Genomic DNA, 57,671 nt, shown 5'->3' on the forward strand with positions numbered 1-57,671 from the left:
ATCGCACATGGCGGTTTTCACCGCGCGTCCAGTGCCTTTCTCGAACAGCGACAGCCGCGCGCTGCTCAATGCCAGCCCTACCTGTTCGCCCGTATTCAGATGGAGTCCGGCCGGCACCCGGGCCTTGATGATGCCGTCAGCCGTCTCCACCGCGACGATCTGCGTGGTGCCGAGATATTCGGTGCCGTAGATCGCGCCGCGCAGCTTCGAGGCATCGTCGAAACGGATGTGCTCGGGGCGGATGCCAAGCGCCATGTCGGCCGGCGCAATATCCTCGCGCACTTCCGGCACCCTCACCCTGGCGCCCTGCACGACGATCTCCTTCGCACCCTTCGCGAGCCCGCCGCCGAAGCGCAAGAAGTTCATCGGCGGCGAGCCGATGAAATCGGCGACGAACATCGTGGCCGGGCGGTCGTAGATTTCGCGCGGGCTGCCGAACTGTTCGATGACGCCGTGGTTCATCACCGCTATCTTGTCGGCCATGGACATCGCTTCCATCTGGTCGTGCGTGACATAGACGGTGGTGGCGTGGATGCGGTTGTGCAGCTCGCGCAGCTCATGCACCATCAAATCGCGGAACTCGGTGTCGAGGGTTCCAAGCGGCTCATCCATCAGGAAACATTTCGGTCGCCTGACGATGGCGCGGCCGAGCGCGACGCGTTGGCGGTCGCCGCCGGCAAGACCGGAGACCGACTTGTCGAGCAGGTGGTCGATGCGCAGCAGCTTCGCGGTCTCCTCGACGCGCGTGCGGATCTCGGCCGACGCCATGCCTTGCGCCAAGAGCGGGAAGCCGATGTTCTTGCGCACATTCATATGCGGATAGAGCGCGAAGAGCTGGAAGACGAAGGCGATGTCACGCTCGCGCGCCCGGCGCATGGTGACGTCCTCGCCGCCGAGCAGGATCTTGCCGCCGGTGGGCAGTTCGAGACCGGCGATCATGCGGAGCGTCGTCGTCTTGCCGCAGCCCGACGGCCCGAGCATGACGAAGAACTCGCCATCCTCGACGACGAAATTGGAATCCTGCACGGCGACGAACTCGCCGAAGGCCTTCCTCAGGTTCTGAACACGGATCTCGGCCATTTTTATTCCGGGAATTTCGAGACGACGATGAACATGGCGGTGCCGGCGAGCATGGTGACGAAGGAATAGCTGTAGAGCGACAGCGCGAAAGGCTGGAACAGCATCGAAAAGCCGATGGCGATGATCGCGGTGGCGATGTTTTCCATCAGGCCGCGTCTTGCCCAGACGGGCCAACGCGATTTGCGTTTTGCAGGCTGGATCGTGCTCATTTGCGCACCGCGCCGAAGGTAATGCCGCGCAGCAATTGCTTGCGGAGCAGGATGGTGAAGACCAGGATCGGCACCAGGAATATCGTCGTGCCGGCGGCGACTGCCGGCCAGTCCTGGCCGCCTTCGCCGATGATGGTCGGGATGAAGGGCGGCGCGGTCTGCGCCGTGCCGGAGGTCAGAAGCGCGGCGAAGGCATATTCGTTCCAGGCAAAGATCAGGCAGAAGATGGCGGTCGCGGCAATGCCGGTAGTCGCCTGCGGCAGCACCGTGCGCCAGAAGGCCTGCAGCCGCGTATAGCCGTCGATCATCGCCGCTTCTTCGTATTCGCGCGGGATCTCGTCGATGAAGCCCTTGAGCAGCCAGACCGCCAGCGAGACATTGACCGCGGTGTAGAGCAGGATCATGCCGAGCGCGGTGTCGGAGAGGCCGAGCTCGCGGTACATCAGGTAGATCGGGATCGCGACGGCGATCGGCGGCATCATGCGCGTCGACAGGATGAAGAACAGGAGGTCGTCTGCCAAAGGCACCTTGAAGCGCGAGAAGCCGTAGGCCGAGAGCGTGCCGAGGAACACCGCGCAGAAGGTCGAGCCGAAGGCGATGATCAGCGAGTTGACGAAGCGCGGCAGGAAGTTCGACGGGCCGGCGATCACCATGTTGCGCTTGCGCACCGTCTCGTCGCAGAAGCCGGTCGCCGGTCCGAGCGCGTTGATGTATTCCGGCGTCTGCCTGGTGCGCGTCGTGAACAGGTTGCAGTAGCCTTCGATGCTCGGCTGGAAGACGATCTTCGGCGGATAGGCGATCGAATCCGGCGGCGTCTTGAAGCTGGTGGCGAAGATCCACAAGAGCGGCACGATCGAGATCAGCGCGTAGCCGACGACGAGCACGCCGGCGATCCGCTTCGAGTTCGTCGAAGGTGCGACGACGGAATGGGCGGCGGTCAGGCTCATCTCTGCTTCACCTTGTTGAGTGCCTTGACGTAGATGTTGGCAAGGCCGAACACCGCGACGAACAGGACGATGGCGAAAGCCGAGGAATAGCCGGTGCGCCAGCTTTCGAAGGCCTGCCGCTTCAGTGTTATCGAGGCGACCTCGGTGGTCGAGCCCGGTCCGCCGCCGGTGAGCAGGTTGACCATGTCGAACATCTTGAAGTTCTCGATGCCGCGGAACAGCACCGCCAGCATGATGAAGGGCAGCGCCATCGGCAGGGTGATCGACCAGAACTGCCGCCAGTTGGAGGCGCGGTCGACCTCGGCCGCTTCATAAATGTATTCTGGGATGGAACGCAGACCGGCGAGGCAAATCAGCATCACGTAAGGCGTCCACATCCAGGTGTCGACGATGATGATCGCCCATGGCGCCAGCTCGACATTGGACAGCATCTGGACATTCGTCGGCGGGATGCCGGTGAGGAATGAGACGGCGTAGGCGAACAGCCCGATCTGCGGTTCGTAGAGGAAGCGCCAGAAATTGCCGACCACCGCCGGGGATAGCATCATCGGCACCAGGATGATCGTGGTCCAGAAGGCGTGGCCGCGGAATTTCCGGTCGATCAGCCAGGCGAGCGTGAAGCCGAGCACCGTCTGCAGCAGGATGGTCCAGAAGACGAAATGCGCCGTCGTCTGCATGGCGATCCAGATATCCTGGTCGCCGAGGATGCGCCTGTAGTTGGAAAGCCCGAGATTCTTGACCACTTCGTTCGGGCGATTGGCGCGGTAATTGGTGAAGGAGAGGTAGATCGCCCAGAACAGCGGGAAGATGTTGATGGCTAAAAGCAGAAGGATCGTCGGCGAAATGAACAGCCAGGCGAGGCCCTTGTCGCTGATGCCCCGGATCTTCCTGGCCAACGGCTCGGGTGTGGCCCGCGCAGCGTTGTCCGCAGTCCGATTGAGCATGGTTAGTCCTGCATCGGTCACTGGTCAGCCTCGGCGCTGGAATTTATCTGAACTGCGTCCCGTGCCTAGGCGGCACGGGACGCACCTGCTCGGGAGGAGCCTTACATCTTGCCGTCGTCCTGGAAGATCTGCGTCCAGTCCTTGACGAGGCCGTCGAGCGCATCCTTGGCCGAGCCCTGGCCGGCGACGACATAGTCGTGGAAGCGCTTCTGCGAGGCCTGCAGCAGCGGCGCGTAGCTCGGCTCTGCCCAGAAGTCCTTCACGATCGCCATGGAGTCGAGGAAGGCCTGCGCATAGGGCTGGCTGGACGGGAACTTCGGATCCTTGACGACGGAGTTCAGGCAGGAATAGCCGCCGAGCGACCACCACTTGGCCTGCACGTCCTTGTTGGCGAACCACTTGATGTATTTCAGCGCCGATTCCTGCTTGTCGGAGTAGGAAACCACCGAGATGCCCTGGCCGCCGAGCTGCGCGAACTGGTCGCCGTCGGGACCTTTCGGATTGGCGAAGTAACCGATCTTGTCGCCGCCGACATTCTCGTCCTTCTGGAGGCCGGGCCAAGTGAAGGCGAAGTTCATGTGCATTGCCACCTGGCCGGATTTGAAGGCATCGACGCCTTCGCCCATGTAGCTGTTGGAGGCGCCGGGCGGCGTGCAGCAATCATAGAGCGCCTTGTAGAATTCTAGCCCCTTCACCGACTTCTCGGAATTGACGAAGCCGTCCATCTCATAGGGCTTCTTCGGGTTCTCATACTGGAAGCCGTAGCTGTAAAGCACGTCCATGGCGCCCATGGTGATGCCTTCCGAGCCGCGCTCGGTGTAGATCGAGGCGCCATAGACGGTCTTGCCGTCGATCTGCCGCTTCTGGAAGAACTCGGCGATCTGCTTCAGCTGGTCGAAGGTCGTCGGCGGGGCGAGGTCCCAGCCATACTTCTCCTTGAACTCCTTCTGCAGTTCCGGCCGCGAGAACCAGTCCTTGCGATATGTCCAGCCGACCACGTCGCCCATGGCCGGCAGCGCCCAGTAGTTCGGCGTGTTCTTCGGCCATTCGGAATAGCCGACGACGGTCGCCGGCACGAAGTCGTCCATGCTGATCTTCTCCTTGTCGAAGAAGTCGTTCAGCTTGACGTAATGACCGTTCTCGGCCGCGCCGCCGATCCACTGGCTGTCACCGATGATCAGGTCGCAGAGCTTGCCGTGTGAGTTGAGCTCGTTAAGGAAGCGGTCGGCATAGTTGGTCCACGGCACGAATTCGAACTTCATGCCGATGCCGGTTTCCTTGGTGAAGTCCTTGGACAGTTCCACGAGCGCGTTGGCCGGATCCCAGGCCGCCCAGCAAAGCGTCAGGTCTTCCGCATGCGCCGCGTTCGAGACGGCGGTCGACGCGAGTGCCGCCGAGGCCAGTCCCAACGCCAGTTTCAAGGTCGATTTCATGCCTTACCTCCCATTTGCGAAACGCGTCCGGATGACGGTTTCAAAGCCTCAACCTCGCTCCTCCGAGGGCCTGAACATGGCGCGCGTCGCGCCGCCGATGTTTAGTAATTTGTTTAGTGATGCTCTTTTTACTAAACAACGCAAGCGAATTCGTTGCTGCGCCGCAGCATGACGAAGGCGGTGCTTGAAATCGTTGGGAAATAACTGTCGGTGCCTTGGCGGCTCGTAGCTTCAGCCGGCTACTTGACGCTCTTCGGGCCCACCGTGACCGGCCGGATCCGCGGCGCCGGAGGCAGCAGCTCGCGGATGTCGGCAAAGGGGAAGACGGGCTCGAACCGAAACGCCTCGGCCAGCGCGCCGGGCGCGCCGTTGCATTGGCCGGCGCGGAACGCGTTCTGCATGCGTGCACCGTTGAGATAATGCTCGGGCCCCTGTGAGCGATGCGCGAGAATCGCCTGCCCCTTGAGGTCCCAGTGGCTCGAAATGTCGACGTAATGCGTCGGCGAGAAACCTGTGCCGCCCAGCGTGTCGGCATGCAGCACCGGTACCTCGAAGGACGCCGCGATGCGCACGCCGTCCGACAGCGCGCGGTGGTCGCCGTGATAGTCGTTCGGCGCATGCGTGATCGCGAGGTCCGGTTGCACCTCGCCGATCAGCGCCTTGAGTGTGTCGATCAATGCGGCATCCGCAACCAGCGCCCCGTCGGGGAAACCGAGGAAACGCGGTGTGACGCCGAGCAGGGTGGCCGCCTCGGTCGCTTCCTCGCGCCGCGCTTTGACAAGCGCGGCCGGATCGCCGTTGCCGCCCTTGGCGCCGTCCGTGGCTATCGCAAAAGTCAGCTCTGCGCCTAGCGCGGCATAGGCGGCCAGCGTACCGAACATGAATATCTCGATATCGTCGGGATGAGCCCCCAGCGCCAGTATCTTCACTTCTTTTCTCCCGGATATGGAACGTGCCGAACGGAATCCTGCTCGCCCTCGTCGCCTATGCAAGCTATTCGTGGAGCGATGCCGTCATCAAGAGCCTGGGCGGGCAGTTCACCGTCTTCGAGATCGGCTTCTTCGTAACCTTGTTTGCCGGCTGTTTCCTGTTCTTCACAAGGCCTGCCGATGAGCGCTGGCGCGACTTCTGGCGCACCAGCCGGCCCTGGGCCGTGCAGGCCCGCGCCTGGGCGGGCATCGCATCTGGCGTGCTCAGCGTCTATGCCTTCACCACCATTCCGCTGGCGGAAGTCTATGCGTTGATTTTCCTGGCGCCGTTGTTCGTCACCATCCTCTCCACTCTCATCCTGAAGGAGAAGGTTGGGCCGTGGCGATGGCTCGCCGTGGTCGCCGGCTTTGCCGGCGTCATGCTGGTCGTCAGGCCGGGTTTCCGCGAACTTCATCTCGGCCACCTCGCGGCCTTTGCCATCGCCTTTCTTGCCGCCACCAGCGTCATCCTGATGCGGTCGCTGGCGCAGCAGGAGAAGCGCACGACGATGCTCGGCGTGCTTGTCGGCTATGGCCTGCTCTTCAATGGCCTCGGTGTGGCGGCAACGTCGTTCACCTTGCCGGATGGCAATCAGCTGATCTGGCTGGTCATGGCCGGCGCCTTCACCGCCGGCGGTCAGCTGTTGCAGCTTCTCGCGGCCAAATACGCGCCCGCCAACCGGATCGCGCCGACGCATTATTCACAGATCGTCTGGGCGGTGGTGCTGGGCTCGTTGTTCTTCCGGGAAGATCCCGACCTGCTGACGATGGCCGGCCTTGCGGTGCTCGGCGCCTCGGGCCTGCTGACCATGGTTCGCGAGGAGGTACGGCTGGGCACCGTGCGCTGGAACCCGTTCACGCGCACCAGGCTTTAGGCAATTCCGGGACAGGTTGCGCGCTCACCGTGGCCGCTGATATGCGGACGCCATGAACAGAGGAATTTTGCCGGAACTCCCGGTATCCGCCGTGCTGCCGGTGCTCGGCGAGGCGCTCGCCGGGCGCAACAGCGCCGTGCTGGTGGCGCCGCCCGGTGCCGGCAAGACGACGCTGGTGCCGCTGGCGCTGCTCGACGCGCCCTGGCTCGGCGAAGGCAGGATCGTGCTGCTGGAGCCGCGTAGGCTGGCAGCCCGCGCCGCCGCCCGTCGCATGGCCGAGCTTGTCGGCGAGGAGCCGGGTGGTACAGTCGGCTACGCGATGCGCATGGAGAACCGCACTTCAGCGCGGACAAAGATCCTCGTCGTCACCGAAGGCGTGCTGTCGCGCATGATCCTCGACGATCCCGAACTGCCCGGCGTTGCGGCGGTGATCTTCGATGAATTCCACGAGCGTTCGCTCGACGGCGATTTCGGCCTCGCGCTGGCGCTCGATGTGCAGGGCGCGCTGCGGCCGGATCTGCGCCTGCTGGTGATGTCGGCGACGCTCGACGGCGCGCGCGTCGCAAAACTACTGGACGGGGCGCCGGTGGTCGAAAGCGAGGGCCGCGCCTTCCCGGTCGACATCCGCTATGACGAGCGGCCGGCCGGCATGGCGGTCGAGGACGCGATGGCCCAGGCAGTTCGCTCGGCTTTAGCCGCCGAGCAGGGCAGCGTGCTCGCTTTCCTGCCCGGACAGCGCGAGATCGAGCGCACCGCAGAGCGGCTAGAAGATCGCCTCGGTGCCGATACCGACATCGTTCCGCTCTATGGCCAGTTGGACAACAGGGCGCAGGATGCCGCGATCAAGCCGGCGTCGCCTGGCCGCCGTAAAGTGGTGCTGGCGACCTCGATCGCCGAGACCTCGATCACCATCGACGGCGTGCGCGTCGTCATCGATTGCGGCCTGTCGCGCCTGCCGCGCTACGAGCCGGCAAGCGGCCTGACCCGGCTGGAAACGGTGCGCGTCAGCAAGGCTTCCGCCGATCAGCGGGCCGGCCGCGCCGGACGAACGCAGCCGGGCGTCGCCATCCGATTGTGGCGTGCCGAGCAGACGGCGGCGCTGCCCGCCTTCACACCGCCGGAAATCCTCGAGGCTGACCTTTCCGGCATGTTGCTCGACTGCGCCGCTTTCGGCGTCGCCGATCCGTCGAGCCTGTCCTTCCTCGACCCGCCGCCGGCGCCGGCGCTCAACGAAGCGAGGGTGTTGCTCAAAGCGCTGCATGCAATCGATGACGCGGGCCGCTTGACGGAGGCGGGCGCGGCGATGCGCAAGCTCGCTCTGCCCGTGCGGCTCGCGCATATGGTGGCCGAAGCGGCTGAGATCGGGCAGGCGCAGGAAGCGGCGATGCTTGCCGTGCTTTTGACGGAGCGCGGGCTTGGCGGCGACAGCGCAGATTTGGAACGACGGCTGATCCGCTTCCGCGCCGAAAAATCGCCGCGCGCCGGTGCCGCCCGGCAACTTGCCGCACGCCTGGCCAAGCAGGCAGGCGGGGCAAGGGCAGACTCGCCAGCCGCGCCCGGCGCCTTGCTGATCCATGCCTGGCCGGATCGTGTCGCCAGAGCCCGCGGCGAGCGCGGCCGCTTCGTGCTCGCCAACGGTTCCGGCGCGATGGTCGATGCTGCCGATCCGCTTGCCGGTGAGAGCTGGCTGGTCGTCGCCGATCTGCAGGGCAAGGCGCAGAATGCCCGTATCACCGCCGCCGCGCCCGTCGACGAGGCGGTTATCCGCACCGCGCTTGCCGACCGCATCGAGACGAAGCGCGAGACGAGTTTCGACCGCGAGCGCCGCGCCGTGCGCGTGCGCGAGACGGCGCGGCTCGGCGCCATCACCCTTTCCGAGCGCATGCTGCCCGCACCTTCCGGTGCCGAGGCCGATCGGGCCATGCTGGACGCCCTGCGCGAGCACGGCCTGTCGCTGCTCGACTGGGGTAACGAGGCGGAAACGCTGCGCCAGCGGCTCGGGTGGCTCTATCGCGGCCTCGGTTCTCCCTGGCCCGACGTCTCGGACCAGGCGCTTCTCGACCGTCTCGACGACTGGCTGCTGCCTTTCCTTGCCGGCGAGGCCTCCTTCGCGGCGATCAGGCCACCGGCGCTTGCGGCGGGGCTGATGTCGCTGGTCCCGCACGACCTGCAGCGCGAGGTCGACGCGCTGGCGCCGACCCATTTCGACGCGCCCTCGGGCAGCCATGTGCCGATCCGCTATGACGGCGAATGGCCGGTGCTGGCGATCCGCGTGCAGGAGCTGTTCGGCCTCGATCGCCATCCTTCGATCGCGGGCGGTACGGTGCCGCTGACTCTGGAGCTGTTGTCGCCGGCGCACCGCCCGATCCAGACGACGCGCGATCTGCCCGGCTTCTGGCGCGGCTCGTGGGCGGATGTGCGCACCGATATGCGCGGTCGCTATCCCAAGCATGTCTGGCCGGAAAACCCGCTGCTGGCGGCCGCCACCAGCCGCGCCAAGCCGCGCGGGACATAGGTTCGTGCCGCTTTCGGCGGGCCATTCGCGTTAGTGGGCAACGCGCGTTGGCGATTGGCGCAAACGCCCATCACTTCGTCATCTTCGGGCCTGCGCTCCGCTTCGCGTCGCTCCGCCCGTGGATGACGAAATCGCGAGGGGCCTCGGCCAATCATCAAGCGCTCATGATGGTGAACCGAAACAACGGCCGCTGACCGGTCAAGTCACCGTCACAGCGCTACTAGCGCTCACCCTCCTGCGGCTATAATCGTAAGTCGATGATCAATATTCTGCGCGCGCCCGATTCCCAGCAGAGCCAGCGGCTGCGGCTCAACACGCTGATCCGCCTGCGCTGGCTGGCCATCGTCGGCCAGAGCATCGCGGTGCTCGTCGTCGGCTACGGGCTGAAATTCCCGCTTCCGGTCTCGCTGTGCTTCGCGCTGATCGCCTGCTCGGCCTGGATGAACCTCTGGCTCACCTTCCGCTATCCCGCGGCGCATCGGCTGACCCCGCTCTCGGCCTTCGTCATCCTCACCATCGACAGCCTGCAGCTTGCCGGCCTGCTCTATATGACCGGCGGCCTGACCAATCCGTTTTCGGTCCTGCTCTCGGTGCCCGTCGTCATTTCCGCCGCATCACTGCCGCTGCGCCTCACCGCGGTGCTCGGCGCGCTGGTTATCGCGGCGGCCACGCTGCTTGTGTTCTTCCATCTGCCGCTGCCCTGGTACGAGGGCGCGCCGCTGTCGATGCCCTTCATCTATGTCGCCGGCATGTGGATGGCGGTGTTCGCCTCGATCGCCTTCACCGCGATTTACGCCTTCCGCGTCGCGGCCGAGGCACGCCTGCTCGCCAACGCGCTCGCCGCCACCGAACTGGTGCTGCAGCGCGAGCAGCATCTTTCGGCGCTCGACGGCCTCGCGGCGGCCGCCGCGCATGAGCTCGGCACACCTTTGGCCACCATCACCGTCGTCGCCAAGGAAATGGAAAAGGCGCTGGGCGAGGATCCAAAATTCAGCGAGGACGTGAAGCTGCTGCGCTCGCAGAGCGAGCGTTGCCGCGAGATCCTGAAGCGGCTGACCAGCCTGTCCTCGGAAGGCGAGGCGCATCTTTCGCGCCTGCCGCTGACCTCGCTGGTCGAGGAAGTGACGGCGCCGCACCGCGACTTCGGCATCTCGATCCGGCTGCGCCCCGGCGAGCGCATCGGCCCGGAGCCGGTTGGGCAGCGCAGCCCGGGCGTCATCTACGGGCTCGGCAATCTGGTCGAGAACGCCGTCGACTTCGCCAAGAACACGGTCACCGTCAGCTGGAACTGGGACAGTGAGGAGGTCTCGTTCTCGATCATCGACGACGGGCCGGGTTTCCCGCCGGAAATCATCGACCGCATCGGCGAGCCCTATATGTCGACACGCCAGGGAACAGAGGCCGGCGGCGGCCTCGGGCTCGGGCTGTTCATCGCCAAGACGTTGCTGGAGCGCTCGGGCGCGACGATCGATTTTCGCAATTCGAGCGGGCTCGGCGAGGGGGCGGTGGTGCAGATCACCTGGCCTCGCGGCGTCTTCCTCAATCCCGAGCATGCCCCGGGCACCGCATTCGACAATGCGTGAGCCTATGCATTTGGCGCATGGCAGCTTTGTTGCCGGCTGTAAAAATTGGACATTGCTGTTGCAGAATTGTATCTGCGTAAAAGTAAGGCAGTAGGATGCTGACGCAAATGAGCGCAGAAGAACCCACCGGCGCAATGGTAGAAGGCGAGGACACCTCGCTGCTGATCGTCGACGACGACAAGCCATTTCTCACTCGGCTTGCCCGCGCCATGGAAACCAGGGGCTTCGCGGTCGAGACGGCGGAAAGCGTGGAAGAGGCGGTCGCCAAGGCGCGCGCCCGCCCGCCGGCCTATGCGGTGGTCGACATGCGGCTCGGCGACGGCAACGGCCTCGACGTGGTCGCCGCCATCCGCGAGAAGCGCGACGATTCCCGCACCATCATCCTGACCGGCTACGGCAACATCGCCACCGCGGTGACGGCGGTGAAGCTCGGCGCCGTCGACTACCTGTCGAAGCCCGCCGATGCCGACGACGTCTTCGCGGCACTGACCCGCACCGCGGGCGAGCGGGCCGCACCCCCGGAAAACCCGATGTCGGCTGACCGCGTGCGCTGGGAACATATCCAGCGCGTCTACGAAATGTGCGACCGCAACGTCTCCGAGACCGCGCGCCGGCTCAACATGCACCGGCGCACCCTGCAGCGGATTCTGGCAAAGCGGGCGCCGCGGTAACCTGCTTAAACGCGCGCACGGTGCTGCCGACGCGGGTGTCGAAGGCAGCGCTGGCTCCCGCCTAGCAAGGCTGGCGATTGGCGAAATCATCGACGAGAGCGCCCCTCTCCCCGCCATACGGGGAGAGGATGCCGGCAGGCAGGTGAGGGGCGGCGCCGGCGCTTGCAAGGAGGGCGACGGTGACCGACCGGTCCAATGCTTGCCCGGTCGTGCAAGTTTGAGCATCATCGCGAAGGACACCGGCCGGCGGGCCATGTGACGGAGGGGTCATGCGCGACGAGCGGCCGAAATCGATGCTTCGCGAATTCCTCGACGGCGAGGCGGCCGGCGGCATCATCCTGATGGCGGCCGCCGCCCTTGCGCTCATCGTCGCAAACTCGCCGTTTGCCGAAATCTATTTCGCCGCCCTCCACGCCTATCTCGGGCCGCTCAGCGTCTCGCACTGGGTCAATGACGGGCTTATGGCGGTGTTCTTCCTCCTGGTCGGGCTGGAGATCAAGCGCGAGATGTTGGACGGTCAGCTCTCAACCTGGCCGCGCCGCGTGCTGCCGGGCATCGCCGCGGCCGGCGGCATGGTGTTTCCGGCGCTGGTCTATGTGTTGGTCAACCGCGACAACCAGGCGGCCCTTCCCGGCTGGGCGATCCCCACCGCCACCGACATCGCCTTCGCGCTGGGCGTGCTGTCGCTGCTCGGCAGCCGCGTGCCGGCCTCGCTGAAAGTGTTTCTTACCGCTTTGGCCATCATCGACGATCTCGGCGCCGTCATCATCATCGCGCTGTTCTACACCAGCGGCCTGTCGCTCGCCTATCTCGGCGCCGCCTTTGCGGTCATCGCCGTATTGATCGCGCTCAACCGCATGCGGGTGATGAACCTCTTGCCCTATCTCGTGCTGGGCGCGCTGCTTTGGGTGCTGGTGCTGAAATCGGGCGTGCATGCGACGCTTGCCGGCGTGGCGCTGGCGCTGACCATCCCGCTTGAGCGTTCGCCCGGCATCGGTCACGACGTCGAACACTCGCCACTGCACCGGCTGGAGCACGGCCTGCACAAGCTCGTGCCTTTCATCGTCATCCCGATCTTCGGCTTCGCCAATGCCGGCGTCTCGCTAGGCGGCTTGAGCGTTGCGGCGCTGGCCGAGCCTCTGACGCTGGGCGTCGCCGCCGGCCTCGTCGTCGGCAAGCTGGTCGGCGTCTTCGGCTCCTCGGCTCTCGCCATCCGGCTCGGCCTCGCCGACCTGCCGGCCAATGCCGGCTGGCTGCACATGGTGGGCATTTCGTTTCTGTGCGGTATAGGCTTCACCATGAGCCTGTTCATCGGCCTGCTCGCCTTCGCCAATGACGCGGCCCTTCAGGACGCGGTGAAGGTCGGCATCCTCGCCGGCTCGCTGATCGCCGCGCTGGCCGGCGCGGCGGTGCTGCTGATGGCGCCGGCGCGGGGTGGCGCCGAAGAAGAAGTGGAGTAGGGCAGCGGCGGGAACCCGTCTTGTCGATCAATGGAAGCGTTGTAAGGCGAACCACTACTTTCCGATGACTTGAATTTGATGAGTTGAAGCTATCGCTGGAATGCTAGCGTGCTTCAGCGTGCCGTCAAACAGCGGCGGGGTAATTCACTCGGTTAAGGGGTCAGCAATAATGGTATGTCGCACAACAAGTGTCATAGCAACGGTCGCGGTTTTGGGGTTTGGGCTCTCTCCGGCGGCTGCGTTCACACATCTGTCGAGCTACGAAAAAACAGCACTGACGGGCCAGGAGATTCTCGTCTTTAAGGGAGCGAGCCTGAATGTGGACTGCTCTTCTGCCGGCAAGGACGATGTAAAAATCATCTCCGGGCCGAGCCATGGGGAAGTTAGGTTGGTTGAAGGGAAGGTTTACACATCTTTTGCGAAAACCAACCAGAGGTTTAAATGCAATTCTCGAAAGGTCGACGGAATAAAAGGCGTCTACAAATCGGCTGCCGGGTTCAAGGGGCAGGATCAGATGACCTTCTCGGTTCATACTTTTGATGGGAACGCGTACAAAATTGTCGTGGACGTCAATGTCGAGTAGGGGCTGCGCTTTGGGTCCCGGCGCAGTGCAGCCCGGTGCTGCGCGGCCCGCGGCCAGCGACGACGAGATAGCGTCCTACTCGCTTTCGCCGTCCAGCACCGGCACCGAAACACCGGCAAGCTCCGCCGCCAGCAGCCGCGCCGCGCCCGCACGCGCGATCCTGAGCATCAGCGCCTTGCGCGTCGCGGCGGCCATGCGGTGCTCCGGCGCCTCGCGCAAGATCTCCGCGCCATAGCCGTCGGAGAGGATGAAGCCGCACTCCTGCGGAAAGATTTCCGCGGGCACGCCGGGATGGGTGGCGAAGAAGAAGCGGTCGGCATGCAGCCGGTAGTCCGGCCATTTGCGGTCGACACGGAAATCCTCGATGGAGGATTTGATCTCGATGATCCAGATGTCGCCCTGCCGGGTCAGCGCGACAAGATCGGCCCGCCGGCCGGTGGCCAGGGATAGCTCCGGCAGCACATGCGCGCCCATTTGGGTCAGCAGACGCTGCACGCCGCGCCGCACAAGCATGGCGCGTTCCGACTGGCGGCCGTCGATCAGCGGGTTGAGGGGAATCGGGGAAACGATAGGCATGGCAAGCACCATGCCAGATTTTGTTCACGGTTTGAACCCGTGATTCATCGGCGATGATCTGGTTGACAAACCAAGAGGGGCGAATGCCTTAGTCGTCGGCGAGTTCCAACCGAACTCGCTGCCATTCTACCCAGCAATTCTCTGGATCAATATCGAGGTAGCCTCTCGATTCATCCATGCGCCTGGCGTCCTCCCGAGTGAGCGCAATCGCCGGACAACTATCGCGGATTTGGATGACCTCTTCCTCTGTCAAAGGGCTTCCCTTTGCTCTCTCCCGATTGAGCAAGGTCGCGACAAGGCTGGGCATGGGATAAATAATAAGCTCGCCGTTTTCGCTCATCGTTGGCCCTTGGCTATCACTGCCTTTTGCGGGCGCTTGCGCCGCGCCAGTTCCTTTAATCGCCGGTTCATCCGGGGCGACGAGAGTCGGCAAATTAAGGGTATTTGCTTCCCGCAAGTTGTCTGGCGCGTCCTTCGGCAGTGGTTGCCTTACGAGTCAGCGGGGTACACCTGACCGCCAGCCCTTCGGCGCGAGTGACATATTCCAGACAGGATTTGTTTGGTGTGTCTGGGATACAAACATTAACGTTCACCGGCACAAGCGCCCCGCCGGGGATTGCACCGTATTCGGTATGGTTTGTGCATGTTACCTTACTCGAATAAGGAACATTCGCCTGGCTAGTGCATGCCGTTGCGCTGGCAGCAATGCCTACAAGGATTGCTATGCGGATCAAGTGTGGTGCCCCCAAGACAACCGCTTTTGGATCACGATTTGTGCCCGGTGCCAAGTCGGGTCTTAAATACAGGGGCGATTATATATTTCGCAGACCACCGCAACACTTGAGAGTGTTGCTACGCCTGCTGCATCCGCAGTACGAACCCCAAAATCCCAAGCCGGATGCAATCAACGTTACAGGCCAATAGATGATCGCCCAAGTGATGCCGATGATCGACGCTTCATTGTAGAGCGTCTCATCCAGCCTCCCCCAGATCCCCTTCGAAGATCAGCAGGACGCGGTTCGACGCCTGCAGCGCAAACCGCTTCGCTTCCTCGTAAGCCGGGTCGTCATAGCAGCCCTTGGCAGCTTCCAATGACGGGAATTCGACGACCACCACCCGACCGGCATCGCGCGCCTCCACCAGCAGGGGCGGCACTTTCGAAGGATTGCTGCGTGCCTGATACTTCTCGCCGATGGGCTTCCAAAGCCTGGCGTATTCGGCTTGCGCTTCCTGATCCGAAATCTCGGTGCCGACGATGAGCCAGTATCCCTTCACGGGTGGAGCACTCCTGCCGAGGATTTGTTTCTGGCTCAAGAGCTAAGATAGAGATCGGATACTTGTCTAGCTCCGGTCGGCGACTTCACGCCGCCCCCGCCATGTCATCCAAAATCGGGCAGTCCGGCCGGTCGTCGCCGTGGCAGGCGTGGATCAGCTTCTGCAGCGTCGCGCGCATCGACTGCAGTTCGCGCACCTTTTCCTCGATCGCCCTGACATGGGCGCTGGCGATTTCGCGCACGTCGTGGCTGGCGCGGTCGCGGTCCTGATAAAGCGCCATCAGCTGCCTGCAATCGTCGATTGAAAAGCCGAGGTTGCGGGCGCGGCGCAAGAAGGCCAGCCGGTGCACGTCGTCGCGCGAGTAGTCGCGGTAGCCGTTTTCGGCGCGCGCCGGCAGGATCAGGCCGATCTCCTCATAGTAGCGGATGGTCTTGGCCGGCAGGCCGGAACGCTCGGCGGCATCACCGACATTCATGGCGCTCTCCTGTCTCCGGCAGCCCTTCCGGCTGCCCCGTTGATTTTACTTCACAATCCTGGGATCCCTGTTGCCGAAATGCCGCAGTTCGGCACTTACCGGCAGGGAAGGTCATGCATATAGGCAGTGCACGCTTGGCAAGCAAAAGAAATGCCAGCATGAATGATGGTGAGAAAGCGGCCGACTCGTGCCGCTGATAAAAGGCGGGGCGTCGGACCTATTCATGCGCTTGAAGTCGTTTGCAATCGTCGCCGCCCTTGCGCTGTCGACCGCGATCAGCGGGTGCAGCACCATTGGCGGGCAGATCTTCACCAACAACTATGGCGCGATGACCGATGCCGGCTATCAGCTGCCGCGCATCCCGATCGAGAAGGTTCCGGCCCGCTTCCGCCGGCAGGAAGTGCGCTACGACACTCCCGAGAAGCCCGGCACCATCATCGTCGACACCCAGAACAAGTTCCTCTACTTCGTCGAGGGTGACGGCATGGCCATGCGCTACGGCATCGGTGTCGGCCGCGAGGGCTTCGAGTGGCACGGCACCGCCCATATCGCGCTGAAGCGCGAATGGCCGACCTGGACGCCGCCGGCGCCGATGATCAAGCGCCAGCCCGAACTCGCCAAATTCGCCGGCGGCATGGAGCCGGGCCTGAAGAACCCGCTCGGCGCGCGCGCCATGTATCTGTTCAACAAGGGCGGCGACATGGGCTACCGCCTGCATGGCAGCCCGGAGTGGTTCTCCATAGGCAAGGCGATGTCGTCGGGCTGCATCCGCCTGATGAACCAGGACATTATCGATCTCTACGACCGCACTTCGGTCGGCGCCAAGGTCATCGTGATGTGATCACGATGGCGGCGGACAAAAGCTTGCGTGCGCGGACCGTCTAGGCAACAACAAGACGTCCAAAGACAGAAAACCGGGCTGTTGGGGCCCGGTTTTTTGTTTTTGCGGTTGGAGAAAATCCACTCCGCCGAGAAGCTCAGAAACCGCAACAGGCGGCCGGCGGAGCAGAATTATCAGGCGACCTGCTCGACCTGCTGCACTTCCGGAACAAAATGCCGAAGCAGGTTCTGGATGCCGTGCTTCAGCGTCGCCGTCGATGACGGGCAACCGGCACAGGCACCCTTCATGTGCAGGAACACGGTGCCGTTCTCGAAGCCGCGGAAGGTGATGTCGCCACCGTCCTGCGCGACCGCCGGGCGCACCCGGGTGTCGAGCAGCTCCTTGATGGTGAGCACCAGCTCCTCGTCGGCCTTGTCGTAGAACTCGCCGGCCTGGCCGGCGTCGTTGGCCGGAGCCGCCGAAGCCATGACCGGCGCGCCGGACATGAAATGCTCCATGATGGCGCCGAGGATTGCCGGCTTCAGGTGCTGCCAGTCCGGACCGTCCTTGGTCACGGTGATGAAGTCGTAGCCGAAGAAGACGCCAGTGACGCCGGGGATCTCGAACAGCCGGCCGGCCAGCGGCGAAGCCTGTGCGGCGCCTTCGGCGTCACGGAAATCGGCGGTGCCGTCGCGCAGCACTTCCTTGCCGGGCAGGAATTTCAGCGTCGCCGGGTTCGGCGTCGATTCGGTCTGGATGAACATGGATATCTCCAGGCCCTTCCGGGCCGATAGTTTGGAATAGTTCTAAATAGGCTCTATCGGCTGGACATTCAAGCGAAACGCGTCGCCCGAACGGCTGGCTGGCGGAATGTTTTTGCCCCGGCGGAGCGCCCGCCACGGCAAGCCTATCCTCCGACTTCCACGCTGAGTTGTCCACTCGTCTTCTGGATGTTCACCTCGGCGCCGTCCGCCCTGCGCATGAATTCGAGGTCGGCGCTTGCCTCGCCGACCCGCAGCCCGCGAAGCTCGATGCGGCTGACGAAATCGGGCAGTCGCGGCCGCACGATCCGCAGCTTGTTTGCGAAGGCGTCGGGCTCCAGGCCGAGGCAGGTGGTCACCAGGAACGGCACCGCGCCCGCTGCCCATGCCTGCGGGTGGCAGGCCACGGGATAGTGCACCGGCACCTGGAAATCGTTGCGCTGAAAGCCCGCCATCGCCTCCGGCAGCCGGTGATGGCGGAAGTGCATCGCCGCTTCGACAATGGCGGTGAAGATCCGCAGCGCCGCGCCGTCCTCGCCATACCGCCGGCAGCCGGCCGCCAGCAGCGCATTGTCATGCGGCCAGACGGTGCCGAGATGATATCCGACGGGATTGTAGCGCCGCTCCGCGCTCGCGAGCGTGCGCACGCCCCAGCCGTTGAACATGTCGTCCTGCATCAGCCGCCGCACGGTTCGGCGGCCCTTGCCCCGATCCGCGATGCCGGTCCACAGCGCATGGCCCGGGTTGGAGGAAACGACCGCGACCGGGCGGCCGCGCGCCTCGAGCGCCAGCGCGAAAGTGTCCAGGTCCTCACACCAGAAGTCGCGGTTGAACCGTGTCCGAAGCTTTTCGGCCTCGCCGCGAAGCTGAATGGCGCTGTTGCGCTCGCCAATGCGTTCGTAGAGATCGGCGATGGCATGCTTGGCCGCAAACACATAGCCCTGCACCTCGACCAGCGCGATCGGCGGCCTGGCGATGCTGCCGTCGGTCCTGACGATCGCGTCGGCCGAGTCCTTCCACCCCTGGTTGACGAGACCGCTTTCCGAGATGGTGCGGTATTTGACATAGCCTTCGCCATGCCCGTCTCCGGCCTTGGCGATCCAGCCCAAGGCCTTTTCCACCGGCTCCCGCAGTTCGCGGAAGAGCCCCACGTCGCCTGTCCACGCGGCATAGCGGCCGAGAAGCAGCAGGAAGAGCGGGGTCGCGTCCACCGTGCAGTAGAATCTGGCATGCGGGACATTGCCCGCGCGAGCGAGCTCGCCGACGCGCAGCTCATGCAGGATCTTGCCGGGCTGCTCCTCTCGCCATCGATCCGTTCGACGTCCCTGATAGCCGGCGAGAAGGCGCAGCGTCTGGGCGGCGATGTCCGGCTGGAAGGCCAGCATCTCGAGCGCGACGATCAGGCTGTCGCGTCCAAACACCGCGACGTACCACGGCACGCCGGCCGCGAAATACTCCCTGTTGCCAAGATCCGACCTGAGCGCCGCGAGATCGCGCAGCGAACGGTCCATGATGCTGTTGAGCAGCAGGCTGTCGCTGTCGAACTTCGTGTGTTGCTCCAGCCATTTTTCAGTATCCGCCTGAACCGTCCCGGCAAAGGCCTCGAGAGCAAACGCCGGGTGCGGGCTCATTTGCTCGGCCTCCGGCTCTTCCGACAGTTCCCTCAATTCTATGGTGATCGCGATGGTACGCTTTTCTCCTGGCGCGAGATCGAACTGGAACTCGGCCGCCGTTCTGTGCATGGCATCGGGTGCCGGCAAAAAACCGATTGTTGCCGTTCTGCGAACGTGGTCGGCGCCGTGATAGACAAAGTGGAGGCTGCCGTCGCGCCAGGCGGGCCGCTCGCACCTGCCGAGGTTCTTCGGCACCAGTCCGCGCACATTGAAAATGTCCTCGAAGCCGGCGCCGAAGTGCAGGGCCAGCGGAAAGCCATGCGGCTCGTGGCCGAAATTCTGGATGGTCAAAACCTCCCGCACGCATGTTTGCTCCGCATCGAGAATGCGCTCCCAGCGGATGCCGAGCTCGTCCTTGGGGATCAGTCGCCCCCCATCGCAATGCAGGTCGGGATTGGCCAGTTCGAAAAGCGCGGCGTAACCTCTTTGCGCGGTCGAGGCCAACACGATCGGCGGCAAACCGCCCAGCGTCATCTCATAGCCGCCGAGGAAACGGCAGTCGTGGAAATAGAGCCCGAAGCCGTGCTCGCCTTTCAGCGGTATCTGGGCGTCGGGAGCGACGACATAGTAGAGATCGAGATTCTTGACCGTAATCGCGCCGGCGATGCTGTCCACCATGGCCGGGTGCCCCTTGGCGAGCACGCGGTGCCTGCGCTCCTGCTGCGCATGAGGCGTCTGCCGGGCTTTTTGCTGCGATCGCGCTGCCTGCGAGCGCGGCTGCACCGGTGATCCAGTCCCAGCGTTTCGCGGCTTTGACGTGCCGCTACGCCCTGCTTTCCGGGTTGATTCGTCCACCGGCGCTCCTTTGGAATGGCCGTTTCCGTGACCATTCCAAATGGCGCGCCGCCGACACGGGCCAAGGGCTATGGGCTGGTTGATAACATCGATGTGTATCTGCGGATCGGCGACGTTCCAATCGGGCAGGAGGGGCCTTCCCAATTCAGGCCAGGCTCTCGATTTCCTCGTCGGAGAGGTTCTGCGGCACCACGGTGACCGGGATGGGGAAGGCGGCGCCCCGGCCGGCCACCGCACTCACCAGTGGCCCCGGACCTTCCTTGCCGGCGCCGGCCGCCAGCACCAGGATGGCGATGTCCTGGTCTTCCTCGATGAGCTTGTGGATTTCCTCGGTCGGCTTGCCTTCGCGCACCACCAGTTCCGGCTCGATGCCGACCTTCTGGCGCACCTTGCTGGCATAGGTGTCGAGCGCCGCGCGCGCGGTCGCGTTGGCTTCCTCGCGCATGATCTTCTCAACCCCCAGCCAATGCTGGAAATCGTCCGGCTCGATCACATAGAGCAGGACCAGCACGCCGCTGGTGCTCTGTGCGCGCGTCGATGCGTAGGCGACAGCGCGCTCGCATTCCGGCGTATCGTCGATGATCGCCAGGAATTTGCGGCGATGTCCGGCTTCACGGCTGAGGCGTTTGGAAACCATGTCTGTCCGCTCGGTATCAATTCGGCCGCAATCTGCCACCGCCACGGACCGGCGGCAAGCCGCCGGCCGGTATGGCGATCCCAGTCAACCAGCGAGGACCGATCAGTCCTGCAACAGGCCGATGATGTCGCGCACCGTCTTCATCGTGCCTTCGGCGATCGCGCGGGCGCGCTCGCCGCCGTCCTTGAGCACGGCGTCGACATAGGCGCGGTCGCCCTCGATGCGGCGCATCTCCGAGGCGATCGGCGCGAGCTTTTCGACCGCGAGGTCGGCCAGCGCCGGCTTGAACACGGAAAACTGCTGGCCGCCATATTCCTTCAGCACGTCGGCTTTGGAAATTTCGGCGAGGCCGGCATAGATGCCGACCAGGTTTTCGGCTTCCGGCCGGCTTTCCAGCCCGTCGACTTCACTCGGCAAGGCCTCCGGATCGGTCTTGGCCTTGCGGATCTTCTTCGAGATTGTGTCGGCATCGTCGGTGAGGTTGATGCGCGACAGGTCCGACGGGTCCGACTTCGACATCTTCTTCGAGCCGTCGCGCAGGCTCATGATGCGCGCCGCAGGACCGCCGATCACCGGTTCGGTGATCGGGAAGTAGCCGTTCACCGTCTCTTCGCCGACCTGCATCTCGACGCCGACGCCGAGCGCCGCGATCTTTTCCGAGAAGTCGTTGTTGAATTTTTGCGCGATGTCGCGGGTCAATTCCAGATGCTGCTTCTGGTCCTCGCCCACGGGCACATGGGTGGCGCGGTAGAGCAGGATGTCGGCGGCCATCAGGCTCGGATAGGCGAGCAGGCCGAGCGAGGCGTTCTCGCGGTCCTTGCCGGCTTTGTCCTTGAACTGCGTCATCCGGTACATCCAGCCGATGCGCGCCACGCAGTTGAAGATCCAGGCCAACTCGGCGTGCTGGATGACCCGCGATTGGTTGAAGACGATGTGCTTCTTGGGGTCGATGCCCGATGCCAGGAAGGCGGCGGTGATCGAGCGCGTCTGGTCGCCAAGGTCCTGGTGCACGAGCTGCGCCGTCAGCGAATGCAGGTCGACGACGCAATAGATGCAGTCGGACTGTTCCTGGAGGGCGACGAATTTCTTGATGGCGCCGAGATAGTTGCCCAGATGCAAATTGCCGGTCGGCTGGACGCCCGAGAAGACGAGGGGCTTGAAGGCGGACATGATTTCCTCATGGCTTGTGGAGGGCCGTATACGCATGATTCCAAAAAGTTGCAGACTTTTTGGAGCCAATCATGCGGCTGGAAACCGCGCGCGGCGAAAGTCTTGCGACGGCGGGCTTATGGACGAAGGCGAATGCGGGATCAAGACCGGTGTTGCTGAAAGCCAGTTCGAGTTATTCGTCCAAGCCGGTGTTCGATTTCCGCGGCGCAGATTTCGCCGTGCCGCGCTTCACGTTCCGACGGATCATGCCGAAATCGGCGCCGCCGGTGCCGAAGGCGGTGATGAAGTAGAGCGCCGCACCCCCGCCGACAAGCGCGAGCAGCGTCGTCGCCTTGATCACCAGCGGCGAGCCGGGTCCGAGCCTTGCCGCGAAATAGTGCTCGGCGAAATAGAGCGCGACCGCCATCACAACAGCCGACAGCACCAGCCGGGGAATGCGCTTCAAGAGCGGTATGTCACGACCCCAGTGGCCGCGCTTTATCAACATGCCGAGCAGCAAAGCCGCGTTGACCCAGCCGGCGACGGCCGAGGCGACGGCGATGCCCGGCGCGCCCATCGAAGGAAACAAGCTCAGCGCGGTGGCGACGTTCACGCCGACGGAGATGGCGGCGAAGATCATCGGCGTGCGCGTGTCCTCGCGCGCGAAATAGCCGGGCGTGAAGGCCTTGATCAACACGAAGGCCGGCAGGCCGAGGCCGAAGATCGCCAGGATCGAGGCGACGATCGGCGTCGAATGGTTGGCGGCGAAGGCGCCGCGCTCATAGACCAGCCGCACGATCGGCTCCGACATCACCCAGAGCGCCGCGGCCGCCGGCAAGGTCATGAACAGCGTGAACTCGACCGAGCGGTTCTGGAGATTGGCCGCCTCGATCAGATTGCCCGATTTCAGCGCCCGCGACAGCTCCGGCAGCAGCACGATCGCCACCGCGACGCCGACGACGCCGAGCGGCAGCTGGTAGATGCGATCGGCATAGGCGAGCGATGACACGGCGCTGTTCTGCCCGGAGGCAATCGCCGTGCCGATCAGCTGGTTGATTTGGGTGATGCCGCCGGTAATAGCGGCCGGCAGCGCCAGAATCAGCAGCCGCTTGACGTTCGGCGTCATCTTAGGCCTGCGGAAGCCGATCGAGATGCCGGCATGGCGCACCGCTACCCAGACGATGGCGAGCTGCACGATGCCCGCCGCCAGCACGCCCCAGGACAGGCCGAAGCCGACATCATGCGCGTCGAGCCCATGATACCAGGCATAGGCGAGCACGCTGATCAGGATGATGTTGAGGAAAGCGGGGGCGATCGCCGCGGCGAAATAGCGGCGCAGCGAGTTCAGCATGCCGGCCATCATGGCGCCGAGCGACATGCAGATCAAATAGGGGAACATGATCGTCGCCAGCCGGACGGTCGTCTCGAACTTGCCCGGAATGTCGGCAAAGCCCGGCGCCACCAGGTAGCGGACGATCAGCGGCATTGCCAGTTCCATGGCGATGGTGAGCGCCAGAAGCGCCGAGAACAGCACGCCGAACACCTCCTCCGAGAAGCGCTTTGCGCCGTCGGTGCCGTGCGTTTCGATCTCCTTGGCGAACAGCGGCACGAAGGCGGCATTGAAGGCGCCTTCGGCGAACAGCCGGCGGAAGGTGTTGGGGAACTGGAAAGCGGCGTTGAAGGCGTCGGCGACCGGTCCGGTGCCGAGGGCCGCCGCCATCAGCATCTCGCGGCCGAAACCCAGCGCGCGGCTCATCAACGTGCCGGAGGCGACGGTGGCGAATTTCTTGACAAGGCTCATGCGGAGGATGACTGCCTGCGGAATTGCGTCAAATGGATGGTGATGATCACTCGGCGGCCGCCGCCTTGGCCTTGCCGTTGCGTTCGGGCGCGTTGCCTTCGAGTGTGTCGATCAGCCGCTTGTGGATCGTGGCCGTGCGCGTCGGGCTGTCGATCTTCTGGCCGGTAAGGTCGGTGACATAGAAGGTGTCGATGACCTTTTCGCCGAAGGTGGTGATGTGGGCCGAGGCGATATCGAGCGATAGGTCCGACAGCGCGCCGGTGACCTCTGAGAGCAGGCCGGGCCGGTCCAGCCCCTCGATTTCGATCACGGAAAAACGGTTCGACAGCGTGTTGCGGATCTCGGCGCGCGGCGGAATGCGGAAGGCCTTGGCGCCGCGCTTCGGCTTGGCGCGCTTCTCGATCATCTCGGGCAGCCAGCTCTTGCCGGACAGCACGTCCTCGATCAGCTTGCCGACGCGTTCGGCCCGCCGCCGCTCGTCCTCGTCGCGGTCGAATTCTCTGGAGATCAAAATGGTGTCCAGCGCCCGCCCGTCAGAGGTGGTGAAGATCTGCGCATCGACGATGTTGCCGCCGGCCGCGGCACAGGCGCCGGCGATCACCGACAGCAGGCGCGGATGGTCCGGCGCCAGCACGGTGATCTCGGTAACCGCTTCGAACTCATGCGTCTTCACCATGGTGGCGAGCTTCCTGCCGGCCACATCCGCCTCGCGCACGAATTCGGCGTGGCGCAGCTGGTCGGGCAGGTCGACGGTCAGCAGATAGTTTTCGTAGTGCTGGGCGACATAGCGCTTGCGCTCCTTCGCCGGCCATGCGGAAAGCGCCTCGGCGAGCCGCTCGCGCGCAGCGGAGGTGCGCTCGGCGCGCGACACTTCGGAGAAGCCCCCGGTCAAGAGCAACTCGGTCTCGAAATAGAGCGTGCGCAGCAATTGTCCCTTCCAGCCGTTCCACACGCCGGGTCCGACGCCCCGAATGTCGCAGACGGTCAAGATCAGAAGCAGCTTCAGCCGCTCCACCGATTGCACGATCGAGGCAAAATCCTCGATCGTCTTGCGGTCGTTGAGGTCGCGCGTCTGCGCCGTCATCGACATCACGAGATGGTTTTCGACCAGCCAGGCGACGGTCTCGGTGTCGGCGGCCGACAGCCCCATATGCGGACAGATGCGTCGCGCGATCCTGGCGCCGGCCTCCGAATGGTCCTCCGGCCGGCCCTTGGCGATGTCGTGCAGGAGCACCGCGACATAGAGCGCCTCGCGGCTCTTCTTCAGCCCCGGCATCAGCGAGTGCGACAGCGGATGCACCTTGGCGCCGTCGCCGCGCTCGATCTCGGCCAGCACGCCAATGCAGCGGATGAGATGCTCGTCCACCGTATAATGGTGGTACATCGAGAACTGCATCATGGCGACGATCTTGCCGAAGTCGGGGATCAGCTTGCCGAGCAGCCCCGCCTCGTTCATGCGCCTGAGGTTGAGCTCGGCATTGCGGTCCGAGGTCAGGATATCGAGGAACAACCGGTTGGCCTCCTCGTCGCGCCTGAGCGACTTGTTGGCCAGGCCGAGCGACCGGGTCAGCAGCTTCAGCGCGTCGGGGTGGAACTCCAGCCCGTGCTTGTCGGCGAACCAGAACAGCCGAAGCAGGTTGACCGGATCGCGTTCGAACACGCTGTCGTCGGCAATGTTGATGCGGTGGTTGTCGACAATGAAGTCGGACGTGCCGGCAAGCTTGCGCTTGCGCCGCGAGAAGGTGAGAAAGATGCGGTTGAAGCCGGGCACATGCTTGGCCTGCTCTTCCTCGAGCGCGGCGCAGAAGATGCGGGTGAGATCCCCGACATCCTTGGCGACCAGGAAGTAGTGCTTCATGAAGCGCTCGACAGCCGACAGCCCGGGATGCGTCGTATAGCCCAGCCGCTCGGCGATCTCGCGCTGGATGTCGAAATGCAGCCGCTCTTCCGCCTTGCCGGTGAGGAAATGCATATGGCAGCGCACCGCCCACAGGAAGTCCTCGGCCTTCTGGAACTCGCGATACTCGGCTTCGGTGAAGACGCCTTTCTCGACCAGTTCCTGGCCGGTACGCACGCGATAGAAGTATTTGCCGATCCAGAACAGCGTCTGCAGATCGCGCAGACCGCCCTTGCCGTCCTTGACGTTGGGCTCGACGAGATAACGGCTCTCGCCCGCCTTGGCGTGGCGATCGTCGCGTTCGGCGAGCTTGGCCTGCACATATTCGGGTCCGGTGGTGCGCACCACTTCGTGGTCGAAGCGGGTGAGCAGTTCGTCATAGAGCTTGCGTTCGCCCCACAGGAAGCGCGCTTCCAGGATCGAGGTGCGGATAGTGATGTCGGTGCGCGAGAGCCTCAGACACTCTTCGATGTTGCGGGTGGCGTGGCCGACCTTCAGCCCCATGTCCCACAGCATGTAGAGCATGTATTCGACGATCTGCTCGCCCCACGGCGTCTGCTTGTAAGGGAGCAGGAACAACAGGTCGATGTCGGAGCCCGGCGCCAGCGTGCCGCGGCCGTAGCCGCCGACCGCGACGACCGCCATGCGCTCGGCGGCGGAGCGGTTCTTGACCTGGTAGACGTGGGTAGCCGCGAAGTCGTAAAGCGCCCGGATCAGCTCGTCCATCAGATGCGACAGCCGCTCGGCGCAGGCATGGCCGCCGCCATCCTGCTTCAGCAACGCCTCGGCGATCGTTCGCCCTTCCGCGAGCTTGCCCTTGAGCAGTTGGAGAACGGCTGTGCGGGCAGCCTTGCCGGAGCCGTCGCCTGCGCTCGGCGCCGTCAGCGCCGTCATGTCGCGGCGCAAAGCGTCGCCATCGATGATTTCGTCGAGTTTGAGGGAGATCTTGGCCATTCGGCGGCGTCTATAGCGCGTTTTCTTCGCGCTGTGTATGGGGCGTGCGACAGGCCGAATTCCATCACGCGGACGGTGCGTTCGACACTCAGCCGATCAACTTTATAGACTAAAAAATCGAAACTGACCCTTGACCTTCCAGTTACTGGAAGGACTACCTCCGCCTCAATCCGAGAGTTCCGAGGCATTTGCTGATGACCCATTCCAACCATAACCATCGTCATGCGCATGGCGCATCCTGCTGTTCGGGGAAGAATGCTCGGCCTGCGGCCGAAGCGGTGATTCGCGACCCCGTCTGCGGCATGGCGGTCGATACGGCGGCCGGCAAGCCGGCGGCCGAGCATGGCGGCAGGACCTTTCATTTCTGCAGCGAGCGCTGCCGCACGAAGTTCCAGGCAGAGCCGGACAAATATCTGACGGCCACCGATCCCGTCTGCGGCATGAATGTCGACCGCGCGAGCGCCAGGCATTTTGCCCGATACGAAGGGCAGGGCTTCTATTTCTGTTCGGCCGGATGCAAGGCCAAGTTCGAAACCGAGCCGGCAAACTATCTTACCGGCCGGCCTGAACCGCAGCCGATGCCTAAGGGCACGCAATACACCTGTCCGATGCATCCCGAGATCATTCGCGACAGGCCCGGCTCCTGCCCGATCTGCGGCATGGCGCTGGAGCCGATGGGCGTGCCGTCCGGCGACGAAGGCCCGAATCCGGAGCTGGTCGATTTCACCCGCCGCTTCTGGGTCAGCGCCGTGCTTTCGCTGCCGCTTCTCATCATCGCAATGGCGCCGATGCTGGGCGTCAGCTTCGAAAGCCTCGTCGACGGCCGCACGAAGACATGGGCAGAACTGGCGCTGGCGAGTCCGGTGGTGCTGTGGGCGGCGTTTCCGTTCTTCCATCGTGGCTGGGAATCGCTGCTCAACCGCAGTCCCAATATGTGGACGCTGATTTCGCTCGGCGTCGGCGCTGCCTATCTCTTCAGCCTTGTCGCGACGCTGTTCCCGGATGTCTTCCCGCACCAGTTTCGCGGCCATGACGGCAGCGTGCCGGTTTATTTCGAGGCGGCCGCGGTCATCGTCGCGCTGGTGTTCCTCGGCCAGGTGCTGGAACTCAGAGCCCGCGAGCGCACGGGCTCGGCCATTCGCGCCTTGCTCGACCTCGCGCCGAAGACGGCGCGCCTGATCGGCGCCGACGGGACCGAAAAGGACGTGCCGCTCGACAGCGTCAAGACCGGGGACAGGCTCCGTATCCGCCCCGGTGACGCCGTTCCGGTCGACGGCATCGTGCTCGAGGGGCGCTCGGCCATCGAGGAATCGATGATCACCGGCGAGCCGCTGCCGGTCGAGAAGTCGGAGGGCGATTCGCTCACCGGCGGCACGCTCAACAAGAACGGCTCCCTCATCATGCATGCCGAAAAGGTCGGCGCCGAGACCACGCTTTCGCGCATCGTCGAAATGGTCGCCAAGGCGCAGCGCTCCCGCGCGCCGATCCAGGGGCTGGCAGATCGCGTTTCCTTTTACTTCGTGCCGGCTGTCGTGCTGGTGGCGATCATCGCCTTCATTGTATGGTCGCTCTTCGGCCCCGAGCCCAGCCTGGCCTTCGCCATCGTGTCGGCGGTGTCGGTGCTGATCATCGCCTGTCCCTGCGCGCTCGGCTTGGCCACGCCGATGTCGATCATGACTGCGACCGGCCGCGGCGCGCATGCCGGCGTGCTGATCAAGGAAGCGGCGGCGTTGGAGCGCTTCGCCTCCGTCGACACACTGATCGTCGACAAGACCGGCACCTTGACCCAGGGCCGGCCGCGGCTGACCGATGTCGTCGCCACCGAAGGCATTGCGGAGAATGAATTGCTGGCGCTCGCCGCGACGCTCGAAAACGGCTCGGAACACCCGCTCGCCGAGGCGATCGTCGAACGTGCCGCCGAACGCGGCGCCAAGCTTGCAGGTGCCGAGGACTTCGAGGCGATAACCGGCAAGGGCGTTGCCGGTACCGTGTCCGGCAGGAAGGTTGCGCTCGGCAATGCGGCGATGATGGCCGACCTCGGCGTCGACACCGCGCCCGTTTCCGCCAGCGCGGAGGCGCTGCAGGCCGAAGGCAAGACGGCGATGTTCGTTGCCGTCGGCGGCAAGCTTGCCGGCCTGGTTGCCGTCGCCGATCCGGTCAAGGCAACCACGGCCGAGGCGATCAAGGCGCTGCACGACAAGGGCTTGAGGATCATCATGGCGACCGGCGACAACGAGCGCACGGCAAAAGCGATCGCGGGCAGGCTCGGCATCGACGAGGTCCGCGCCGGGCTGCTGCCGGATCAGAAGGCGGCACTTGTCGACGAACTGCGCGCCAGGGGCGCCGGCATCGCCATGGCCGGCGACGGCGTCAACGATGCGCCGGCGCTTGCCGGAGCCGATGTCGGCATCGCCATGGGCACCGGCGCGGACGTCGCGGTCGAAAGTGCCGGCATCACGCTGGTCAAGGGCGATCTCAACGGTATCGTCAGAGCCCGCACACTGGCCCAGGCGACGATCCGCAACATTCGCCAGAACCTGTTCTTCGCCTTCCTCTACAACGTGCTCGGCGTGCCAGTCGCCGCCGGAGTGCTCTACCCGCTCACCGGTATGCTTCTGTCGCCGATGATCGCAGCGGCGGCGATGAGCCTGTCGTCGGTCTCGGTGATCGGCAACGCGCTGCGGCTGAGAACGTTGAAACTCTGAGCGACGCCCCCAAATACGACATTCCATTCAACAGGAGATATTGGATGACCTTGGCCAAGAAGATTGTGCTGCTGCTGATGGCGGCGGGAATGCTGATCGCGGTGTTCGTCGAAAGCGTGCCCGCGCAATCGGACGAAATGAAGCACCACATGTCCGGGATGGCCATGGGCGCGGACAGCCCCGCAACCGCTGGCTACAAGGCGGCCATGGACAGGATGCACAAGGACATGATGCTGAACTACACCGGCAATGCCGACGTCGATTTCGTCCGCGGCATGATCCCGCATCACCAGGGAGCCATCGACATGGCCAAGGTGGTGATCGCCAACGGCAAGGACCCGGAAATCCGCAACCTCGCCGAGAACGTCGTCAAGGCGCAGGAAGCCGAGATCAAAAAAATGCAGGATTGGCTTGCCAAGCATCCGGTGAACTAGTTTCCCGCGCCGGAAATCCGGACGAAGGCGAGGACTTCGGCCTGGATTTTCGGCCATGCTTGTGCTGCGATCCAGCCTCACGCGGAGCAGGCCATGTCTTCTAAAATCAGAACCACTTTCCTGCCGTCAGGCGAAGCCGTTCCGGTGCTGGGTCAAGGCACGTGGAAGATGGGTGAGGACGGCCGGCGCCGCGCCGATGAGGTCGCGGCGCTGAGGCTTGGGCTGGATCTCGGCATCACGCTTATCGATACGGCGGAAATGTATGCCGGCGGCGGCGCCGAGGAGGTGGTGGCGGAAGCCATCGCCGGGCGCCGCGACGAGACTTTTCTGGTTTCCAAGGTGCTGCCGTCCAACGCCTCGCGCGCCGGCGTCAAGCGGGCCTGCGAGAACAGTCTGAAACGGCTCGCCACCGACCGCATCGACCTCTATCTGCTGCACTGGCCGGGCAGCGTGCCGCTGTCGGAAACGATCGAAGCCTTCGAGGCCTTGAAGGCGGCCGGCAAGATCCGCCATTGGGGCGTCAGCAATTTTGATACCGACGAGATGGAGGAATTGGTCGGCCTACCCTCCGGCGCCAACGTCCAGACCAACCAAGTCCTCTACAATCTCTCTCGGCGCGGTCCGGAATTCGACCTCGCGCCCTGGAGTCTTGAGCGCGGCATCCCGCTGATGGCCTATTCGCCGGTCGAGCAGGGCGCGCTCGCGCGCAACGCCAGGCTCGATGCCGTTGCTGCCCGCCACAACGCCACGGCGGCACAGGTCGCGCTTGCCTGGGTAATGGCGCAAAAAGGCGTCATCGCCATCCCGAAGGCCAGCCGGCAGGAACACGTCCGCCAGAATGCTGCGGCGCTCGACCTAGTCCTGACGGCGGAAGACCTTGCCGACCTTGACCGCGCCTTTCCGCCGCCGACGCGCAAGCGCGGGTTGGAGATGATCTAGGCGCGCTCGCAATGACGCTGGAAAGCCTTATTTCGCCGCCAGCCCCTTAAGCCAGTAGAGCGCCTCCAGCGCCTCGCGCGGCGTCATTTCGTCGGGGTTGATCGCCCCCAGTGCTTCGCCCAGGACATCGTTCTTCGCCGGCTTCGGCGCTTCGAGCTTCACCGCCACCGAAAACAGCGGCAGATCGTCGACCAGCCGGTTGGTCTTGCCGGAAACCTCGCCTTCCTCGAGCTGGTGCAGCACTTGCTTGGCGCGCGCCACCACCGCTTCCGGCAGTCCGGCGAGCCGAGCCACCTGCACGCCGTACGAACGGTCGGCGGCACCCTTGCCGACCTCGTGCAGGAAGACGACATCGCCTTCCCATTCCTTGACCCGCATGGTGACGTTGGAGAGCCGCGAAAGCTTGCCGGCCAGCGCCGTCATCTCGTGGAAATGCGTGGCGAAGATCGCACGGCAACGGTTCCTCTCATGCAGATATTCGACCGCCGCCCAGGCGATCGACAGACCGTCGAAGGTCGCGGTGCCGCGGCCGATCTCGTCAAGGATGACCAGTGCCCGCTCCCCGGCCTGGTTTAGGATCGCCGCGGTCTCGACCATCTCGACCATGAAGGTCGAGCGGCCGCGCGCGAGATCGTCCGAGGCGCCGACGCGCGAGAACAGCCGGTCGACGACACCGATATGGGCGCTTTCGGCCGGTACGAAGGAGCCGGTCTGGGCAAGGATGGCGATCAGCGCGTTCTGCCTCAGGAAGGTCGACTTGCCGCCCATGTTCGGGCCGGTGAGCAGCCAGATGGCGCCGGCCTTTGCCCCGTTTTCAGGCGAGAGGTCGCAGTCATTGGCGACGAACGGACCTTCGCCTGATCGCCTGAGCGCCTGTTCGACCACCGGGTGGCGGCCGCCGGCAATCTCGAAGGCGAGGCTGGAATCCACGACCGGCCGGCACCAGCCCTCGCTTTCGGACAGCAGCGCCAAGGCCGACGATACGTCGAGGACTGCAAGTGCCTCGGCCCCGGCGCGGATGCTGTCGGCCTCGCTCACCACTTCCGCCGTCAGCCGGTCGAAGGTGGCAAGCTCGATGCTCAGCGCCTTATCGGCGGCATTGGCGATCTTCGATTCCAGCTCCGCCAGTTCCGTCGTTGTGAAACGCATGGCGTTGGCCATCGTCTGGCGATGGATGAAGCGCGCCTTCGCAGCGTCGCTGCCGGTCATGATCGAATGATGGTTGGCGGTCACCTCGATATAGTAGCCGAGCACATTGTTGTGCCGGATCTTCAGCGAGCGGATGCCGGTCTCTTCGATCAACGAGCGCTCCAGCCCGGCGATCACCTTTCGCGACTCATCGCGCAGCGCCCGCATCTCGTCGAGTTCGGCATTGTAGCCTGATCGCACGAAGCCGCCGTCGCGCCTGATGAGCGGCAATTCGTCGTCGATCGCCTCGCTGAGATGGCGGGCGAGCGCCTTGGGCAAGCCATGGATCGCCGCGAGCGCCGCGGCGAGTTCGGCGGGGAGCGGCGTCGTCGCAAACAGTGCGGCGATCGCGCCCGCGGCCTCGAAGCCGGCGCTGAGCGCGCCAAGGTCGCGCGGGCCGCCGCGGTTGAGCGCCAGCCTGGTGAGCGCCCTCGGCATGTCGGCGACACTTTTCAGGCTCGTTCGCAATCCCTGGCAAAGCCGCGCTTCGGCGCGAAAGAACGACACCGAATCCAGCCTAGCGGAAATCAATGCCGGGTCGGTCAGCGGCGCCATCAGCCGGTCGGCGAGCAGTCTCGCCCCGCCCCCGGTCACGGTTCGGTCGATCGCCTTGAACAGCGAGCCTTCGCGGCAGCCGGATAGCGTGCGCAGGAGTTCCAGATTGGCGCGCGTCGCAGGGTCGATGAAAAGCGTCGAGCCGTTCTCCTCGCGCTCGGGCCGCGACAGCGGCGGCCGTTCGGCCTTCTGCGTCTTCTCGACATAGGCGATGGCGCCCGAGATCGCCGACAGCTCGGCACGCGAAAAAGTGCCGAAACTGTCCGGGGTCGCCACCTCGAAGAAGCGGGCGATGCGACCCGTGGCCGACGCCGAATCGAACAGCGATGGCGGCTGCGGGTTGGCGACCCGGCCGAGCACGTCGAAGACCGGCCGCAGCTCCGCGTCATGGAACACCGGCTCGGCGACGATCAGCTCGCGCGGATCGACGCGGAAAATGTCGGCAAGCAGCCGTTCGGCCGAGGTTTCAGCCACCCGAAACGCGCCCGTCGAGATGTCGATCCAGGCAAGCGCGAAACTGCCTTGGCTGGCTGCATTGCCGCCCTTCACTCGCCCCAGCGCCATCAGGAAGCTCGACTCCGAGGGTGCAAGCAGCTTGTCCTCGGTGATGGTGCCCGGCGTGACCAGCCGCACCACGTCGCGGCGCACCACCGATTTCGAGCCACGCTTCTTGGCTTCCGCCGGGTCCTCGATCTGCTCGCACACGGCAACGCGGAAGCCCTGCGCGATCAGCTTCTGCAGATAATCGTCCGCCGCATGCACCGGCACGCCGCACATCGGGATGTCGTGGCCCTGGTGCTTGCCGCGCCGCGTGAGCACGATGCCGAGCGCCTGGCTCGCCTTTTCGGCGTCGTCGAAGAACAGCTCGTAGAAATCGCCCATGCGGTAGAACAGAAGCGAATCCGGGTTCGCCGCCTTGATCTCGATATACTGCTCCATCATCGGCGTGACGCCGCCCATGGTGGGCGCCGGCGTCGTCGTTTCCTGGGCGTCGGTATCGGTCGGCATGTGCATGTTCATGCCCGAACGCTAGCAGATGTGGCAGGGCGGTTTAATGCCGGAGGCTCGAAAAGCAGGGGAAAGCGCGAGCCATGCTGCCACCTCGCCGTCAATCGGTCCGCCGCATTGCCGGCCTTCTGCGTTGAAGCAGCTTCGCCCGGCTTGTCGGTTTACAGTCGCCGCGTGTAGCCTTAATCGGTGGGAACCATAAGCAAGCAGCCGTCCCAAGCGGTGCCGCACAGGCGAGGAAATCAAAAGCATCATGGCCAGGAAAACCGAAAGCAGCGGGCCCTCCGTCAGCGCGCAGGAGGCGCTCGAATTCCACGCCATGGGTCGGCCGGGCAAGCTGGAGATCGTCGCCACCAAGCCGATGGCGACGCAACGCGATCTGAGCCTCGCCTATTCGCCGGGCGTCGCCGTTCCTGTGCGCGCAATCGCGGAGGATCCAAGCCGCGCCTTCGACTACACGACGCGCGGCAACATGGTCGCCGTCATCTCCAACGGCACCGCAATCCTCGGTCTTGGCAATCTCGGCGCCCTGGCCTCGAAGCCGGTCATGGAAGGCAAGTCGGTGCTGTTCAAGCGCTTCGCCGATGTCGATTCGATCGACCTCGAAGTGGCGACCGAGGACGCCGACGAATTCATCAACTGCGTGCGCTTCCTCGGACCTTCCTTCGGCGGCATCAATCTCGAGGACATCAAGGCGCCGGAATGCTTCATCATCGAGCAGCGGCTCCGCGAGCTGATGGACATCCCCGTCTTCCACGACGACCAGCACGGCACCGCCATCATCTCGGCCGCCGGGCTCATCAACGCGCTGGAGATCACCGGCCGAGACATGAAGACCGCGAAAATGGTCTGCAACGGCGCGGGCGCAGCGGGCATCGCCTGTATCGAATTGATGAAGGCGATGGGTTTTTCGCCGGAAAATATCATCCTGTGCGACACCAAGGGCGTGGTCTTCCAGGGCCGCACCGAAGGCATGAACCAGTGGAAGTCGGCGCATGCGGTCAAGACCGAGGCGCGCTCGCTCGCCGAGGCGCTTGACGGCTGCGACGTTTTCCTCGGGCTCTCGGCCAAGGGCGCGCTGACCCCCGCCATGGTGCAGTCGATGGCCAAGAACCCGATCATCTTCGCCATGGCCAATCCGGATCCGGAGATCACGCCCGAGGAAGTCGGCGAGATCCGCACCGACGCCATCATGGCGACCGGCCGCTCGGATTACCCGAACCAGGTCAACAATGTGCTGGGTTTCCCTTACATCTTCCGCGGCGCGCTGGATGTCAGGGCGACCACCATCAATGACGAGATGAAGATCGCCGCCGCACGCGCCCTGGCCGAGCTGGCGCGCCAGGACGTGCCCGACGACGTCGCCGCCGCCTATCAGGGCAACCGGCCGAAATTCGGCCCCAACTACATCATCCCGGTGCCGTTCGATCCGCGCCTGATCTCGGCGATCCCGCTTGCCGTGGCCAAGGCCGCGATGGAGTCCGGCGTCGCCCGCAAGCCGATCCTCGATCTCGACCGCTACGCGCATGAGCTCTCCGCCCGCCGCGATCCGATCGCCTCGACCTTGCAGCGCATCTACGACCGCGTCCGCCGCCAGCCCAAGCGCATCGTCTTCGCCGAAGGCGAGGAGGAGCAGGTGATGCGCGCCGCCGTCTCCTACGTGAACCAGAGGCTGGGCACGGCGATCCTGCTCGGCCGCGACGACGTCATCAAGGAGAATGCCCGCAACGCCGGCATCGAGCTCAACAAACAAGGCCTCGAGATCATCAATGCCAGGCTGTCGCGCCGCAATGGGATCTACACCGACTATCTCTACGAACGTATGCAGCGCAAAGGCTACCTGTTCCGCGACTGTCAGCGCCTGATCAACAACGACCGCAACCATTTCGCCGCCTGCATGGTGGCGCTGGGCGACGCCGACGGCATCGTTACCGGCGTGACCCGCAACTATTCCACCGCGCTCGACGACGTGCGCCGCGTCATCGACGCCAAGCCAGGCCACCGCGTGATCGGCGTCTCGATCGTGCTGGCAAGGGGCCGCACCGTGCTGGTTGCCGACACCGCGGTGCACGACATGCCGAATGCCGAGCAGATCGCCGACATCGCCGAGGAGGCGGCCGGGTTTGCCCGCCGCATGGGCTACGAGCCGAGGATTGCGATGCTCGCCTACTCCACTTTCGGTCATCCGCAGGGCGAGCGCTCCGAGCGCGTGCAGGAAGCGGTGCGCATCCTCGATAAGCGCCGCGTCGACTTCGAATATGACGGCGAGATGGCCGCCGACGTGGCGCTGAACCCGCGCGCCATGGCGCAGTACCCGTTCATCAGGCTGACCGGTTCGGCCAATGTGCTGGTGATGCCCGCCTTCCACTCGGCCTCGATCTCGACCAAGATGCTGCAGGAACTCGGCGGCTCGACCGTCATCGGCCCGCTGCTGGTCGGTCTGAACAAGCCGGTGCAGATCGTCTCGCTCAACGCCAAGGACTCAGACATCGTCAACATGGCGGCGATCGCGGCCTATACGGCGGGGAACTAATGCATGTCGCCCAGCAGTATGCTCGGTTCTGGGACAACGACATGCATCAAATCAAAGGACTTGAAGCGCGTCGTCTGAATCCGTTTCAGCGCGACACGCTTTAAGGCGCGATTTGCACGGGACCTTCGCCGACCCGAAGGCAAAAAGGCCCGCGGCGGACGCCGCGGGCCTTTTCAGTAGGTTGGGAGGTCCGATCAGAACGAGCGCTGGAAGCGGAGGATACCGCCGAGGCTGCTCTTTTTGTTGGCCTTGGTCCAATCGTTGAAGTCGGCGTCGCCGAATTTGCCAGCGTTGAGGTAATCGACTTCGGCCGTGACCGTGAAGCCGGGCACGACGGTATAGGCAACGTTGGCGGCGACACCCAGGTTCTTCCATTCGTCATACGAGATCTGGGCGTTGAACGCGGTCTTGTCGTTGAACTTGTAGGTGCCACCGCCCCAGATTGCCCAGTTGCCGCCCCACTGCTTGTAGAAGCCGCGACCGCTGGCATCGATGGCGTTGCCGGCATTGTCATTGAGGTTGTCGTCGGTGCCGTAGCCGCCCATGACGAACAACGTCAGTTCCTTGCTGACATTGACGTCCAAGCGAACCTTGCCGGCGACTTCCTCGTAATTGCTGTCATAGGCGACGACGCCGGTGACCGCACCCCAGTCGCCCTTGTACTTCACGCCGCCGACGACATGCGGAACATAGCTGTCGATGGTGCCGACCCTGCCAGCGCCTTCTTCGAGCGAGACCAACCCAGTGAAGCCGTTGCCTGCATCGAAATAGTACTGAACGACGTTGCTCTCCTGGCCGCCATACGGGACCAGCGTATCCTGGATGACGGCGCCGGCATAACCGATGAACGTATCGAAAGCCGTATCGTCCTTACCGACGCGGAGACCACCGAGCTGGATCCAGGCGAAGCGCAGCGAGAGCGCTTTGTTACGGCCCTGCCAATCGTCCGCATTTGAAGCGTTCTGATTGAGAAAGTCGCCGTTGCTGTTGCCGTAATTGAAGCGGGTCTCGGTGTAGGTCTTGAGGGTACCGAGTTCGGTTTCCTGACCGGTCCAGGTCTTCAGCGTGAAGCGGGTGTTCTTATAGAAACTCGAATGCGTGCCGCCGGCGTCCTGATGGTCTGGCACATGGTTGACACCGTCGAGGGAACCGACATCGCCGACGCCGATGTCGTAGCGGACGTAGCCTCCGATGCGCAGGCAGGTCTCGGTGCCGGGGATGTAGAAGTAACCCGCGCCGTAGACGTCGCAGATCTTGACGTATTCGGCCGGTTCCGGCTCGGCGACGGTGACCGCGTCGGCGGCGCGGGCGCCCGAAACTGCGACCAGGGCCGCAGCGGAGCCCAGTAGAAGGCTCTTGATGTTCATTTTCTTGAATCTCCAGTCAAAGGTTCAAGACAGGTTTGCGTATGACCCCACAGGCTCCGCTGCCCCTGTCCCCATCGTTGAAAAAGTCGCGCACCGGCGCCGCTTCTTCGCCCTCGACATGACCTAACTGGCTGTCGTTAACAACAGAGATTGTGTCTGAAAAACGCCTTTTGGACTCTTACGGAAGTCTTGTTGCGCAAATATCACGTCACATATTTGAAAGAATGGCACATATTGCACAATATATACGTTAGAGACGATATTTTTGACTTTGAAATGTCCCATATGTGCCATTTATTACGGTTTTATGACAAATGTATAACCGCCTAATGACTCTTGAGGCGGCGCACAAAAACGTGGACCAGCATCCGTGAAAATGGGGGATCAGGACAGGTTGCGCGCGACGCGAACCACATCCTCGATCATGTCCTCGCGCAGCATTTCGATGGGGGTGCGGCCATCGAGCTCGGGGGAAGGCCGGGTCAGCCAGAACCAAGCCAGCCTCGGATTGGTGATGGCTGCCAACACCTCGCCTATACCCGGGGCCGGCCTGCCGTCGACGAACTGGGCGAGCGGGAAGACATGCTTGCGGCCGCCTTTGCGCAGCGCGACGACCTCACCGCGCCTTTGCCAGCGGTGCAGCGTCGAGCGAGGTATGCGGAACTTCTCTTCCAGATAGGTCGAACCTGCGACCTCGCCGGCCCAGTCTTCTATCAGCATCGACTGCAGCTCGGAGACCAGCTCGGCAAAGGGCCGGGCGATGGGCTTGCCGGCCCCGATCTTCGGATTTTCGTCCCTGCTGCCTGCGTCGCGCAGCTCGGCGCGCGCGATCTTCTCCGCCATCGCGCGGAAGAATTCGGAGGCGAGCCCGGTCCAACTGCCCTTGAAGGAGGTGATGGCAAGCCGCTGCGCCTGCGGCAGGAACGGAAGGGCGGCGGCAACACCGCCGGCCATCGCGGCGGCGCAGATCAGCGACTCCGCGTCCATTAGGACGCCATGCTGAATCAAAGCCTGTCGCACAGCCTCGGCCACAAGTCCGGCCAAGGCGTCTTGCGAAATTCCTTCAGGCGGATTCTGAAATCTGGTCATGCATCTGTCTTGCGCGCCGCGCGCTCCTCCCAAACTGTGCCGTCTTGAACGGCTACAGCGGAAAGCGGCAATCGCAATGGTGACGGACGCAGCGACCGTGAAGGTTGCTGTCTTGCATTTTTGACACCCCAACTGCTGCGGGCGTCCCGAAATGTCAGTCGCGGAACGCCCAATGTGCCTCTAGGAGCGATCTATGACAGCGGCGCGACAGACGGGTTCATTTGGCACCCGACCGGGATGACGCAGCGGAACTAAAGCAGGCCCGCCTGTTCCGCTTCGCGGCGCAGATTCTGGCGCGGCCGCGGACCGATCTGCTGGATCACCAGCCCGGCCGCAAGCGAGCCGAGGTCGCCGCAATCCTGGAGGCTGCGTCCGGTCGTGTATCCATAGAGGAAACCGGCGGCATAGAGGTCGCCCGCGCCGGTCGTGTCGACCAGTTCCTTGATCGTGGTCGCGCGGATAGTGACGGTCTCGTCGCCGCGCACGATCACCGAGCCCTTTTCCGAGCGAGTGACGGCGGCGATCTTGCAATCCTTGCGTATCGCCGCCAGCGCGTCCTCGAAGGAAGCGGTCTGGTAGAGCGACTTGATCTCGTGGCTGTTGGCGAAGACGATGTCGACCGTGCCGGAGCGCATCAGATCGAGGAACTCGTCGCGGTAGCGGTCGACACAGAAGGAATCCGACAGCGTCATCGACACTTCGCGCCCCGCCGCATGCGCCAGCCTCGCGGTCTGCCGGATCGCTTCCTTGGCGCGCGGCGGATCCCACAGATAACCCTCGAAATAGGTGACCTTGGCGCCGGCCGCCTTGTCGGCCTCGACGTCCTCCGGCCCCAGCTCGACGCAGGCGCCGAGATAGGTGTTCATCGAGCGCTCGCCGTCCGGCGTGACGAAGATCATCGAGCGAGCCGTCGGCGGCTCGCCTTGCAGTGGCTTGGTGTCGAAGGCCACGCCCTGGGCGCGGATATCATGGCTGTAGATGTCGCCGAGCGCATCGTTCGACACCTTGCCGAAAAAGGCGGCGCGGCCGCCGAAGCTCGCCACGCCCGCCGCCGTGTTGCCGGCGCTACCGCCTGAAGCTTCGATCGCCGGTCCCATGCGGCTGTAGAGCAGCTCGGCGCGCCTGGTGTCGATGAGGTTCATCGCGCCCTTGATGATGCCGTTGGTTTCCAGAAAGGCCTCGTCGCATTGCGCGATGATGTCGACAATGGCATTGCCGATGCAAAGCGCGTCATATTCCGGCATCAATGTCTCCGCCAACGATTGTCCGGCTTTCTGCCACGCCGGCCGCGCGCGGGTCTAGCGGCTCGCAGCCGCTTTGCCTACCCCGAAAATCGGCACCGGTTTCCGCTTCGCCGACTTTCGGTCGGTTGCTGCGGCAGCCGTCGCGCCGAACTGGACCATATCGTTAGAGGCGACGGCGGCTATGGTTGGAGCGTCATCGAAACATCTAAGCCGTGGTGTGAGCTAGAGCGGACCGTCGAAACAGGCTGAAGGCGCGAAACGACCATGTCCGATAAGACCGAGATGACGACCGAGCTGGCGCTGCTTGGCCTGCTGGCGGCGCTGTGGGGTGCCTCCTATACCTTCATCAAGATCGGCGTCGAGACGATCCCGCCGGTGACCTTCATCGCCGGGCGCACGCTGATCGCCGGCGGCATTCTGCTTGGCCTCATCCGCTGGCGCGGCCTTGTCATGCCGCCGGGCGTGGTCATGTGGCGCCGCTTCATGTTCCAGGCCTGCCTCAACAGCGTCATCCCGTTCACGCTGATCGCCGCCGCCGAACGTTCGATCGACGCCGGCCTTGCCACGATCCTCAACGCCACGTCGCCGATCTTCACCTTTCTGCTGACGGCGCTGATCACCCGCCACGAGCCGGTGACATTGCGCAAGCTGGTCGGCGTCGGCGCCGGCATCGCCGGCATTTGCCTCATCGTCGGCACCGAGGCGCTGGGCGGCATCGGCCATCAGCTCTGGGCGCAGCTTGCGGTCGTCGCCGCCACCGTCTGCTATGCCGGCGCCGCCATTTTCGGCCGCAATTTCAGAGGGCTCGACCCGATGGTGCCGGCCGCCGGCTCGATGATCTGCGGCGCCGTGATCCTGATTCCCTTGAGCCTCGTCTTCGACCGACCCTGGACGTTGACGCCGTCGACGGCGTCGATTCTGGCGCTCTTCGGGCTTTCGGTCTTCTCCACCGCGCTCGCCTTTTCGATCTTCTTCCGGCTCATCCACACGCTGGGCTCGGTCGGCACCACCTCGCAGGCCTATCTGCGCGTGCCGATCGGCGTCGGCATCGGCGCCGTCTTTCTGGGCGAAAGCCTCGGGCCGAGCGCCTGGTTCGGCATGGGCTTCGTCGTCGTTGGCGTCGCGGCGATGACCATTCCGGCCAGACAGGCCAAGCTTGCGCAATAATGCATGTCGCCCAAAAGTGCATGGCGGTTTTGGGAGAACGACATGCATCGAGACAAAACCTAAGGCGCGTCGACGCGACGCGCTTAGTTGCGCCGCTTAGCAAGCCCGCCTATCTCGGGATCGTCGCTCCTCTGTAAGGGCTTGGACCTGCCGTGATCCTCGACGCCGCCCGCGCTGCCGCCAGCCGGCTGTTCTCACCTGAATTCCGCTCCGTCTTCCTGAAGACGCTGGGCCTGACGCTGCTCGCCTTGGTGGCGCTGTGGTTCGGCATCGAGAGCCTGCTCGAATGGCTGGCATGGCCGTGGCTGCAGACATTTGTACCCGGCCTGCCGTCCTGGGCAGGATGGCTGAGCGGCATCATCGCCGGCATCCTGTTGGCAATGGGCATGGCGCTGCTCGTGGCACCCGTGACGGCGATCGTCGCAGGGTTGTTCCTCGACGATATCGCCGAGGTGGTCGAGCGCACCGACTATCCCGGCGATCTGCCCGGCCGCGCCGTGCCGGTGCTGCAGTCGATGGCGCTGGCGATAAAATTCTTTGGCGTCGTGATCCTCGGCAACATCGTCGCCCTGCTGCTGCTCCTGGTGCCGGGCATCAACCTCGCCGCCTTCTTCATCGTCAACGGCTATCTGCTGGGCCGCGAATTCTTCGAGTTCGCCGCCATGCGCTTCCGCCCCGAGGCCGAAGCCAAGGCGCTGCGCCGGAAGTATGCGGGCACGGTATTCCTGGCCGGACTGCTGATCGCGGTCTTCCTTGCCGTGCCGCTGCTCAACCTTTTGACCCCGCTCTTTGCCGCCGCCATGATGGTGCATCTGCACAAGGCGGTTTCGGCGCGGGACCCGGTCCAGCGCAATTTCAGGAAAAGCGCGTAGCGGTTTTTCGTCCGGAAATGCGCAACAAGGGGATAGAGCGGTTCGGTGTTTCCGTGAAACGCTGAACGCCCTAATCCTGCTCGGTACCGCCCCCGCGGAACAGCGCCTGCAGCTTGCCGAACGGCATCGCCGAACGGGTGAAGCCGAAGGTGCCGTCCTGCTGGATTTCCCGCGCAGCGGTTTCCAGCATGCCAAAGGCGAAATTCGTCAGCCATGGCCCGAGCGAGACGCGTTTGACCCCGGCCGCGGCAAGGTCGGCCACGGTGAAGCCGGGCCGCGCCATGACGTTGACCGGCTTGCTGACCGCGGAGCAGACCGTCTGCACGGTGTCGATGTCGCTCAGGCCCGGCGCGTAGAGCACGTCGGCGCCGGCTTTCTCGAAAGCCTGCAGACGCTTGATCGTGTCGTCGAGATCGGTCTTGCCCCAAAGGAAATTCTCGGCCCGCGCGGTGAAGACGAAATCGTGCTTCAAGGCGCGCGCCGCCTCGGCGGCCGCGGCGACGCGTTCGACTGCATGCGAGAACTCGTAGATCGGATTCTCTGGGTCGCCGGTATGGTCCTCGATCGAGCAACCGGCAAGGCCGGCGGCTTCCGCCGCGAAGATGGTTTCTGCGGCCTGCTCGGCGCTGTCGCCCTTGCCGCGCTCGAGATCGGCCGAAACCGGCAGATCGGTTGCCGCCGTCACTTCGCGGCAATGGTGGATCATGGCCTCGAACGTCACGGCGCCGTCGGGCAGGCCGCGCGAGAAGGCGAAGCCGGCGCTGGTCGTGGCCAGCGCCTTGAAGCCGAAGGAAGCCAAAAGCTTGGTCGTGCCGACATCCCAGGGATTGGGCATGACGAAGGTCGAGGCGTGCAGATCGCGAAAAATCTTGCCCTTGTCCATGGCGGGTCCTCAATCATGGGTCGTGCGGGGAATTTATCGCGGTCGCCCCGCTCGGGCAAACGAATGCGCTCGGCTCAGAAGCGTTTCTCGTTCTCTGCTGACAACCTTTTGAGGGCGTCTGAACCCGCCACGTAGCGCGACGTTTTCTTATCCCAATGATAGATGGCTGAAATGTCCTTCGAGGACGCCTCGGGCGCCTCATCGTCGCAGCTTTCGCCGCTTGGTATCGTGGCGTCGGTCACCGTCACCTTGATGGCTGCATGCGCCCGGCCGTCGGCAACGGCCTTAAAAGCGATGTCCTGCTTGCGGCTGTAGGTGCATAGCCTTTCATCGAACGTGTAGATCATGTCGATCAGTTCGAACTTGTCGTTGCGCACCATGATCAACGGCGTGATCACATAGCCCTGGCTCGAATTGAAATGCGTGCTCATGGTGATGAGGATATCGTCACCGGCGCCGACCGACAGTTTGTTCGGTTCGCGAAAATAGGTGCTGCGATCGACGGCGACATTGACCGCGTCGAGCAGCGCCGGCTTGCCGCCGGTCAGATCGTAGAGCGCCAGCATCGCATAGCCCTCGGCGCTGTCGGGAGAGTCGCCGAGATCGAACAGCATGGTCAGCCGGTCCTTGCCGCCGGCCTTTATGGCAAGCACCGCAGCATTGGGCAGGCTTGACGTTTCAGGCGGCGAGCCACCGCTGTCCGGACCGGCGACGTGGCGCATTTCGATCGGCAAGCCGCCGCGGTAGAAGCCGTCGGCGTTCAACGCCAGATCGGGGATGACCATCCTGGCGAGGTCGAGATAGGTGACGTCCTTGTGGCCCGGGATGGCGCTGGCAAAGTCCGGAAAGCTGACATTCTCCGCGCTCGCCGGGCCCCAAAGCCATGACAGAAGCACAAGAGCGAGGGCGAGGCGAAGCAGGGTGGATTTCATGGGGTGGGAGCCGCCGGCTGTTTGACGGCTGCACGCTAGCACGGAAGATTTCGCCGAACAGCCCGGAGCAATTCCAGGAAGAATGTGAAACAGTTTTCCGTCCGGAATTGCGTAAAAACAAGTAGCTGGAGCGGGTCGGCAATTCGACGAAAGCGGAATCGCTCCAGTGTCCGATCAAAGGATCGGCAACAGTCCTGCGAGGTCGCGCATGTCGTCGAACAGGACGCCGCCGGCTTCCGCCAGCCCGTCGCGGTCCGAGAATGGATCGGCGTGATAGGAAAACACGCGCATGCCGGCGGCAATGCCGGCCTGAGTGCCGGCGACGCTGTCCTCGATGACGATGCAGTCGGCCGGCGCGAAGCCCATCGTCTTTGCCGCATGCAGGAAAAGGTCCGGGAACGGCTTGCCGCGCCCGACCATGGTCGAGGAAAACATGGCGTGCTCGAACAGCGGCAACAAGCCGGTCTGCCCGAGCGTGATATGCATCTTCGAAACCCGCGCCGACGAGGCGACGCAATAGGCAATACCGGCGGCGCGCACCTTTTCGATGAAATCGCGCACGTGAGGGATCGCCTCGACGCCATGCGCGAATAGATCCGGCAGGCCGGCGTTCCAGCGTTCGACGAAGTCGGCGCCGAGCCGGGCCTCGGTCGCCTCTTCGATCTCTTTCTGCACCGAGGCCATGCTGCGGCCCGAGAAGGTCTTGCGGCAATATTCGAATGTGGTTTGAAAGCCCGCTTCACAAAGCCAGTCGGCGAGGCGCCGATTGGCAAGGTTCTCGGTGTCGACCAGAACCCCGTCGCAATCGAAGATGACCAGTTTTGGGACTTGCATTTAGGCGGTGCCGGTCGATCCGAAACCGCCGGCGCCGCGCGCCGTGCCGCCGGCGAGCGCCCGTTCTTCGCTGGCCACCTGCGTGACTGCCGCAAACACGATCTGCGCGATCCGCATGCCGCGCGTCACCGCGAAGTCCTCATCGCCAAGATTGACGAGCAGCACTTTCACCTCGCCGCGGTAATCGCTGTCGATGGTGCCGGGCGTGTTGAGCACGGTCAGCCCATGTTTGAAGGCGAGGCCGGAGCGCGGCCGCACCTGGCCTTCCATGCCTTCCGGGATTTCCACGATCAGCCCGCTCGGCACCAGCGCGCGTTTTCCGGGCAGGATAAGCAGCGGCCGGTCTTCCGGCACCGCGGCTCGCAGGTCCATCCCGGCCGCGCCCGCGCTTTCATAGGTCGGCAGCGGCAAGCCCTCGCCATGCGGAAGCCTGACGAAACCGACGGTGGGGCCGATGACGGAGGAAGGATAGACAGCCGTGCGCATGAGCCCATTCCTATCGGCGCGGCTGCCGATTCGGTCAACCCGGCCGCGACGCTATCAACGCCTTTCTTTCAATGCGGTTCCGCGTCAGCGCAACTCCACCGGAACGACGGTCGTCTCCTTGATCTCCTCCATGACGAAGGAAGCGGAGACGTCCGACAGCGGCACCTTGGCGATCAGCCGCTGATAGAGCCTGTCATAGGCTTTCACGTCGGCGACGCGGGCTCTCAGCACATAGTCGAGGTCGCCCGACATGCGGTAGACGCCGGTGATCTCGGCAAAGCCCGTCACCGCCGCCCGGAACTTTTGCAGCCAGTCCGGGTCGTGGTTCGACGTGCGGATCAGGATGAACACCGAAAGCCCGAGTCCAAGCTTGTCGGCATCGACCAGCGCCACGCGCCCGGTAATGACGCCCTCCTCCTCCAGCCGCTTCACGCGCCGCCAGCAGGCGTTGCGGGACAAGGCCACGCGCTCCGACAACTGGTCGACGGAAAGCGTGCCGTCGCGCTGCAGTTCGGCCAGCAATCTCCGATCAGTTTCGTCGATATCATATGCCATTCTTGGGATAAATGTCCCAAAATAGGGCTAGACACAAGGACAATTTGGGATCGATGAACCCTCAACTCGTGGCAGGATACTCAATACCGGGGCTCATCCCGGCAGAAGGGATCACCATGACGACGCGGTTTTCGGCGCTCTTTACGTCTCACCCGGCCAAGGTTGGCGAAACCTATTTCGGCCACATGGCCTTCGCCGCCTGGTTCTGCTCCCGCCTGTCGATGGCCGCGGGCGCCGCCCTCGTTCACGCTTTCTTGCCATTTCTGTTCGAGACTACCGCCAGCCGAATCGTCCGTGAGCTCTATGAGCGCACGAACAACAGAGGCTCACACGCGGTGAAGGAGCCTCAGGCTCTGATGGATCGCGCCTGATAAATGGTGGAATGCGATGTGCCGGTGGGCGGCCTATCTCGGTGAAGCGGTCTTCCTCGAAGACATCGTCACCGCGCCCTGCCACTCGCTGATTGCCCAGAGCCACTGCGCCCAGGAGGCCAAGTCGCCGACCAATGGCGACGGTTTTGGCCTCGCCTGGTATGGCGACCGTCCCGAGCCCGGCCTTTACCGCGATATCCTGCCGGCCTGGTCGGACCCCAATCTGAAAAGCCTCTGCCGGCAGATCAAATCAGGCCTGTTCCTCGCTCATGTGCGCGCCTCCACCGGCGGCGCGACCAGCCGCATGAACTGCCATCCCTTCGTCTCCAGCCGCTGGTCGTTCATGCATAACGGCCAGATCGGCGGCTTCGAGAAGATCCGCCGCGCGCTTGAGAATTCGCTGTCGGATGCTGTCTTCGACCAGCGCGAAGGGACGACTGATTCCGAACTCTTCTTCCTGCTGATGCTCGACGAAGGCCTGTCCGCCGACCCGCAAGGCGCGGTAGCCCGCGCCACCAGCCGCGTTCTCGAGGCTTCGCGCCACGCCGGTCTCGAACCCTCCCTGAAGCTGACAGCGGCATTTTCCGATGGCGAGGCGCTCTACGCCGTGCGCTACGCCACCGACGGCCAGGCGCCAACGCTCTATACCGGCGCATTCGCGAGCCGCGCCGGCCGCTGCATCGTCTCCGAACCGTTCGACCGCGACGGCGGCGAATGGCAGGCGATTCCGCCGTCGAGCTTTGTCACCATGACAAGGGACGGCACAAACATCCGGCCGTTCGCGCCGACCGTTGCTAAGTTCGCGTTGGCCGTCTAGCTCCAAACGTAGCGAAGGTCGCGGGACAGCGCCGCCCTGACCACAGGTGGGCGCAATTTCGATCAAGCACCGCTGTCCTAACAATGCTGAATTCGGCTTGAAGCCGCGGTCTCATCCGCCATGTTCAAGGCGCAGCGCGGCAAGCAGCCGGAGTGCAGCACAATGGACATCGGATTTTCCTCGACTACCGAACTCGCGGCAGCAATTGCCCGGCGGAGAATCTCGGCCGTGGAGGCGCTCGATGCGCATCTGGCGCAGATCGACCGACATAACGAAGCACTGAACGCCGTCATCCTCCTCGACCGGGAAGGTGCGCTTCAGCGTGCCCGAGAAGCCGATGTGGCACTCGCCCGCAGCGCCGCGCTCGGCCCGCTGCACGGCGTGCCGTTCACGCTGAAGGATGCGCACGAGACCGCTGGCATGAAGACGACGGTCGGCTTCCCGCCATTTGCCGACTACGTTCCCAAGCAGGACAGCCCTGTGGTTGCTAGGCTAAAGAGAGCCGGCGGCGTGCTGGTCGGCAAAACCAATGTCGCCACCATGCTGGGCGACTGGCAGTCTGACAATCCGCTGTTCGGCCGCACCTGCAACCCTTGGGATCCGTCGCGCACAGCGGGCGGCTCCAGCGGCGGCGCCGCCGCTGCGGTTGCTGCGGGCATGACGCCCTTCGAGGTCGGCACCGACATGCAGAGTTCCATCCGCTTGCCCGCCGCCTTTTGCGGCGTCCACGGCCTGAAGCCGACCGAGCATCGCGTCTCGCTGGCCGGCGCTTTTCCCGACCCGGGCGGCATTCCGCGCAGCGTCCGCTTGATGTCCTGTGTCGGGCCGATTGCTCGCAATCTGGAGGACCTGGCGCTGATTTACCGGATCATTGCCGGTCCGGACGGCGGCGATACCGATCTGGCGCCGGTGCCCGTTGATCCCATATCGACGCTCGAGCTGAAATCGCTGCGCATCGCCTTCGCCGGCACCTTCCGCGGCTTTCCGGTGGCCGCCGAGATCGGCGCCGCGGTCGAGAGATTGGCTGCTAGGCTGGCTTCCGCCGGCGCGCACGTCGAGGAAGCCAAACTGCCGAAGCTCGACCTGCATGATGATCTCACCGAGGGCGGCAAGTTGATCGGCATGATGCTGGAGGCAGCGCACCCGGAACCGCCGGAACAGCCTGCGCCGGTGTCGCGCTGGTTCGCGGCGCGCGCTCGCCGCGACCGGTCGATCCTTGCTTGGGAGCGGTTCTTCGAAAGCTGTGATGCCTTGCTTTGCCCGGTCGCCATGACAACGGCCTTTCCGCACTGCAAGCCAGGCAGCGCGCTCAAGGTCGACGGCAAGGACGAGAGCTATTGGATGCTGCCGGCCTATGGCGCGGTCTTCAATTATTCCGGCCATCCGGCGCTGGCGATACCAGGCGGGCAGGACAGCAACGGGTTGCCCATCGGCCTGCAACTGGTCGGCAAGCGCTGGTCGGAGGCGAGACTGCTCGGCGTCGCTGCGGCGATCGCGCCGCTGACCGACGGGTTTCGCCGGCCGCCGGGCTACTGAGCGAAGCGCGACAGCGCATAAGGCGCGAGCAATGGATCGCGCTCGCCATCGACGATTTCGCAGGCCGCAAACAGGCCGATGGCGGGTGCCAGCGTGATGCCGGAATGGGTGACGGCGACATAGAGGCCGCCTACGCCGTCGGCGCGGCTGACAATTGGGAAACCATCGGTTGGAGTGGGACGATAGCCGACCGTATGGAAATCGTACTCCAGCCCGTCGGCGCCGCGCAGCATCGCTTTCACCGCTTCGAAAAGCTCAAGCGCGGTTGCCTCCGGGTTCTCGCCCGGATCGCCGCCGCCAAAATCCGAGCCGGCGATGATCCGGCCCTCGGCCGTCTGCCGCATATGCAGCCTCTCGGCCAGCACCAGGCCGTTGAGGAGTTTCCTGTAGGGTCGCGAATGCACGATCAGACCGGGCGGCGTCTTGATCGGCAACTGGACGCCTGCCGTCGCGGCGATCGCCGGGGCGCCGGCGCCGGCGGCGATCACCACCTCGTCGGCGGCGATGGTTTCACCCGCAACGACGACGCCGCTCAGCCTGCCGCCCGATAGAGTCAGTCTATCGACAGTCCCGGTAATAAGCCGCGCGCCGAGCCGTTCGGCGTCCGCCAGCAGCGCCTTTGCGGTCGCCACCGGCTCGGCCACGCCTTCCTCGGCGACATGAAGCGCAAAATCGGGAAGCTCGGTCAGGTTGGGCTCGATCCGAGCCGCCTGCTCGCGGCCGACCCGCTCGATGCCGTAGCCCCAGGACGCATGCTCGGCCGCATAGGCTTTGAGCTTGTCCGCCGGCAGGTCCCAGCACAGGCCGCCGCACCAGGCAAGCGGCAGGCCCGGCAGATCATTCGCCAAGCGTTTCCATTCGGCCATGGCCCGGATGCGCAGCCGGAAATAGGTCTCCGGATTGCCCCAGCTTGCGTTGATCCAGGCGAAGGAGTTGGGCGTCGCGACGCCGCCGGCGCCGCTTGTCGAGACGACCGTCACCCGCGCTCCGGCCTTCGCCAGATGCCAGGCGATCGATGCGCCGAGGATGCCGGCGCCGATGACGATGACTTGTTTTGCGCTGCTCATGTCATGACCTTCAGAGGAGATTTCCCCGTCATGCCATCGCGCCGGCCAGACCTCAAGCGAGAAGCGGCTAAGCGCCGCCCACCGCTATCTTCTGCGTCCCGACAAGCAGGCCCTTCAGCTCTTCGCAGCGCCGCGTGAGCCGTGAAGAGTCGACCTTCTTCGCTAACGCCAACGCTGTGCCGAGCTCCAACTCCGCGCCGGCACGATCGCCGAGCTGGATGAGCAGCGCCGCGAGCGCAAGCCTCGCATCGGCGACATTGACCGGCGAGCCGACCTCGCTCCAGCGTGAGCATGCAGTCTGCAACTCCCGAACAGCCTCGGTGGGGCGGTCTTCCCGTATGAAAAGTTCAGCCTTGGCCTCGGCGGACAGCGCCCGGATGGAGGCCATCGGCCAGCGCTGCGGCTGGCTCTCCAGCTCGGTGATGAGTTCTTTTGCGCGCTCGAGACGATTGGTGCGCGCCGCCACCTTGGCGAGAGTGGCAAGGACCATGCCTCGCCGCTGCAGCGTCGGCCAGCCGTGTCCGACCAGGGAGCGCTCGAGAGCGCTGAAGGCGGCCTCGGCCTGGCCTTGCTCCAGCTGCAGCAGCGCCAGGCCGGGCTGCGGATCCCAGCCGGCGGCATGGGACGCTCGATAGGCTGTTTCCGCCTCGGTGAGCTCTCCGGCGGCCAGATGAATGTCACCCAAGACACGCAGCGCATCGCCCGTCGCCCAGGGGGCGTCGACGGCGAGCTGGTCGAGCGCGGCGCGTACCAGCGCCTCAGCCTCCTTCAGCGTGCCGTGAACGCCGAGCACCTCGGCGCGATGCAGCCGGCAGGAGCCCGACAGATCCTCAAGCCCATGTCCCCTGCACCAGTCCTCATAGCCGAGGGTCCATTGGTTGGCCCTCGCCCAGTCGCCAAAATTCCGGCAGGCCCAAAGTATGTTGCAGTAGAGAATGCCGCCGACGACCGGGTCCACGTCGCTGGAGAGGCCGAGCGCGGCGGCGAAATCCTGGTCCTCCTGGCCGGATTTGGTCTCACCGAGGCAGAGCTTGAAAAAGCCGCGATAGATCAGCCCGAGCGACTCCACGACCGGATCTTCGAGATCCCTGCCAACCGCGAAAGCCTGTTCGGCAAGCGCAAGCGCCTGCTCCGGCTCGGCTTCCGCGCCCATGATGCGCGCTCCCATCCAGCACCACAGGCCGTGCTCCCTGCTGTCGGTTGCGCCATCGATCAGCTGCGCCGCCCGCTTGTGCCAGCCCTTGGCGACGGCAAGTTCCCCTCTCTCCAGATGAACCCTGGCCAGGCCGATTGCCGGGGACGCCGCTCGCAAGCGCTCGCCGGCCACGCCGTAGGCAGTCACCGCGCGCGCCAGAAGCGGGATGGCTTCAGCCGGGCGCCCCATGCACTCCAGCGCAAGTGCCCATTCCTCGAGATCGGCCGTCAGCAGCTCGCCAGCGGCATCCGCTTCGGTGAAGCAGGCCGCGGCCTCGTGCCATTTTCTGACAGCAACAGCTTCGCGTGCCGACAGAACCGGTGAACCGGGGCTCGAAAGCTTGCCGCCCGCGCCGGCCGGCCCGTTCGCCGAAATGGGCGGCAGGTCGAGGCAAATCCGGTAGCCGAAGCGGGGCAGGTTGCGCAGCGCCGTTTCCATGCCGCCCTGGCGAAGAACGCCGCGGGCAAGGCTAGCCACGCGCTGCAACGAAGCTTCCGTCACCGTCACGCCCGGCCATAGCGTTTCAAGCAATTCGTCTTTGCTCATGGCCCGGTCCCGGTGCCGCAGCAGGATGGCGAGGAAATCGAAGACCAGGGGCTGCACCTCGATCTCGCTTCCGGCGAGACGGAGGGCGCGAGCGTCCTCGTTAAGCTCGAAGTCGCCGAAGCAATAAGTTCCCATCGGCAGCAATCCTGTAACGGCAGTAGGCAAAGGATCGGAAGAAGATAAGGACGGCGTAAGGACTGTCGGCCGCCTCTTGCGCAATTCTCCGTCTGCCCGGCGAGCCATGCTGCAGTTTAGCTCAGCGGCCCCGGGAATGTCACCGGCATCGAATCTGGTCGAGCGTCCGGAGGCATTTGAACCCAAGATCAAGGAGATTGCGAAATGCAGAAATACATCATCGAACGTGAAATTCCCAAGGTCGGCACCTTCGAGCGCGAGCAGCTTCGCGACGCCTCCAAGGCCTCGAACGCCGTTCTCGCCGAGCTCGGCCCGGACATTCAGTGGGTCGAATCCTTCGTCGCGGATGACAAGACCTTCTGCGTCTACCTCGCCAAGGACGAGGCGATCATTCAGCGCCACGCCAAGATGAGCGGCTTCCCGGCCACCAAGATCACGCAGGTGAAGCGCCTGTTCGATCCGACGACGGCATACGCCGCCGCCTGATGGAGGGATCGATCGTGAAGTGCCTTTGCAGGCGAGCTGCGAGCACGATCGATCCTGATCTTCTGTCGGCCAAACCTTCGGGAGGGCCAGTCTGGGCCCTCCCGATTTCATCATTCAAACAGAGGAGGATAAACCATGACCATCCTTGGACAGGAGCTTGCGGCCAACCATTCCGCGCTCGGACGGTTCCTCGTTGCGATCCCCGAAATCTGCCGTTCCGGCGGAGGCGTGCTTGCGCGCATCCTGCGAAATCGCAGGGGTCGGGCCACGCTGGACGAATTGCCGGACTATCTGCTGCGCGACATCGGCATCGAACGGGCGGAGATACGTTTAGCTACCCGGTTGGGCCGCCAGGACCGTCATCGCGAGCGAACCTGAACGACCTAAGGTTCCTGTCAGGCCACATCGACTACGCTGTTCGGCCGTGCCGGTCTGCCCGAAACTGTCGACACGCCCAAAATGCGCTGCTAGAAGCCCGCGCCACAGACAGGATTCCAAAAATTGGCAGAAGACATCGAACAGGCGGTTTCGCGCCGCCGCACTTTCGCGATCATCGCCCACCCCGATGCCGGCAAGACCACGCTCACCGAAAAGCTGCTTCTGTTCGGCGGTGCCATCCAGCTTGCCGGCGAGGTCAAGGCCAAGAAGGATCGCATCCAGACCCGGTCCGACTGGATGAAGATCGAGCGCGAGCGCGGCATCTCGGTCGTCACTTCGGTGATGACCTTCGAATATGACGACAACGTCTTCAACCTGCTCGACACGCCCGGCCACGAGGATTTCGCCGACGACACCTATCGCACGCTCTCTGCGGTGGATTCGGCCGTCATGGTCATCGACGCCGCCAAGGGCATCGAGCCGCGCACGCTGAAACTGTTCGAGGTCTGCCGGCTGCGCGACATCCCGATCATCACCTTCGTCAACAAGATGGACCGCGAGAGCCGCGATCCGTTCGAAATCCTCGACGAGATCGAGCAGAAGCTGGCGCTGGACACAGCACCGGTTACCTGGCCGATCGGCCGCGCCAAGACCTTTTCGGGCACCTATCACCTGGCGCAGAACGCGGTGCGCCGGAGCGATGACGAGAAGGAGCGCACGCCGGTCAACGGCCCGGATTCCAACCGCGTCGCCGGGCTTTTGCCGGAAAACGAGCGCAACGACTTCATCGAGGAACTGGAGCTCGCGCGGGAAGCGTGCAGACCGCTCGACATCGACGCCTTCCGCGAAGGCCATCTGACGCCGGTCTATTTCGGCTCGGCGCTGCGCAATTACGGCGTGCGCGACCTGATCGAGGCGCTCGGCGCCTACGGACCGCCGCCGCGGGCCCAGGCAGCCGATGAACGCACGGTCGAGGCGACGGAGGGGAAGATGACCTCCTTCGTCTTCAAGATCCAGGCCAACATGGACCCCAACCATCGCGACCGCATCGCGTTCGTCCGCGTCTGCTCCGGCAAGCTGGAGCGCGGCATGAAGGCCAAGCTGGTGCGCACCGGCAAACCGATGAGCCTCTCGGCGCCGCAATTCTTCTTCGCCCGCACCCGCGTCACCGCCGACGAGGCCTTCGCCGGCGACGTCGTCGGCATTCCCAATCACGGCACACTGCGCATCGGCGACACGCTGACCGAGGGCGAGGAGATCCTGTTCCGCGGCGTGCCGAACTTCGCGCCGGAAATCCTGCGCCGTGTCCGCCTCGGCGATGCGATGAAAGCCAAGAAGCTGAAGGAAGCGCTGCATCAGATGGCCGAGGAGGGCGTCGTGCAGCTGTTCTCGCCTGAGGACGGCTCGCCGGCCATCGTCGGCGTTGTCGGCGCGCTGCAGCTCGATGTGCTGAAGGAGCGGCTTAACATCGAATACACGCTGCCGGTGGATTTCGAGATGTCGCGCTTCTCCGTTTGCCGCTGGATCTCGGCCGACGACAGGGCGGATGTCCAGCGCTTTATCGAGGCGCATCGCGGCGACATCGCCCGCGACCTCGACAACGATCCTGTCTTCCTCGCCCAGCACACCTTCTCGCTCAACTACGAGGCCGAGCGCTGGAAAGCGATCCGCTTCGCCGCGGTCAAGGACTATCAGGTCCGCGACAAGGCGGCGTGATTGTGGTGAATAGTGAATAGTGAATAGTGAATAGTGAATAGTAGTCGGGCATCCTCACCATTTACCATTCACTATTCACGCGTAATCACCCCTTCGCCGCTTCCTCGATCGTGGCGATGTCGATCTTGCCCATCTGCATCATCGCCGACATCACGCGCCCGGCCTTCGCTCTGTCGGGGTCCTGAAGCAGGCGCGGCAGTTGCTCCGGCACGACCTGCCAGGAAACGCCGAACTTGTCCTTCAACCAGCTGCAGCGTCCCGGTTCGCCGCCGCCTTCGGTGAGTCTGGCCCAGAAATAATCGACTTCTTCCTGCGTTTTGCAGTCGATCGACAGCGACATCGCCTCAGTGAACTTGTATTGCGGCCCTCCGTTGAGGGCTTGGAACTGTACCCCGTCGAGCTCGAACGAGGCGACCAGCACCTGGCCTTCCTGGGGATGGCCGTTGGGCCAGCGCGTGACGCTAAGCACCTTCGAATTCTTGAAGATGGCGACATAGTGGTTCATGGCCTCCTCGGCTTGGCCGTCGAACCAAAGGAAGGTGGTGATCTTCTGCATATCTTGCTCCTCCGACTTGTTCAGGTTGGCTCATCATCAAACGGCGCGCCGGCGATTTGGCGCGGCTTTCGTACCGTCTGCCTCAAGGACGGTTCGGCGCGGCGCGATCCGACAGCATTTTTCAAATTTCCTGAAGAATCGTGGCGCAGCGCAAAATTGTGGCAAGCCCGGACCTTGGCCGCTATAACCGCTGCCGACTGAAATACAGCGCCGCCGCGCCACGTTTGAGCGCGGCCAGCCAGCAAGGAATACCGATGCCCGCCTACCGTTCCCGCACCACCACCCATGGCCGCAACATGGCCGGCGCCCGTGGCCTGTGGCGTGCCACCGGCATGAAGGACAGTGATTTCGGCAAGCCGATCATTGCGGTGGTCAATTCCTTCACCCAGTTCGTGCCGGGCCATGTGCACCTGAAGGATCTCGGCCAGCTCGTCGCGCGCGAGATCGAGAAGGCCGGCGGCGTCGCCAAGGAGTTCAACACCATCGCCGTCGATGACGGCATCGCCATGGGTCACGACGGCATGCTCTATTCGCTGCCGTCGCGCGAGCTGATCGCCGATTCCGTCGAATACATGGTCAATGCGCACTGCGCCGACGCCATGGTCTGCATCTCCAACTGCGACAAGATAACGCCCGGCATGCTGATGGCCTCGCTGCGCCTCAACATCCCGACCGTTTTCGTCTCCGGCGGCCCGATGGAAGCCGGCAAGGTGGTGCTGGGCGGCAAGGCGCAGGCGCTCGACCTCGTCGACGCCATGGTGGCCGCGGCCGACGACCGAATTTCAGATGAGGACGTCAAGGTGATCGAGCGCTCGGCCTGCCCGACCTGCGGCTCCTGCTCGGGCATGTTCACGGCGAACTCGATGAACTGCCTGACCGAAGCGTTGGGTCTCTCGCTGCCCGGCAACGGCTCGACTTTGGCCACCCATGCCGATCGCAAGCGGCTGTTCGTCGAGGCAGGCCATCTGATCGTCGATCTTGCGCAGCGCTATTACGAGCAGGAGGACGACAGCGCGCTGCCGCGCAGCATCGCCTCCAAGGGGGCCTTTGAGAATGCCATGGCCCTCGACATCGCCATGGGCGGCTCGACCAACACGGTGCTGCACATCCTGGCTGCCGCGCATGAGGGCGAGGTCGACTTCACCATGGAGGATATCGACCGGCTGTCGCGCAAAGTGCCGGTGCTTTGCAAGGTGGCGCCGGCCAAGTCCGACGTGCACATGGAGGATGTTCATCGCGCCGGCGGCATCATGGCGATCCTCGGCCAGCTCGACCAGGCCGGGCTGATCAACCGCGATCTGCCGACAGTCCACACCGCAACGCTGGGCGAAGCGCTCGACCATTGGGACATCGCCCGCACTTCCGCAGAGAATGTGCGCGAGTTCTTCCGCGCAGCGCCCGGCGGCGTGCCGACGCAGGTCGCCTTCAGCCAGGATCGCCGCTGGGAGGATCTCGACACGAACCGCGAGACGGGCGTCATTCGCTCGGCCAAGACGCCGTTCTCGAAGGATGGCGGCCTCGCCGTGTTGAAGGGCAATCTGGCGCTCGACGGCTGCATCGTGAAGACGGCCGGCGTCGACGAGTCGATCCTGAAATTCACCGGTCCGGCCCGCGTCTTCGAAAGCCAGGACGCTTCCGTCAAGGCGATCCTCGGCAACGAGATCAAGGCGGGCGACATCGTCGTCATCCGCTATGAGGGGCCGCGCGGCGGCCCCGGCATGCAGGAGATGCTCTACCCGACCAGCTATCTTAAGTCGAAGGGCCTCGGCAAGGCCTGCGCGCTGATCACCGACGGCCGCTTCTCCGGCGGCACGTCGGGTCTGTCGATCGGCCACGTCTCGCCGGAAGCCGCCGAGGGCGGGCTGATCGGCCTGGTTCAGGAAGGCGACACGATCGAGATCGACATCCCGAACCGCAAGATCCATCTCGCCGTCAGCGAAGCCGAGCTCGACGCCCGCCGCAAGGCTATGGCGGCCAAGGGCGCGGATGCCTGGAAGCCTGAGGAAAAGCGCAAGCGCAAGGTGACGACCGCTTTGCGCGCCTATGCCGCCTTCGCCACCAGCGCCGACAAAGGTGCTGTCAGGAAAGTGCCGGAATAGGGCCGACCGCACCTTCTCCCCTTGTGGGAGAAGGTGGATCGGCGCGCAGCGCCGAGACGGATGAGGGGTGTTCCAGCTTGGCGACACCTTTCGCCAGCCAGAATTTCCAGCGCCTTACTCCGTCCAACACCCCTCATCCGGCCGCTTCGCGGCCACCTTCTCCCGCAAGGGGAGAAGGGGAAGCTGGCCCTACGGCATCAGCTGATATTCATAAAGCTTCTGATAGAGTCCGCCCTGTTTGAGCAGGGACTTGTGCGGGCCGCTTTCCAGCACCTTGCCGTTTTCCAGCACCACGATCGTGTCGGCTTGATGCACCGTTGACAGCCGATGCGCGATGACGATGGTCGTGCGTCCGACCGTGAGTTGCTGCAGCGCGTCGCGGAACAGCGCTTCCGACTCGGCGTCCAGCGCGCTGGTCGCCTCGTCGAGCAGCAGGATCTCGGCATTGCGCAGCATGGCGCGCGCGATCGAGATGCGCTGGCGCTGGCCGCCGGACAGCAACGAGCCGTTCTCGCCCACCTCCGTCTCGTAGCCCTTGGCCATGGCGCTGATGAAGTGATGCGCGTTGGCGGCCTTGGCCGCGGCGATCACCTCCTCGTCGGTCGCGTCCTGACGCCCGAGACGTATGTTGTGCATGATGGTGCCGGCGAACAGGAACGTGTCCTGGCTGACATAGGCAATCTTCTGCCTGAGTGAATCGAGCGTGGCGAAGGAGATGTCCTGGCCGTCGAACATCACCTTGCCGCTCTGCGGGTCGTACATGCGCATGATCAGGTTGAGGATCGTCGACTTGCCGCCGCCGGAAGGTCCGACCAGCGCCGTCATCTTGCCGGCCGCCAGGGTCAGGTTGAGCTGTTCGAAAACCGGCGGGCTCTCGGGATAGGCGAAGCTGACACTGTCGAAGCGGATTTCGCCCGGGCCCGGCTGCAGCGGCTTGGCGCCGGGCTTTTCGGCCAGCGTCAGCGGCCGGTCGGCAAGCTGGAACATCATGCGCACGCCGACAATGCCGGTCTCCAGCGAGATGCGGACGCGCGCCAGCCGCTTGGCCGGCTCATAAGCGAGCAGCAGCGCCCCGATAAAGGCCATGATGTTGCCCGGCATCTGGCCGCCCTGCAGCACCAGGAAGCCGCTGATGAAGACTGCGCCGGCAATCGCAAGACCGGCAAGCGTTTCCATCACCGGGCTGGTGGCTGCCTCGAGCGTCGCGATGTTGTTGGCGCGGTTCTCGACGTCCGACACGGCCTTGTACATGCGCTTGCGCATCGCGCCTTCGAGATTGAAGGATTTGACGACGCGCACGCCGATTGCCGTTTCCTGCATCACATGCACGATCTGGCCGAGCGAGCGGAATTCCATCTTGGCGATCTGACGCACGCGCTTGAGAATGCTGTTGACGCCGTAGATCGCCACCGGTCCGACGACGAAGCAGATCAGCGACAGCGCCGGCTGCTCCCAGACCATCACTGCGACCAGCACGATCAACGTCACCAGATCGCGCACATAGGACGTGACGACGAGGTCGAGCACGCTGCGCGCGGCTTGGGCGTTGTTGGTCATGCGGGTGATCAGGTCGGACGACGAGGTCGAATGGTAGAATTCGATGCCTTGCGCCAGGATCCGGTCATAGATCTTTCGCTGCCTATCGGCGATGATGGCATTGCCGACCCGGCTCATGAAATAGGCCTGAACGAAGGTCGCCAGGCCCTTGAGGACGAAGATAGCGGCGACCGCGGCCGCGATCAGGTTGACGCGATCCGCTCTCTTGTAGACCACGAATTCGTTGGTGATCTCCTTCAGGATCCATGCGCTTGCCCCCGTCATGGCGGCCACCACCAGCATCGACACAATGGCCGCGCCATAGCCGAATTTATGCTCCCGGAAAGATTCTCGTACCAGC

The 57,671-nt window shown here is 64.2% G+C and carries 49 protein-coding genes (2 of these 49 running past the window's edge); 20 read left to right on the top strand and 29 right to left on the bottom strand.

The window, feature by feature from the left end; genetic code table 11:
- The 6 genes from A9K71_RS27885 to A9K71_RS27910 all read right to left on the bottom strand — a co-directional run.
- A protein-coding gene (locus tag A9K71_RS27885) for an ABC transporter ATP-binding protein (protein WP_067003497.1) crosses the window boundary here: on the bottom strand, nt 1-1,080 show its 5' portion. The gene continues 27 nt to the left of window position 1, outside the view; 1,080 of the gene's 1,107 nt are visible here — the first part of the coding sequence; its start codon is at nt 1,078-1,080; its stop codon lies off the left edge, out of view.
- A 2-nt stretch (nt 1,081-1,082) separates the two neighbouring features.
- On the bottom strand, nt 1,083-1,289 hold the full coding sequence (locus A9K71_RS27890; RefSeq protein WP_067003499.1) for a hypothetical protein: 207 nt from the start codon (nt 1,287-1,289) through the stop codon (nt 1,083-1,085).
- Nucleotides 1,286-2,236, bottom strand: a complete 951-nt coding sequence (locus tag A9K71_RS27895) for a carbohydrate ABC transporter permease (RefSeq protein ID WP_067003501.1) — start codon at nt 2,234-2,236, stop codon at nt 1,286-1,288. Before A9K71_RS27895 ends, A9K71_RS27890 begins: the two co-directional genes overlap by 4 nt.
- Nucleotides 2,233-3,180, bottom strand: coding sequence for a sugar ABC transporter permease (locus A9K71_RS27900; RefSeq protein ID WP_067003503.1), 948 nt, complete (start codon nt 3,178-3,180; stop codon nt 2,233-2,235). The genes A9K71_RS27895 and A9K71_RS27900 overlap by 4 nt, the downstream gene beginning before the upstream one ends.
- Before the next feature lie 101 nt (nt 3,181-3,281).
- A complete protein-coding gene (locus A9K71_RS27905; RefSeq protein ID WP_067003505.1) occupies nt 3,282-4,613 on the bottom strand; it encodes an extracellular solute-binding protein in 1,332 nt (443 codons plus the stop codon).
- 239 nt (nt 4,614-4,852) lie between these two features.
- Nucleotides 4,853-5,542: a PIG-L deacetylase family protein gene (locus A9K71_RS27910; RefSeq protein WP_067003507.1), complete on the bottom strand. Its 690-nt coding sequence runs from the start codon at nt 5,540-5,542 to the stop codon at nt 4,853-4,855.
- Nucleotides 5,543-5,565: 23 nt separating this feature from the next.
- Between A9K71_RS27910 and A9K71_RS27915 the strand changes: the two genes are divergently transcribed.
- The 6 genes from A9K71_RS27915 (at nt 5,566) to A9K71_RS27940 (ending at nt 13,268) form a co-directional block, all read left to right on the top strand.
- Nucleotides 5,566-6,456, top strand: a complete 891-nt coding sequence (locus tag A9K71_RS27915; protein WP_067003509.1) for a DMT family transporter — start codon at nt 5,566-5,568, stop codon at nt 6,454-6,456.
- Nucleotides 6,457-6,508: 52 nt separating this feature from the next.
- Complete coding sequence (hrpB, locus tag A9K71_RS27920; protein ID WP_067003511.1) at nt 6,509-8,971, top strand: ATP-dependent helicase HrpB; 2,463 nt, start codon at nt 6,509-6,511, stop codon at nt 8,969-8,971.
- Between the two features lie 257 nt (nt 8,972-9,228).
- Nucleotides 9,229-10,554 (top strand): ActS/PrrB/RegB family redox-sensitive histidine kinase, encoded by a 1,326-nt coding sequence (locus tag A9K71_RS27925; RefSeq protein ID WP_067003513.1) that lies wholly within the window; start codon nt 9,229-9,231, stop codon nt 10,552-10,554.
- A 107-nt stretch (nt 10,555-10,661) separates the two neighbouring features.
- On the top strand, nt 10,662-11,225 hold the full coding sequence (locus A9K71_RS27930) for an ActR/PrrA/RegA family redox response regulator transcription factor (protein ID WP_040974834.1): 564 nt from the start codon (nt 10,662-10,664) through the stop codon (nt 11,223-11,225).
- A gap of 269 nt (nt 11,226-11,494) precedes the next feature.
- Entirely contained in the window at nt 11,495-12,685 is a 1,191-nt protein-coding gene (gene nhaA, locus A9K71_RS27935) for a Na+/H+ antiporter NhaA (protein ID WP_067003515.1), read from the top strand.
- 118 nt (nt 12,686-12,803) lie between these two features.
- Complete coding sequence (locus A9K71_RS27940; RefSeq protein WP_245299809.1) at nt 12,804-13,268, top strand: hypothetical protein; 465 nt, start codon at nt 12,804-12,806, stop codon at nt 13,266-13,268.
- Between the two features lie 75 nt (nt 13,269-13,343).
- On the opposite strand, the gene A9K71_RS27945 is transcribed toward A9K71_RS27940, so the two are convergent.
- From A9K71_RS27945 to cueR, 4 genes are all read right to left on the bottom strand, one after another.
- A complete protein-coding gene (locus A9K71_RS27945; RefSeq protein ID WP_170950297.1) occupies nt 13,344-13,844 on the bottom strand; it encodes an MmcB family DNA repair protein in 501 nt (166 codons plus the stop codon).
- Nucleotides 13,845-13,932: 88 nt separating this feature from the next.
- Complete coding sequence (locus A9K71_RS27950; protein ID WP_197504283.1) at nt 13,933-14,301, bottom strand: hypothetical protein; 369 nt, start codon at nt 14,299-14,301, stop codon at nt 13,933-13,935.
- A 515-nt stretch (nt 14,302-14,816) separates the two neighbouring features.
- Entirely contained in the window at nt 14,817-15,119 is a 303-nt protein-coding gene (locus tag A9K71_RS27955) for a DUF1330 domain-containing protein (RefSeq protein WP_067003521.1), read from the bottom strand.
- An 85-nt stretch (nt 15,120-15,204) separates the two neighbouring features.
- Nucleotides 15,205-15,594, bottom strand: a complete 390-nt coding sequence (cueR, locus tag A9K71_RS27960; protein ID WP_067003523.1) for a Cu(I)-responsive transcriptional regulator — start codon at nt 15,592-15,594, stop codon at nt 15,205-15,207.
- A gap of 223 nt (nt 15,595-15,817) precedes the next feature.
- Here cueR and A9K71_RS27965 point away from each other — a divergent pair, with 223 nt between their 5' ends.
- Nucleotides 15,818-16,435: a L,D-transpeptidase gene (locus tag A9K71_RS27965; RefSeq protein WP_067003525.1), complete on the top strand. Its 618-nt coding sequence runs from the start codon at nt 15,818-15,820 to the stop codon at nt 16,433-16,435.
- A 173-nt stretch (nt 16,436-16,608) separates the two neighbouring features.
- Here the strand turns inward: A9K71_RS27965 and A9K71_RS27970 are convergent, their stop codons facing one another.
- From A9K71_RS27970 to A9K71_RS27995, 6 genes are all read right to left on the bottom strand, one after another.
- Nucleotides 16,609-17,178 (bottom strand): NifU family protein, encoded by a 570-nt coding sequence (locus A9K71_RS27970; RefSeq protein ID WP_067003527.1) that lies wholly within the window; start codon nt 17,176-17,178, stop codon nt 16,609-16,611.
- 143 nt (nt 17,179-17,321) lie between these two features.
- On the bottom strand, nt 17,322-19,466 hold the full coding sequence (locus A9K71_RS27975; protein WP_067003739.1) for a glycogen debranching N-terminal domain-containing protein: 2,145 nt from the start codon (nt 19,464-19,466) through the stop codon (nt 17,322-17,324).
- A 322-nt stretch (nt 19,467-19,788) separates the two neighbouring features.
- Nucleotides 19,789-20,280 (bottom strand): universal stress protein, encoded by a 492-nt coding sequence (locus A9K71_RS27980; RefSeq protein ID WP_067003529.1) that lies wholly within the window; start codon nt 20,278-20,280, stop codon nt 19,789-19,791.
- Nucleotides 20,281-20,382: 102 nt separating this feature from the next.
- Nucleotides 20,383-21,450 carry a tryptophan--tRNA ligase gene (gene trpS / locus A9K71_RS27985; protein ID WP_067003531.1) on the bottom strand — a complete coding sequence of 356 codons (1,068 nt, stop codon included), beginning with the start codon at nt 21,448-21,450 and terminating at the stop codon, nt 20,383-20,385.
- A 172-nt stretch (nt 21,451-21,622) separates the two neighbouring features.
- Nucleotides 21,623-23,230, bottom strand: coding sequence for a murein biosynthesis integral membrane protein MurJ (gene murJ / locus A9K71_RS27990; RefSeq protein WP_067003533.1), 1,608 nt, complete (start codon nt 23,228-23,230; stop codon nt 21,623-21,625).
- Between the two features lie 46 nt (nt 23,231-23,276).
- The gene (locus tag A9K71_RS27995) at nt 23,277-26,081 is read right to left on the bottom strand and encodes a [protein-PII] uridylyltransferase (protein WP_067003535.1); all 2,805 of its coding nucleotides are present in this window, start codon (nt 26,079-26,081) and stop codon (nt 23,277-23,279) included.
- 194 nt (nt 26,082-26,275) lie between these two features.
- Here A9K71_RS27995 and A9K71_RS28000 point away from each other — a divergent pair, with 194 nt between their 5' ends.
- The 3 genes from A9K71_RS28000 to A9K71_RS28010 all read left to right on the top strand — a co-directional run bounded on the left by A9K71_RS28000 (nt 26,276) and on the right by A9K71_RS28010 (nt 30,159).
- On the top strand, nt 26,276-28,786 hold the full coding sequence (locus A9K71_RS28000) for a heavy metal translocating P-type ATPase (protein WP_067003537.1): 2,511 nt from the start codon (nt 26,276-26,278) through the stop codon (nt 28,784-28,786).
- Between the two features lie 44 nt (nt 28,787-28,830).
- Nucleotides 28,831-29,220, top strand: a complete 390-nt coding sequence (locus tag A9K71_RS28005) for a DUF305 domain-containing protein (RefSeq protein WP_067003538.1) — start codon at nt 28,831-28,833, stop codon at nt 29,218-29,220.
- A gap of 93 nt (nt 29,221-29,313) precedes the next feature.
- Nucleotides 29,314-30,159, top strand: a complete 846-nt coding sequence (locus A9K71_RS28010; protein WP_067003540.1) for an aldo/keto reductase — start codon at nt 29,314-29,316, stop codon at nt 30,157-30,159.
- A gap of 27 nt (nt 30,160-30,186) precedes the next feature.
- On the opposite strand, the gene mutS is transcribed toward A9K71_RS28010, so the two are convergent.
- Nucleotides 30,187-32,910, bottom strand: coding sequence for a DNA mismatch repair protein MutS (gene mutS / locus A9K71_RS28015; protein ID WP_245299810.1), 2,724 nt, complete (start codon nt 32,908-32,910; stop codon nt 30,187-30,189).
- Between the two features lie 253 nt (nt 32,911-33,163).
- Between mutS and A9K71_RS28020 the strand changes: the two genes are divergently transcribed.
- Nucleotides 33,164-35,443, top strand: a complete 2,280-nt coding sequence (locus A9K71_RS28020) for an NADP-dependent malic enzyme (protein ID WP_067003543.1) — start codon at nt 33,164-33,166, stop codon at nt 35,441-35,443.
- 194 nt (nt 35,444-35,637) lie between these two features.
- On the opposite strand, the gene A9K71_RS28025 is transcribed toward A9K71_RS28020, so the two are convergent.
- From A9K71_RS28025 to A9K71_RS28035, 3 genes are all read right to left on the bottom strand, one after another.
- Complete coding sequence (locus A9K71_RS28025) at nt 35,638-36,810, bottom strand: porin (RefSeq protein WP_067003545.1); 1,173 nt, start codon at nt 36,808-36,810, stop codon at nt 35,638-35,640.
- Between the two features lie 384 nt (nt 36,811-37,194).
- A complete protein-coding gene (locus A9K71_RS28030; protein WP_348627040.1) occupies nt 37,195-37,797 on the bottom strand; it encodes an antitoxin Xre/MbcA/ParS toxin-binding domain-containing protein in 603 nt (200 codons plus the stop codon).
- Between the two features lie 353 nt (nt 37,798-38,150).
- A complete protein-coding gene (locus tag A9K71_RS28035; protein WP_067003549.1) occupies nt 38,151-39,143 on the bottom strand; it encodes an adenosine kinase in 993 nt (330 codons plus the stop codon).
- Nucleotides 39,144-39,407: 264 nt separating this feature from the next.
- Between A9K71_RS28035 and A9K71_RS28040 the strand changes: the two genes are divergently transcribed.
- Nucleotides 39,408-40,310 (top strand): EamA family transporter, encoded by a 903-nt coding sequence (locus tag A9K71_RS28040; protein ID WP_067003551.1) that lies wholly within the window; start codon nt 39,408-39,410, stop codon nt 40,308-40,310.
- A 152-nt stretch (nt 40,311-40,462) separates the two neighbouring features.
- Nucleotides 40,463-41,182: a sulfate transporter family protein gene (locus A9K71_RS28045; protein WP_067003553.1), complete on the top strand. Its 720-nt coding sequence runs from the start codon at nt 40,463-40,465 to the stop codon at nt 41,180-41,182.
- Between the two features lie 70 nt (nt 41,183-41,252).
- Here A9K71_RS28045 and A9K71_RS28050 read toward each other — a convergent pair whose 3' ends face one another.
- The 5 genes from A9K71_RS28050 to A9K71_RS28070 form a co-directional block, all read right to left on the bottom strand.
- Nucleotides 41,253-42,065, bottom strand: a complete 813-nt coding sequence (locus tag A9K71_RS28050) for an oxaloacetate decarboxylase (protein ID WP_067003554.1) — start codon at nt 42,063-42,065, stop codon at nt 41,253-41,255.
- Nucleotides 42,066-42,139: 74 nt separating this feature from the next.
- On the bottom strand, nt 42,140-42,997 hold the full coding sequence (locus A9K71_RS28055; RefSeq protein ID WP_067003556.1) for a hypothetical protein: 858 nt from the start codon (nt 42,995-42,997) through the stop codon (nt 42,140-42,142).
- Nucleotides 42,998-43,171: 174 nt separating this feature from the next.
- Complete coding sequence (locus tag A9K71_RS28060) at nt 43,172-43,831, bottom strand: HAD family phosphatase (protein WP_067003558.1); 660 nt, start codon at nt 43,829-43,831, stop codon at nt 43,172-43,174.
- Nucleotides 43,832-44,317 (bottom strand): dUTP diphosphatase, encoded by a 486-nt coding sequence (gene dut / locus A9K71_RS28065; RefSeq protein WP_067003560.1) that lies wholly within the window; start codon nt 44,315-44,317, stop codon nt 43,832-43,834.
- Between the two features lie 84 nt (nt 44,318-44,401).
- Complete coding sequence (locus A9K71_RS28070) at nt 44,402-44,872, bottom strand: Lrp/AsnC family transcriptional regulator (protein WP_067003562.1); 471 nt, start codon at nt 44,870-44,872, stop codon at nt 44,402-44,404.
- Between the two features lie 116 nt (nt 44,873-44,988).
- On the opposite strand from A9K71_RS28070, the gene A9K71_RS28075 reads away from it, so the two are divergent.
- The 3 genes from A9K71_RS28075 (at nt 44,989) to A9K71_RS28085 (ending at nt 47,596) form a co-directional block, all read left to right on the top strand.
- On the top strand, nt 44,989-45,243 hold the full coding sequence (locus A9K71_RS28075; RefSeq protein ID WP_067003741.1) for a DUF6356 family protein: 255 nt from the start codon (nt 44,989-44,991) through the stop codon (nt 45,241-45,243).
- 16 nt (nt 45,244-45,259) lie between these two features.
- Complete coding sequence (locus A9K71_RS28080; protein WP_067003564.1) at nt 45,260-46,060, top strand: class II glutamine amidotransferase; 801 nt, start codon at nt 45,260-45,262, stop codon at nt 46,058-46,060.
- Between the two features lie 162 nt (nt 46,061-46,222).
- Nucleotides 46,223-47,596, top strand: coding sequence for an amidase (locus tag A9K71_RS28085; RefSeq protein ID WP_067003743.1), 1,374 nt, complete (start codon nt 46,223-46,225; stop codon nt 47,594-47,596).
- Here A9K71_RS28085 and A9K71_RS28090 read toward each other — a convergent pair.
- The gene (locus A9K71_RS28090) at nt 47,590-48,663 is read right to left on the bottom strand and encodes an FAD-binding oxidoreductase (protein ID WP_067003566.1); all 1,074 of its coding nucleotides are present in this window, start codon (nt 48,661-48,663) and stop codon (nt 47,590-47,592) included. The genes A9K71_RS28085 and A9K71_RS28090 overlap by 7 nt on opposite strands.
- Before the next feature lie 67 nt (nt 48,664-48,730).
- The gene (locus A9K71_RS28095) at nt 48,731-50,539 is read right to left on the bottom strand and encodes a winged helix-turn-helix domain-containing protein (protein WP_067003568.1); all 1,809 of its coding nucleotides are present in this window, start codon (nt 50,537-50,539) and stop codon (nt 48,731-48,733) included.
- A gap of 204 nt (nt 50,540-50,743) precedes the next feature.
- Between A9K71_RS28095 and A9K71_RS28100 the strand changes: the two genes are divergently transcribed.
- The 3 genes from A9K71_RS28100 (at nt 50,744) to A9K71_RS28110 (ending at nt 53,119) form a co-directional block, all read left to right on the top strand.
- Nucleotides 50,744-51,025, top strand: a complete 282-nt coding sequence (locus A9K71_RS28100) for a DUF4242 domain-containing protein (protein WP_067003570.1) — start codon at nt 50,744-50,746, stop codon at nt 51,023-51,025.
- Nucleotides 51,026-51,160: 135 nt separating this feature from the next.
- Nucleotides 51,161-51,403 carry a DUF1127 domain-containing protein gene (locus A9K71_RS28105; RefSeq protein WP_067003572.1) on the top strand — a complete coding sequence of 81 codons (243 nt, stop codon included), beginning with the start codon at nt 51,161-51,163 and terminating at the stop codon, nt 51,401-51,403.
- A 123-nt stretch (nt 51,404-51,526) separates the two neighbouring features.
- The gene (locus tag A9K71_RS28110; protein WP_067003573.1) at nt 51,527-53,119 is read left to right on the top strand and encodes a peptide chain release factor 3; all 1,593 of its coding nucleotides are present in this window, start codon (nt 51,527-51,529) and stop codon (nt 53,117-53,119) included.
- Nucleotides 53,120-53,204: 85 nt separating this feature from the next.
- Here A9K71_RS28110 and A9K71_RS28115 read toward each other — a convergent pair whose 3' ends face one another.
- The gene (locus A9K71_RS28115; protein ID WP_067003575.1) at nt 53,205-53,675 is read right to left on the bottom strand and encodes a VOC family protein; all 471 of its coding nucleotides are present in this window, start codon (nt 53,673-53,675) and stop codon (nt 53,205-53,207) included.
- Between the two features lie 254 nt (nt 53,676-53,929).
- Between A9K71_RS28115 and ilvD the strand changes: the two genes are divergently transcribed.
- The gene (gene ilvD / locus A9K71_RS28120; protein WP_067003577.1) at nt 53,930-55,774 is read left to right on the top strand and encodes a dihydroxy-acid dehydratase; all 1,845 of its coding nucleotides are present in this window, start codon (nt 53,930-53,932) and stop codon (nt 55,772-55,774) included.
- A 189-nt stretch (nt 55,775-55,963) separates the two neighbouring features.
- On the opposite strand, the gene A9K71_RS28125 is transcribed toward ilvD, so the two are convergent.
- Nucleotides 55,964-57,671, bottom strand: partial view of an ABC transporter ATP-binding protein gene (locus A9K71_RS28125; RefSeq protein ID WP_067003579.1) — the 3' portion only. Its footprint extends 47 nt past the window's final position; 1,708 of the gene's 1,755 nt are visible here — the last part of the coding sequence; its start codon lies off the right edge, out of view; it ends in the stop codon at nt 55,964-55,966.

The organism is Mesorhizobium sp. WSM3873 (genome assembly GCF_001672445.1).
Taxonomy (GTDB): Bacteria; Pseudomonadota; Alphaproteobacteria; order Rhizobiales; family Rhizobiaceae; genus Mesorhizobium.

Bases quoted from the DNA above. Each gene is read 5' to 3' on its own strand.
- A9K71_RS27890 (WP_067003499.1), bottom strand. From the start codon at position 1,289: ATGAGCACGATCCAGCCTGCAAAACGCAAATCGCGTTGGCCCGTCTGG.
- A9K71_RS27895 (WP_067003501.1), bottom strand. From the start codon at position 2,236: ATGAGCCTGACCGCCGCCCATTCCGTCGTCGCACCTTCGACGAACTCG.
- A9K71_RS27900 (WP_067003503.1), bottom strand. From the start codon at position 3,180: ATGCTCAATCGGACTGCGGACAACGCTGCGCGGGCCACACCCGAGCCG.
- A9K71_RS27905 (WP_067003505.1), bottom strand. From the start codon at position 4,613: ATGAAATCGACCTTGAAACTGGCGTTGGGACTGGCCTCGGCGGCACTC.
- hrpB (WP_067003511.1), top strand. From the start codon at position 6,509: ATGAACAGAGGAATTTTGCCGGAACTCCCGGTATCCGCCGTGCTGCCG.
- A9K71_RS27925 (WP_067003513.1), top strand. From the start codon at position 9,229: ATGATCAATATTCTGCGCGCGCCCGATTCCCAGCAGAGCCAGCGGCTG.
- A9K71_RS27930 (WP_040974834.1), top strand. From the start codon at position 10,662: ATGAGCGCAGAAGAACCCACCGGCGCAATGGTAGAAGGCGAGGACACC.
- nhaA (WP_067003515.1), top strand. From the start codon at position 11,495: ATGCGCGACGAGCGGCCGAAATCGATGCTTCGCGAATTCCTCGACGGC.
- A9K71_RS27945 (WP_170950297.1), bottom strand. From the start codon at position 13,844: ATGCCTATCGTTTCCCCGATTCCCCTCAACCCGCTGATCGACGGCCGC.
- cueR (WP_067003523.1), bottom strand. From the start codon at position 15,594: ATGAATGTCGGTGATGCCGCCGAGCGTTCCGGCCTGCCGGCCAAGACC.
- A9K71_RS27965 (WP_067003525.1), top strand. From the start codon at position 15,818: ATGCGCTTGAAGTCGTTTGCAATCGTCGCCGCCCTTGCGCTGTCGACC.
- A9K71_RS27970 (WP_067003527.1), bottom strand. From the start codon at position 17,178: ATGTTCATCCAGACCGAATCGACGCCGAACCCGGCGACGCTGAAATTC.
- A9K71_RS27975 (WP_067003739.1), bottom strand. From the start codon at position 19,466: ATGGTGGACAGCATCGCCGGCGCGATTACGGTCAAGAATCTCGATCTC.
- A9K71_RS27980 (WP_067003529.1), bottom strand. From the start codon at position 20,280: ATGGTTTCCAAACGCCTCAGCCGTGAAGCCGGACATCGCCGCAAATTC.
- trpS (WP_067003531.1), bottom strand. From the start codon at position 21,450: ATGTCCGCCTTCAAGCCCCTCGTCTTCTCGGGCGTCCAGCCGACCGGC.
- murJ (WP_067003533.1), bottom strand. From the start codon at position 23,230: ATGAGCCTTGTCAAGAAATTCGCCACCGTCGCCTCCGGCACGTTGATG.
- A9K71_RS27995 (WP_067003535.1), bottom strand. From the start codon at position 26,081: ATGGCCAAGATCTCCCTCAAACTCGACGAAATCATCGATGGCGACGCT.
- A9K71_RS28000 (WP_067003537.1), top strand. From the start codon at position 26,276: ATGACCCATTCCAACCATAACCATCGTCATGCGCATGGCGCATCCTGC.
- A9K71_RS28005 (WP_067003538.1), top strand. From the start codon at position 28,831: ATGACCTTGGCCAAGAAGATTGTGCTGCTGCTGATGGCGGCGGGAATG.
- A9K71_RS28010 (WP_067003540.1), top strand. From the start codon at position 29,314: ATGTCTTCTAAAATCAGAACCACTTTCCTGCCGTCAGGCGAAGCCGTT.
- mutS (WP_245299810.1), bottom strand. From the start codon at position 32,910: ATGCCGACCGATACCGACGCCCAGGAAACGACGACGCCGGCGCCCACC.
- A9K71_RS28020 (WP_067003543.1), top strand. From the start codon at position 33,164: ATGGCCAGGAAAACCGAAAGCAGCGGGCCCTCCGTCAGCGCGCAGGAG.
- A9K71_RS28025 (WP_067003545.1), bottom strand. From the start codon at position 36,810: ATGAACATCAAGAGCCTTCTACTGGGCTCCGCTGCGGCCCTGGTCGCA.
- A9K71_RS28030 (WP_348627040.1), bottom strand. From the start codon at position 37,797: ATGGACGCGGAGTCGCTGATCTGCGCCGCCGCGATGGCCGGCGGTGTT.
- A9K71_RS28035 (WP_067003549.1), bottom strand. From the start codon at position 39,143: ATGCCGGAATATGACGCGCTTTGCATCGGCAATGCCATTGTCGACATC.
- A9K71_RS28040 (WP_067003551.1), top strand. From the start codon at position 39,408: ATGTCCGATAAGACCGAGATGACGACCGAGCTGGCGCTGCTTGGCCTG.
- A9K71_RS28050 (WP_067003554.1), bottom strand. From the start codon at position 42,065: ATGGACAAGGGCAAGATTTTTCGCGATCTGCACGCCTCGACCTTCGTC.
- A9K71_RS28055 (WP_067003556.1), bottom strand. From the start codon at position 42,997: ATGAAATCCACCCTGCTTCGCCTCGCCCTCGCTCTTGTGCTTCTGTCA.
- A9K71_RS28060 (WP_067003558.1), bottom strand. From the start codon at position 43,831: ATGCAAGTCCCAAAACTGGTCATCTTCGATTGCGACGGGGTTCTGGTC.
- dut (WP_067003560.1), bottom strand. From the start codon at position 44,317: ATGCGCACGGCTGTCTATCCTTCCTCCGTCATCGGCCCCACCGTCGGT.
- A9K71_RS28070 (WP_067003562.1), bottom strand. From the start codon at position 44,872: ATGGCATATGATATCGACGAAACTGATCGGAGATTGCTGGCCGAACTG.
- A9K71_RS28075 (WP_067003741.1), top strand. From the start codon at position 44,989: ATGACGACGCGGTTTTCGGCGCTCTTTACGTCTCACCCGGCCAAGGTT.
- A9K71_RS28080 (WP_067003564.1), top strand. From the start codon at position 45,260: ATGTGCCGGTGGGCGGCCTATCTCGGTGAAGCGGTCTTCCTCGAAGAC.
- A9K71_RS28085 (WP_067003743.1), top strand. From the start codon at position 46,223: ATGGACATCGGATTTTCCTCGACTACCGAACTCGCGGCAGCAATTGCC.
- A9K71_RS28090 (WP_067003566.1), bottom strand. From the start codon at position 48,663: ATGAGCAGCGCAAAACAAGTCATCGTCATCGGCGCCGGCATCCTCGGC.
- A9K71_RS28095 (WP_067003568.1), bottom strand. From the start codon at position 50,539: ATGGGAACTTATTGCTTCGGCGACTTCGAGCTTAACGAGGACGCTCGC.
- A9K71_RS28100 (WP_067003570.1), top strand. From the start codon at position 50,744: ATGCAGAAATACATCATCGAACGTGAAATTCCCAAGGTCGGCACCTTC.
- A9K71_RS28105 (WP_067003572.1), top strand. From the start codon at position 51,161: ATGACCATCCTTGGACAGGAGCTTGCGGCCAACCATTCCGCGCTCGGA.
- A9K71_RS28115 (WP_067003575.1), bottom strand. From the start codon at position 53,675: ATGCAGAAGATCACCACCTTCCTTTGGTTCGACGGCCAAGCCGAGGAG.
- ilvD (WP_067003577.1), top strand. From the start codon at position 53,930: ATGCCCGCCTACCGTTCCCGCACCACCACCCATGGCCGCAACATGGCC.